Origin of the sequence: Chitinophaga pendula (assembly GCF_020386615.1) — a bacterium.
Taxonomy (GTDB): Bacteria; Bacteroidota; Bacteroidia; order Chitinophagales; family Chitinophagaceae; genus Chitinophaga; species Chitinophaga pendula.
The window spans coordinates 7,066,956-7,124,626 of record NZ_CP077769.1 but is presented as its reverse complement, the minus strand read 5'-3'; the positions used below and the strand labels follow the sequence as shown (position 1 = coordinate 7,124,626).

The window sequence follows — 57,671 nt, the reverse complement described above, 5'->3', positions numbered from 1 at the left end:
CCGGCCTACCCCTATATGATTAATAATTAAATATCTAAAATTATGATATGATCCATTTATTTCCTTCTCTGGTGGGCTAATCGCAGGCCGGCAGCGGAGTCGCTGATAAGGCTTTCGAGGCGTTTGATGCGGGTAGGTGCTTGTTTGGCGGACATGACCCAATGGATGGCTACTTTCTGATAGGAAGGGGCTTGTGAGCGGAAGAACTCCCAGGCTTTTTTGTTTTTCCGGAAGGTTTTTTCGAAGGCTTCGTTCAGTGCTATTTTATCCTGGCTGTAGGAGTACCCGTTGGTATTGCCTTCTTTGCGGTTCTGGAAGACCGTTATTCCCGCGGGGTGCATGCGGCCTTGTGCTGTCAGTTCTGCGATCTTTTTGATGTTAACGGCGCTCCATATGCTACCGGGGCGGCGGGGGGTAAATCTTATTTTATAGCTATTCTCATCGATGGATTTGCGGATGCCATCTATCCAACCGAAGCAGAGGGCTTCGGAGACGGATTCGGGCCAGGTGATGGACGGTTGCTTGCTACCTGTTTTATAGAAACCGACCCAATGTTCGGTGGCTTTTTGATGATTTTTCTCCAGCCATTTACGCCATTCTTCCGGTGTTGCGAAAAACTGTATGTCTGGTGTTGTTTCTTTCATGGGACTAAAGATAGTTACTTCTGTTATCAGCTGCAAGCCTGGTATTGGCGTATGCCTTTGGTGGTGAGTAAGGGAAAGAACTGGTGCCAGAATACGCGTTCGTATAGTGCAATCGCTTCTTCTCCTTTGAGGTTGCCGGTGATGGCGTTGGTAGAGAGCCAGCCATCGGCCATGATGAACAGTTGCTTGCTAAGGCTGGACCATATTTCATCCGGGATGTCTGCGCGGAAGACCTTCTGTTCGACGAACTGTTTGAATATGAGCTGGAACTGTATTTCGCGCTGGCGGGAGAGTTCACGGTAGCTTTCTCTTACTTCTGGGACCCTTCGGACTACTTCTACGAAGTGGAGGAGTAGGAAGCGGTATTCATACATTAACTGGAAGGAATATTTTACGGAGGCGCGGAAGGTGGCCAGTTCCATTTGACTACCGGGCTCCATGGTGTTAATCATGGCACTGAATTGAGCAGCCAGTTGCTGGTAGAGCGCCAGGATGATCTCGTTGTTGTTTTTATAATAATATTGGATGTTACCATGACTGATCCCCATTTCCTTTGCGATATGGCGGATGGTGATGCTGTCGATACCCTGTTCATTGAAAAGTGCTAATGAGGTAGCGATGATCTTTTCTTTTGTATTCATGCGGTCAAAATTGGTATAAAAGTACAAACAAAAAAAAAGAATAGTACAAATGTACTAAATCCCTTTTCAGCTTAGTACATTTGTACTAAATCAATAATTATGATCAAAGGCGGTATAATTATAGGCGGAGGTATAGGCGGGTTGACGACAGCGATCGCATTGACGCGGCGGGGTATTCCGGTGACCTTATATGAGCAGGCGCCGGCTTTGTTGGGGATAGGGTCTGGTCTGAACATCGCGTCTAATGCGTTGGTGTTACTGGCGGAGCTGGGGTTAGCGGATGCTATTGCGGAGGCTGGGCATGATGTAGCAGATGCGGTTATTACGGATCACCGGGAGCGGGTGCTTACCAGTATTCCTGTTTCCTATATCAAACAGCGAACGGGGCATGGGATCATTTCGATACACCGCGGTAAGTTGCTGGAGGTGTTGTTGTCTCAGGTGGAAGATGGTATTATCTGTACTAGTAAACGTTTTCAATCTTATGTGCAGGACGAGGAGGGGGTAACGGTTTATTTTGAGGACGGCAGCAGTGAGCGAGGGGGTTTTCTGATCTGTGCGGACGGGGTGCATTCCAGGGGGCGGCAGCAGTTACATCCGGAGGTGCGGCCACGGTATTCGGGGCAGGTGTGCTGGCGATTTATTGTACCCGGGGCGTCTTCCTTCATCCGGCCGGCTGATCTGTGTGAGATGTGGGGGCAGGAGAAGGGGTTGCGGGCGGCTTATGTGCCGGTCAACCGGGAGGAGTTGTATTGTTATATCACGCATTATGAGCCAGCGGGCGGTAAGGATGATCCGGCTACGGTCAAGGACTATCTTTCCGGCATTTGCCAATCGTTCCCGGATGCTTTCCACCGGTTGATAGCGGCGGTGCATCCGGCGCATATTATCCGCAGTGACTGTTATGACCTGGCACCTATAGGTCAGTGGTATGATGGCCGGGCGGTATTGCTGGGGGATGCGGCGCATGCTACTACGCCCAACCTGGGCCAAGGTGCTTGTCAGGCGGTAGAGGATGCTTATGTACTGGCGCAATGTCTGGAGGAGGAGAAGTCGCCACAGGCAGCCTTTGTCCGTTTTCAGCAATTGCGCAAAGACCGGACGACTTATATCTGTAATACGTCGTGGTCTATTAACCAGATAGTGAATAAAGGCGGATGGCAGAAAAGCCTGGCTAAGGGGTTGTTATCATTATTACCTGGTTTTATGCAACGTAAACAGATCGGGCAGGTCTATTTTCATGACATCGGAGGTGGACGTAAGCTATAGGAATGATATAGGAGAACTATGGGAAAGGTGGACGTAAGCTATAGGAATGATATAGGAGAACTATAGGAAAGGTGGACGTGAGCTATAGGAATGATATAGGAGAACTATGGGAAAGGTGGACGTGAGCTATAGCGGTAAATTATCAAGGCCCTGCTGCCGGTATGAGAACCGGTGGCGGGGCCTTGTCTTTTAAGTGTTGTATCTGTGTTTATGCTAATACACTTTTTTGTGCCTGTTGGGCGTCCTCTTGTTGTTTTCGGCTGGCGATCTGGTTTACCTGATACATCAGTACCAGCATTACCAGCATGGCGCCGATCACTACGTAACACAAGGTATCGTAATGTACGAGTTTGCCGGTTGCGTCCTGGAAGACAATGAAGCCGGCTACTACGGAACCGATGCCGCCGGATATTTGTTGTACGGCGGAGTTGATGCTCATGAATGCTCCTCTGTCCTGTGGGCGGGGGATGGCGGTCATGAGGGCGGAGGAGGCGATTACGCGGGCGGTGACGGCTACGAACATGACCATGTTGATGGCGACTACGATGGACAAGGGGGTGATGCCGAGGTTGCCATAGATGGCCAGCATGAGGATGGCGGCGCCGGTGCCGATGCAGAAGACGGGGTATTTGCCGATCCTGTCGCTAAGTTTACCGGTGAGGGGGCCGAATAGGAGAGCTGCCAGACCTGTCATACCGTAGAGGATGGAGAGCTGGTCCCATTTCAGGCCGAGGTTGTTGATGGCGAAGGTGCTGGCGAATGGCATGAGCATGTAACCACCGGTGGCGATGAGGGTGGTAGCGAGGAATGCCATGAGGTAGCTTGGTTCGGTGAGGGTAGATGCCAGGTGGTGGAAGGCATTCTTTTCCTGTTTGATAGCGAGGTGGCCGGCTATTGGTTTCATGTAGATCATGATTACGAGGCCTAGTACGACGCCGAATCCGACGATCATGGAGAAGGGGGCATGCCATCCGAAGTGATCGGCCAGGATGAGGCCTATAGGTAGGCCCAGGATCTGGCTAGCAGAGAAGGACATTTGTACGAATCCCATGACGCGGCCGCGTACTTCCATTCGGAACAGGTCGGTGATAATAGCCATGCTTACGGAGCCGATGACACCGCCGAAGATGCCGGTGATGACGCGTGCGATGAGCAGGAAGTGAAAGTTAGGGGCGATGGCGCAGCAGAGGGTACCGAGCATAAAGCCGCCATAGAAGAAGAGTAGCAGTTTTTTGCGATCGAATTTGTCTGCGAAACCGGCGGCGAGGAGGCCGGAGGCGCCAGCACTGAAAGCATACGCGGATACTACGTATCCGAACTGGGTGGTGGTGATGTGCATTTCCTTCATGAGGATGGCGCCTAGTGGCGAGAGCACCATAAAGTCCAGTACGATGGTAAATTGCAGCAGTGCGAGTATGGCAATGATAAAGGCGTCATAGCCGGAGAACACCTTACCAGGTGTTGATGTGTTGGTCGTTGTCATCGTTCTTTGTGTTGGCACTTAAATTAATCTGGTAATTCTTCGCAGTGGTAGCCTGCGTTCGTCAGTAAAGTGATCACATCGTTCACTTGCAGGCCGTTGGTGACGATGCGGAGCACTTTATCAGTGTCTTCGCAATCGACACTCCAGCGGATGATACGCTGATCGGTATCCAGCAGTGGGGCGACATTTTTGACTGCATAGGTGCAGTGGAGATTTGTCTTAAAAATCAATACTTCAGTAGCTGTGCTTGTCATATTGATCAAGTTTCGGATGTGGGTGATGGTTTCCTGTTGTAATTATTTTAGCGTGTGCTAAAAATGAATGTTCATTTAGTATTGCTCATAGAAAAAATATTACGGTCTTAATGCTTTCAGGACCAGTTGTAATGTTTGCATCATGACTTTGTCTGTCATAGTGAAGGTTCTGTTGGCGTAGCTTTTTCCCTGCGTATGGAACTTAATCAATTGGTAGAGCGGTGCGAAGGCTACTGACCAATATACTTCGAAAGGCAGTGTGACTAATTCTTTGCGTTTGATGGCGTTGTTGACGAACTTTCCCATGATTTCTCCGAAGGTGGCTATCAGCGCGTTCATGACCTTCGGGTATAGTGGCGAGTATCTTAGTTGTTCTATGAACTCTACCTGCATCGGGTTTTTCAGGAAGTAATCGGCTCTGTTGCGCCATTGTACTTTCAGGCCTTCTTCGAATGGCATTTCCGGGCTAAAGTTTTTCAGGCTGCTGGTAAGGAGTGCGGTGCTGGCTTCTAAGCCCAGCTGGATGATAAGATCTTCCCGGTCTTTATAGTAGATATAAATCGTAGCAGGAGAGACGCCAGCGGCTTTGGCCAGTTTTTGCATGCTGAGTCCGTCGAGGCCATCTTTTACGATAATTTCAATGGCTTTATTGCGGATGGCCTGTTCTTTATTTTCGTCCCTGGTTCTCATTGCGGACACAAAGATAAGTGAATGATCATTCACTTAAAAATAATCTTTTTGTTATAAATGGGGGAGGTGGTGAGGTGCGAGGGAGAGTGGTGCGAGAGGGGTGTGCGGAAGGGTATGTTTGAGAGGGTGTGGGAAGGGTATTGTGTATACGGATAATTTTGAACTATATATAAAGCGGTTTGCGTAATATTGGTGCCTGTTATGGGACCGAACCGCACCATTGTAATAGGGGACATACACGGAGCATTGCGCGCATTGGAACAGTTGCTTTCCCGCATTTCTCTTCAACCGGGTGATCATTTGATCTTCCTGGGAGACTATGTGGATCGGTGGCCGGATTCGGCGCAGGTGATTGAGTACTTATTAGCATTGGAAGAGCGTTATGCCTGTACTTTTATCCGGGGTAACCACGATGCCTGGTGTCAGGGGTGGTTGGAGACGGCGCAGCCTTCTGCTGCTTGGCTATTGCAAGGAGGACATTCGACGTTGGAAAGTTATATGGCTATTCCGGCTTCCCGTTTGGAGACGCATACTGCTTTTTTTGCCCGGATGTTCAATTATTACGAAGGGCAAGGTGAGCGGCTTTTTGTGCACGGTGGTTTTACGGCGAAGAAAGGCCCTGAGGAGGAGCCTAATGTAGCGGCTCTTTACTGGGACCGGAGCCTGTGGCAATCGGCGATGACGTTGCATAAGCGGGTATTGAAGACGCCTATTTTATATCCCCGGCGGCTAAAGCGCTATAAGGAGATCTATATTGGCCACACCCCTACCCTTCAATACGGCGAGGCGGTACCGATGAAAGCCTGTAATGTCTGGAATATAGATACGGGTGCGGGATATGACGGGCGGATCAGTGCGATGGATGTGGACAGTGGTATGCTCTGGCAAAGTGATCCTGTACCATCCTTATATCCGGAAGAGACGCCCGGCCCATCTGCGTAACAGTTAACCCAGCTATGCGGATATTTAATATTTAACCTGCAGGCGCCCTATTATCTGGCCTCAGGCACAAAACCACTACTATGATCCAGGTTATAATTACTGATGACCATCCTATTGTACGAGAAGGTTTGCGTAATCTTCTGAACACTACCGCCAACATTACGGTAACGGGCGATTATGACAACGGCGCCAATACGTTGAAAGCGCTGGAGACTTTACAACCGGATGTACTATTGTTGGATATCAATCTGCCGGATATGAACGGGTTGGATCTTTGTAAGCAGATCCGGAAGAGGAACAAGGAGCTTTATATTATTGCATTGAGCGTGCATAATGAACAGCCGGTGATCAAGAGTATGTTGCAAAGTGGTGTGAATGGGTATGTGTTAAAGAATGCGGTGAGTCATGAGATCATTGATGCGATCCAACAGGTATGCGATGGTCATTTATACCTGTGTAGCAAGACCCGGGAGGTACTGGAAAAAACGGAAGATTCTGCGTTACCGGAGGTACCGCGTATTACCAGGCGGGAGAAAGAGATATTGCAATTGGTGGGTAAGGGGTATACGACGGCACAGATTGCCGAGAAATTGTTCATCAGTAGTCATACGGTGGAGAGCCACCGGAAGAACCTGATGGAAAAGTTCAAGGTAAACAGTATGACCTCTGTGATCAAACTTGCAGGGGAGTATAATCTCCTGTAGGACTTATTCGACGGAGGGAGGGGGGAATCAACCTTATCATCTGTGAGAGATAATAAGAGCCGGCCAATGATTATGGTTCTGCTCAACCTTGATATCATCACCGGAATATCTATTCGCTTTGTCTTCGGACATCCAAAGATCATGTGTGTAATCCTGTCTATCTAGTATCGCCCCAAAGAATATCTTGTGCTGTATTTATTCCAGATAAAAGTGGGAACCGGCAAAAGCCTGATTACATGGTACCTATCAGACTACCGCCGTATGTAATGCCACTCCGCCAAGCGGTATTACACTGGCCGTTTTCACGACCTGGTGATCGCCTGTTATACATCAAGCAGACCATTAGCCGGCCCCACAGTATTTTATGATGGCAATGGTGAATTCCTTCTGCCACCGGCATATGTATAGTTGTTTAAAAAACCGGGTTACAGCCTGTATATCATCTTATTGTCCAGATAGTTATACAGGGATAAACAGGACTTTTCATTAGTCCTCTTGGTAGATCCTAGCTCATTATACTTCTGTATTGTTGCCTTTTGTGGTCCCCACCACGTTTTTCCTATTGTTCGTTTGCTGTTGTTATTTTCCGGGTGTAAATGATGATACAGGGCGGTGTTCTCTTTTACACGATGGAATACTGGCTGCTACTGGTCTTAGTTACGCATACAACAGGTGTTTTCCGAGTTAACATACTGGCTTGCTACGAATGCGGTTGAACCTATATGTTCGTTACTCTAGTTTGTTTAGCTGTTTCCTTTTCATAAAGGATATAGGCAAATTTATTCCCAATTGGGAGGATGTACAATCCCTGATTATAACTATTTTTTGATGTGCAGGTTTGCGGTCAGTACCGGAAAACTGGTAGAAACCTCTTCTTTTTCTGTCCTATTACTCCATAATATTTGTAGGCTTTTTTGCGTATTGATTATAGGTCGCTGTTATATCTATTCAATATACCTGTTTTCACTCACCTTAAATCCTTTCGTATGAGATCCCTTGCTTGTCTGTTATGCCTATCCCTGTTTATTTATCTGTTGAGTTTAAGTTCGTGTTATAAGGCGGTGTCTATATCCCATGAGGCGGAGGACGCTGTTATTCCTGCGGCTGTTTTACAGCGGCTCCGTCAATCGGGGTTCAGTACGCAGCAGGTACGCCGTGTGCCTGGTGGTTATGTGGTGGAAGGAGATATTTTCCTTCCGGAGTTATTATCTATTCCGGTTACTCCTTCGCCTGTGTTGCGTGTGGCGGGTGTGGAGCAGTACCGGACCAGTTTTCTGATCACGGGTTTACCGAGGGTCATTACGGTGTCGTTGCGTAATCTACCTGCGGCTTATGCCAGTGCGGCCGATAAGGCGATCGACCGATATAATTCATTGAACCTCTTGCTGAAGTTCAAGCGTGTGGCGAGTGGAGGGGACATTGTAATCGAGCACTTCAATTTAGGCGCCGGTAACCTGGGACGATCGGCGGGATTTCCGACGAATGCGGGGCAGCCGGCGGGTCTGATACAACTGAATACGGATACCGGCGGGCTGGGCATTACGCCACCGGAGGATCATCTGGCTACGGTGATTGCGCATGAGCTGGGACATACGATAGGGTTCCGTCATACGGATTATTTCAACCGGGATTACAGTTGCGGCTATACGTTATTGCCGGATGAGGGTCAGGCTGGTGTGGGTGCCGTTGCTATTCCCGGTACGCCTGCGACGGAAGATGCTGACAGCTGGATGCTGGCCTGTATAAACTTTGGGGTGGTACGGCCATTTAACGCCAATGATATTAAGGCGTTGCAATACCTGTATGGTGTGCATTAATTACTGAGGCGACCTTTTTTACCGGAAGGTTATCCGTTACGGATATTAATTAATCCGCCGCGGATACCCTTCCTTTTGCTTTTATTATTCAAATTTGTGCCCCTCCAACCCAACACATTCACCATTAAAATCCGCTTTTCCAGCTTATGTATTCAGATCATATCATCATTGAAGGAGCGAGGGAGAACAATCTCAAGCATGTTTCGCTCCGTATTCCGAAGAAGAAGATCAACATATTTACCGGGGTATCGGGTTCTGGCAAATCGTCTATTGTATTTGACACGATTGCGACGGAAGCCCAGCGGCAGCTGAACGAGACTTTTTCTGCTTTTATCCGGGGATTTTTACCCAAGTATGCGCAGCCTGCGGCGGATGCTATCAGGAATGTGTCTACAGCGATTATTGTGGACCAGAAGCGGCTTGGTGGGAACTCGCGTTCTACACTGGGTACGATCACGGATATCAATCCGTTGTTCCGGGTATTGTTTTCCCGGATTGGGGAGCCGGCGACGGGAACGATGAATGTATTTTCTTTCAACGATCCTGGCGGGATGTGTCCGGCATGTGAGGGTATTGGTAAAAAAGTGGGGTTGGACCTGGAGAAGTTCCTGGATCGCAGTAAGTCGTTGAACGAAGGGGCTATTCTGTTCCCCATTTTTGCGGTGGGCACCTGGTATTGGAAGAGTTATGTTTTCTCTGGCTTTTTCGATGCGGACAAGCCACTAACAGATTATACGCCGGAGGAGTGGCATCAGCTATTGCGGGGTAAGGCTAAGTCGAGTATTGATACGCCGACGGGGCCGATGAATATGACCTATGAAGGTCTTCTCGACAAATTTGACCGGTTGTATATCAAGAAGGAAGGGGATATGTCTACGACCACGCAGAAAAAGGTACAGTCGTTCATTACGAGTGTGACCTGTGATGCCTGTGGAGGGAGCAGGTATAATCCGGCGGTATTGAACTGTCGTATCAAGGGGTATAATATAGCGGATATGATGGCGATGCAGGTGGATGAGCTGATAACGGTAATCGGGGATATAGCTGATCCGTTGGCGATACATATTGTGGGTAGTATCAAAGAGCATCTGCAGCATCTTATTGATATCGGATTGGATTATGTGAGTCTTGACAGGGAGACGACTACGTTGTCCGGGGGTGAGTCGCAGCGGGTGAAGATGGTGAGGCATCTGAGCAGCAGCCTGACGGATGTGATCTACATTTTTGACGAGCCGAGTGTGGGATTACATCCCAGGGATGTTCACCGGCTGAACGAGTTATTGCAGAAGCTGCGCGACAAGGGCAATACGGTTATTGTTGTCGAGCATGATCCGGATGTGATCAAGGTGGCAGATCATATTGTGGATGTGGGGCCCAGGGCAGGTATACACGGCGGGCAGATCGTTTATGAAGGGGATTATCAGGGGTTGCTGGCATCGGGGACTTTGACGGGGCGGTTCATGCAACATCAGCAACCTATCAAGGATACGGTGCGACCGCATCAGGGTTATATTCCGGTCAGCAAAAGTTCTTTACATAACCTGAAATCGGTATCGGTACAAATACCTACTGGTGTGTTGACGGTGGTGACGGGTGTGGCTGGTTCGGGTAAGAGCACGCTGATCAACCGGGTGTTCCTGCAGCAGCATGGGGATGCTATTGTTATTGACCAGTCGGCGGTGGGTGCTTCCAGCCGTTCGAACCCGGCGACATATACGGGTATTATGGATACGGTGCGGCAATTGTTTGGTGCTGCCAATAAGGTGAGTGCTTCTTTATTCAGTTTTAATTCCAAGGGGGCTTGTAAGGCCTGTAATGGATTGGGGGTGATATTGACGGATTTTGCCTTTATGGAGACGATCCGGACGCCTTGCGAGGTATGTAATGGGCAGCGCTTCGAGGAGGAGGTATTGGGGTATCGGCTACACGGTAAATCGATCAGTGATGTACTGGCGATGTCGGTATCGGCGGCGGTGACATTTTTTGAGAAGAAGGATCTGCGGGCGAAGTTGCAGGCGTTGTATGATGTAGGGTTGGACTATCTGACGCTGGGGCAGCCACTCAGTACTTTATCGGGAGGGGAGTGTCAGCGGCTGAAGTTGGCCAGTGAGCTGCATAAGCAAGGGAGTGTATATGTCATGGATGAGCCGACGACGGGATTACATATGTCGGATACGGGGCAGTTGCTGCGTATTATGAACCGGTTGGTGGATGGCGGTAATACGGTGATCGTGATCGAACATAACCTGGATGTGATCCGTAATGCGGACTGGATCATCGATATGGGGCCGGAAGGCGGGCATAAGGGGGGGCAGGTGATTTTCGAGGGTACACCACGGGACCTGTTGCAGGCGCCTCAGTCGCTGACGGGTCAGTATTTGCTTCGATCGTAAAAAGCATGTTAAAAGATTGATACAGTTGTCATTCCTGTTCAAATTTGTGCTGAAAATGGTCTAATTTCAACTACATGAAACTGAAGACTAATCACCCAGCCAATATTACCATTTTCGGAGCGAAAGGAGACCTGACGAATCGCAAGTTGATACCTGCCCTTTACAATCTTTTTATAGATCATCATCTGCCGCCGGATTTCAACATTTACTGTGTTGATTTTCTGGCGGTGGAGGATGTTGTTTTTAAGCAGGAGTTAGCCGATGGCATTGCGGCATTTAGTCGTAGCGGGAAAGCCGATCCTGATCAGTGGGATGCCTTTGCCCGGCGTATTATTTATGTGCAAGGAGATTTCAAGCAGGCGGATACTTATCAATCTTTAAAGGACCGGTTAGTGGCGGCAGATAAAGCTTTTGGTAGCCGGGCGATCCGTTTATTTTATTTCGCCACTGCGCCACGTTTTATAGAGGTTATTGCGGAGGCGTTATATCAGCATCAGCTGTGTAAAGATGAATTTTTGGATCGCATTGTGGTAGAGAAGCCGTTTGGTACGGATCTGGATACTGCCAAGAAGTTGAATAAATACCTGGGCAAGCGTTTTTCCGAGAAGCAGATCTACCGTATAGATCATTACCTGGGTAAGGAGACGGTGCAGAACATTATGGCATTCCGGTTTGCCAACTATGTATTTGAGCCTTTGTGGAACCGGCAATACATTGATCATATCCAAATCAGTGTTGCGGAGCAGGTGAGTGTGGGTAAACGGGGAGGTTACTATGACAGTAGCGGTGCATTACGGGATATGATACAGAACCACCTGTTACAGCTGTTGTGTGAAGTGGGAATGGAGTGCCCTAAGGCTTATAAGGCGGAGCTGATACGGGATGCGAAGACGAAAGTGCTAAAGAGTATACGTCCGTTTACGACCCAGCAGGTGTTCAAAAATGTAGTTCGTGCGCAATATACTTCCGGTGTTGTGGGAGGAGAGTCCAGGGTTGGTTATCGTAAGGAGGAGCAGGTATCACGGCACTCGCATACGGAGACTTTTACGGCATTGAAAATTCATATTGACAATGACCGTTGGAGAGGGGTTCCTTTCTTTTTGCGGACAGGTAAAAACATGCAGCGGCAGGCGTCGGTGATCGTGATCCAGTTCAAGGATTCCCCTCATAAGATATTCAAGGATGATATTGTTCCGAACCGGCTGATCATTAGTATTCAGCCTGAGTTGGAGATCAGCCTGTTATTTGAAAGTAAGGTACCGGGTCCGCAAATGCGGTTATTACCTGTGGAGATGGACTTTACATACCAGGAAGCTTATAAGCAGACATTACCGGAGGCATACGAGGCTTTGTTGCTGGATGTGCTGCATGGGGATGCGACCTTGTTTATGCGTGCTGACCAGGTAGAAGCGGCCTGGAAGGTGGTGATGCCAATACTGGATGCCTGGAAAAAATATCCAGAGAAGAATCTGTTCCAATACAAATCCGGCAGTTGGGGGCCTGCTGCTTCCAATGAATTGCTGAAGCCATATGCGAAAGAATGGTTTCAGTTACCTACGCGGGAAGTGAAACCCAGTTAAGTTATCAATTGCGAATGCCTGGTATTTACCGGGCATTCGTCAGTATAAAATCGTAGGTAGCCGCGGCTCCAGGTATTCCCCCCTCTATCTCTCCTGTTTTTACTATTGTTGCTTTGGTGAGCATATTGAATTTGTAATCTCCGTTATTATCTTTCGTGACTATTACTATGGCGCCGGTGTTGATAGTCGGTTGGTATACGGCTTCGCCCCGTGGAGCGCTTGTTCCGATATTGCAGGTGATTGTAATAAATTTTTCCGTGGGTCTGGCTTCGAGTTCTTCGGCGGAGGTGAGTGTGAAGGGACCGGTTCCATTGTTGGTATAGAATTTCACGGTTATATTACTACCGGTAAATCCTGCGTAGTCATATTCATTTGAGGGGATGGTATACGAGTTGAAGATCAGATAGGGATGTGGTCCATCGTACGATTTGGATTGTGCGGACAGGAAACTGTTATATACGTAGTTGCCTACTGTCCAGCTGCTTGCTTCTTTTTTAGGTTCGGGGGAGTCCGTTTTACCGCCGCATGCGAACAGGATGGTTGCCAATGGCAACAGGTACCATTTTTTGGGTGTCATAGTGGTTGTTAATAACGTTGTTTTTATAATACTAATTGTGCATGCAAGCGGATTAATGCTTGCAGGGGATCGTTGCAGAAGCCGGTATGTACTTTGGATGTTTGTATGACGGTGCTTCTGGTGGCGGTGAGCCATCGGAAGCGGGTCGGGACGTCCAGTTTACCGATAGGACCACCGGCTGGGCTTCCCAATGCTATTTGTTCGAATGCGTTGAGATAGGCGGTTATTTCAGCGATATCGAGTTGTTCTGCAAAGATGCTAAGTCGTCGTTCATCTACTGTGAACAATACCTGCAGGAATTTTATTTTCTGGCAATACAGGATCACACCGACATTGAGAAACTCTTCCCGTTCGACCTTTGGCATGATGCGAATAACGGCGTACTCAAATAAGTGATTTCCTTGCATTTTGTGCTTCTTTTACAAAAATATCGGATGCGGCGATCCTTGTTTTCAGGAAGCCGGCATATACCTGTCTGCGTTCGCCGGCGGTTTCGTCTTCGGCTCCTGCGAGCAGCCATTCATCGGGCACCAGGTTGATGATGGTATTGATACGTTCGTCGGTGAGGAATTGGTGGTATTCGGCATCGACTTGTTCCAATTCGCTGGCTTGCGGTAACAGTACGTGGTCTTTGACCTGTACAAATGGGCGGCGGGCCTGTTCTTCCCAGTTATGCCAGGAGTGATGGAAATAAAGGGAGGCGCCATGATCGATGAGCCATAGATCTTTGTTCCACATGAGCATATTGGTATTACGGGCCGTACGGTCGACGTTTGTCAGCAGGCAATCAAGCCATACGATGCGGGATGCCAGTAAGGGGTCGAGTGTGGTTACGGCCGGATCGTATGTAATAGCTCCTGAGAGGTAGTGCAAGGCGAGGTTGAGACCTTCGCTGGCCCGCAGCAGGTCCTGGATCTCTTCATCCGGTTCTGTGCGGCCGAATGCGCTATCCAGCTGAGCGAATACGATCTCTGGTACTTTGAGGCCCAGGGTACGTGCAAGTTCTCCTCCTATGAGATCTGCGATCAGGGCTTTGACCCCTTGCCCTGCTCCCCGGAACTTGAGCACATACATGAACCCATCGTCTGCTTCGGCAATGGCCGGCATAGAACCACCTTCACGCAATGGCGTGATATAGCGGCTTACATTAACCGTCCTTATCTGCGGATCTTGATTATTCATAATGACAAAAAGAGCAGGAAATATAGATCAAATTTCGCAAATGGCCGGTGATCCTATGCTGTCCGCATGTTATTTTACTGCGAGGAGAGCGCTGTTATTTGAAAATATTCCTTATTTTTAGTCTACATATCTTTTGTCGAGCATCTGAATATTATATCATTTACCTGAGAGCGCCAAGACCTGAACCAGTGTAATCTCTATTATCCAATTCCTTAACGAATCATTTTTCACTAATCTGAGCGCACAATACACAACCATAAATTACAACTGTTATCCTCATTCAACCAAATTCAAATCACATGAACAAGCACATTAGAACCCTAACGATGGCGGCTTTGACAGCTATGACCATTACAGCATGCAGCAAATCTAACGACGCCCCTGCTCCTGAAACACCTGCTCAACAAGACAAGGTATTGTCTTACATCCGTAACCTTGGTTTTCCTGCTTCCAGCATAGAAGATAATGGTGCGGAGTACATTGTGGAAGGCGACATCATCTTCCCCAAAAGTATGGAAGTACCTGGCGGAGATGTGAAAGTTGGTACGGAACAGTACTATACAGGCAGCAAAGTAAGCGCTACCAAAGTCACCAACATCCGTCTGAAGATCGATGCATCCATGACGAGTATGACATCTGAGATCAACGCTGCAATCACCCAGTGGAACAACGTATCCGGCAGCCGGGTAAAGTGGAGTGTTGTCACTGGTTCTTCTTATGATGTTATTATTGTGAACGCTAATCTGGGTAATGGTACCTGTGGTCAGGGTACTTTCCCTTCCGGTGGTAATGCGGGTGGTACTATCCGTATCAACAAGTCTTATATTGCCGGTAACAGTTTTGCACAACGTGCCAGAACAATTTGCCATGAGATGGGGCATAATATTTCCTTCCGTCATACTAACTGGTCTTCCATTGGCGAATCCAGTGCTACAGCCGTTCCGGGTGTAGGAGGTACAGACGCTTCTTCTATCATGAATGGCGGTCAATGTGGCAGCGGCGCCACTGTATTGTCCAGCAAAGACAAACAGGCTACTGTTGCTTTATATCCTAAGTAGTCGTTGTATGAGGTGATCAAATTATTGTGCGGATCACTTTTATCGCGAACGATAATTTGATCCCCGGTAGGTATACTACCGGGGATCGTTTTTTTATATGGTGTTGGCGGTGTTGAGGAGTGTCATTCTCTAATAGCACAAAGCCCCCGGAGAGGGGACTTTGATGAATGCCCGGCGCAATATTGCCGGTTATTGTGAGGGAAAACTTATTTTACTTCCAGCCAGGGACCCGGATCCCAGGTAACTTCTTTGAGATTGGGATCGTTCTTGTATCTTATTTTGAATTTGAGTGTATAGTTCAAATCGCCTTTAGTCCTCAGATGACCTAGCAGGAAATTAGGGAAACCTTCCTGTGGCTTTGGACTTCCTATATTACCCTGGAAGACATCCTGACCGCTCCTGTTCACAAAATATACCTCTTCGATAACGTCGCCCAATGTAGGATTCAAGGGTAGGACATACCAGCTTATATCGTCATTTACATCACAAACGGTCTTTAACTCGGCGCCCCCTTCCTCATAGCGGTTAGCTTGTGGACCATTGGCCACTACGCGGTTATCTATCATGTAAATATGCGCAGCAGGTGTTCCTGCGTCTTTTAGTTTAGTGGTATCACAGACAACCGCCAATTTTACCTGCGGTCTGACATTCGATAGTACAGGATGGTCTTTCTTCATAGTGATATGTTTTTAGGCTAGTTTTTAAGATCTGATATCCAATTCCAGTGTAGAGACCGGGGCTACGCTGTTTCCGGTGACACTATTCCTGGTGGAAATCTCAATATCATACGAATTGGCCTGGGCTTGCCCGGTTAATTGTCCGGTGAAGACATTATCGTTACCGTAGCCGTTACCCGTGTAGACGCCGGGGTCTACAGTCCACAGGTCGTCACCGGAGCCGATAAAAGCAATAGATGGCGCCAGTGTGTAACGGGGATCGAATGGATATACTACCCAGGCTACCTTTTCATTGATCCGGCATCTTGTGCTGAGTTGGTTGGTACCTTCATTTACACTGTAGTTGCTGAGACTTGTATCAATAAAATATACGCCATTGTCTTTATCGTCTACGATACCGGCATCTACAAAGCCGAGTATAAAGGTGGTACAGTCAGCAGGGGGAATCGTTGACTGAGGGGGTATCGGTCGTCTTCTGGTTAAGGGTGAGTGGTGTTCCATAGTTCGTGGGGTATTTTTGTTTGCCTACTCTATTGGAGGTTTTTCGGCATCCACCTGTATGTGTAAGCGCTTCATTCACATACAGCAAATTTGATGTATTGTGTGTAACGGGGTTCAGGTAGTAATGAGGGATTTTAGGGCAGGTAGAAATACGGGGAAGAAGTAGTGCCATCGGTCATAAAAAGCCTGATTCGTATATTTATGCATAAGAAAACAATACCCGCAAAATGATAGAAAACTTATTGATACAGACTGAAAAATTTGTAGCCGCAAATGTTGCAAAGTATACTGAAGATCTTCTGTCAATTTTAAAATTTTCCAACATCACCACAAATGAGCATCAATTATTCAATGATACTATTTTAGAAAAGGCTTGTATAAACTTACATTTTCATCCAGACAGGTTTTTATCAGACAACAAACAAGTGATAGATGGATTGATTGAGACAGGTGTATATAAAAATCAGTTTCAAACTGGCGTTTCTTCGGGAAGTTTAACGGCAAAAACAGGTGAAGACAGGGAGATGTGGGAGAACGAATTATTTGATAATTTCTATACTACCAATATTCAGGACAGGCCTAAGTATGGTTCGCTAAATCTTACGTGCACAAGTGATGGTGCTTCCCCAAGGTTTGGTTCTTGTTTTTTCATCACCTATCCTGAGATAAAGTATAGATGTACTTTCACTTATGGGGACTCCTACCTGCTGCCCCAAGAAAGGGGTACTGCCAAAAAGCTGATCCAAATTTACACCAGGCTTTATCAGGATATCTTTATCAGGAATACCGCGCTAGGCTTTCAATATAAGGGGTTAAGGGATTTTTTCAATCAGACAACGACCTCCTTATATTCTGATACGCTTATAAATAAGCGCTCTCATAATTTGGATTTTTACATAGAGGCGCAAATACACGGACATGTTGACCTGGAGAAAGATATTTCCACATTTGTTGCGGATTACTCCTTTAAAGGTACCGAATTTGAAGATCGCTTTAAGCTACTTTGTGAGCGGTTCAACATATCTTTTGTTTGGAATGCTGGGTATACATTGGACGAAGCTGACTTTCCGAATGATTTCAGGGGTACCGCAACCCAGGATCTTGCAAAGGTAATAGCAGACGATGGGGTAATCAATGCATATACTATCGGAAAAGCATTTTCCAATTCAAAGGTTACATCTCAGTATGGCGATTTGGAATTATTTCAATTGGCAAAATATGTATGGCATTGTCTGGTAAAATATGGGGAATAAAACGAGTAGTGGATACCTTGTTTTTTCGAGTGATTCAAGCTAATAGGGGAAGTGAATTTAATAGCTGGTACAGGCGGCTTGTATTGGAGAAAACAAAAAACCCACAACTTTATCAGTTGTGGGTTTTACCACTTTCGGTGGTTTTTCGTCGGGGTGGCAAGATTCGAACTTGCGACCTCCTGCTCCCAAAGCAGGCGCGATAACCGGGCTACGCTACACCCCGAACTTTCGGGCGGTGAGGGAGGGATTCGAACCCTCGGTACAGTGTTACCCGTACGACGGTTTAGCAAACCGTTCCTTTCGGCCACTCAGGCACCTCACCATCCCCGTTGCAAGGGGTTGCAAAAATAGGAATAAAATGGAATTCACCAAAGGATTTTAAAAAAATTTTAAAAATAGGGGTGAAGGATGGCAGATACGTCTCATAATCATAGTGGTATTTCTTGCTTTTTAGTGTATTTTGAGCTTACACCAAATCCATTGTTGCTAATGAAGAACAGTTGTTATCTGTTGCTGGTAGCGGCTATACTGTTTGTTTCCTGCGGGAATAATACGGAACAGCAAGCAAATACCACAGACTCAGTAGCTATTAAGGCGATCAATGACAGTAGTTTTGCCAGGCATATTAAGGCGCTGGCATCTGATGAATTTCTTGGCAGAAAACCTTTCACGGTTGGAGAAGATAAAACCATCAACTACCTGAAGGAGCAGTTTTCGCAATTAGGTTTGCAGCCTGGCAACGGCGATAGTTATTTTCAGGAGGTGCCGTTGGTAGAAATCGGCTCTAAACCCGAAGGGCCGCTGGTAGTGACCGGTAAGCAGGGTAGTGTTACGCTTCGTTACCTAGATGATTATGTGGCGGGAACGGAAAGAGCGGTGCCTAATGTGCAAGTGGAGCATTCGGATTGGGTATTTGCCGGTTTTGGTATTGTAGCGCCGGAATACAACTGGAACGACTATGCGGGATTGGATGTGAAAGGTAAGACGGTGCTGGTGATGGTTAATGATCCCGGATTTTACGACAGCACTTTATTCAAGGGAAAGACCATGACCTACTATGGCCGCTGGACTTACAAGTTTGAAGAAGCTGCTCGTCAAGGCGCAACTGGTATTATCATCATACATGATACAGCGCCGGCCAGTTATCCCTGGACGGTAGTACGCAGTGGCTGGTCTAAGAGCAAGCTGCACCTGCAGCATGCGGATGACAATATAAAAGCACCTGCCATGGAAGGGTGGATCACCAGTGAATCGGCCGATAAGTTATTTAAGCTGGCGGGTGCAAGTAAGGACCTGCTGCAGCAGGCTAAAAAGCCAGGCTTCAAACCAGTACCGTTGGGATTGCAGTCCTCCCTCCAGATCAATAACAGTATCAAAAAATCGACGTCGCATAACGTGCTGGCGGTATGGCCCGGCACTGACAGGGCGGATGAGTATATCATCTATTCTGCTCACTGGGATCATTTAGGTACGGGAGAAGCGATCCGGGGAGATTCCATTTACAATGGAGCGATGGATAATGCTTCGGGTACTGCTGCATTGCTGGAGATCGCTACCGCTTTCACCAAACTGGAGAAAAAACCATCCCGTTCTATCTTATTCCTTTCGGTGACAGCAGAAGAACAGGGGTTACTGGGATCTGCGTATTATGCAGCGCATCCGGTATACCCGGTAAAGAAAACGGTGGCGGATATTAATATGGACGTACTGAATACTTTTGGGCGTACAAAGGACATTACGATCGTAGGATTGGGGCAATCCGAGCTGGATGACTATGCGCGGAAAGCCGCCGACAAACAAGGCAGAGTGATCGCGGGCGAATCCAATCCATCCGGTGGGTGGTTTTTCCGTTCGGATCATTTCAACTTTGCCAAGGTGGGTATTCCTGCATTGTATGTCGGGGCGGGGGTAGATTCCCGAGAACATGGCCCTGCTTATGGCAAAGAGCAGGCAGAACGTTATGGCAAGGAACGATATCATTCACCGTTTGATGAATTTGACCCTAACTGGAATATGTCGGGGATGGTAGAGGATACCCGGCTGTTGTTTGATGTGGGAGTGACGCTGAGCCAGGAAAGCAGTTTTCCAAAATGGAAGGCTGGCTCTGAGTTCAAAGCTATCAGAGAAAAGCCATAAGGATAAAAGTTTTAACATTTTATGTGTTCCCGCTCCCACCGGGAGGGAACAAGCAATCAAGATAAGCTCAACAGGGGACTATACGCTACAACAGGCCGGGAATTATACTACGACAGGGCAAGACACGTTTAATAAATTAAGATAAGACACGCATCTATTACACATTGCTAAACACTGCGGACTAAAACCTGATAATGAAACAATTCAGCACAGACACGCTCTTAACAGATCCCGTTTACCGGCCGGCGGAGCCATCGACGGCAAAGGACCGCTTTTTTGAATCGTTCATACGTGATAAAAGAGACCTTCCTTTCCTTTATCTGACGATCAACATCTCCCTGACGTTATTACCACTGGCGGTACTATTATATCTCCCCGGTGTGGACGGATGGGTATGGTGGACGCTGGCGATTGCTTACCAGGTATTAAATAATTTTGTCTTCAAAGGTCCATTTGGGTTAATGTTGCATTGTACCAGTCACCGTATATTCTTTGAAAAGAAGTATGGTATCCTGAATCACTACCTGCCCTGGGTGATCGGTCCGTTATTCGGGCAGACACCTGAGACCTATTATAGTCACCATATTGGTATGCACCATCCGGAGAATAATATGCCGGAGGATGAAAGTTCTACGATGGCGTATCAGCGGGATTCTTTCAAAGATTTTTCCCGTTACCTGGTTAGCTTCTTCTTTATGGGTGTTATTCACCTGGTGATGTATTTTGCGCGTAAGAAGCGTAAAAGGCTGCTGATGCGTTCGGTAAGAGGAGAGTTGTTATTTATCGGCATGTGTGTGGGATTAAGTTTTGTGAACTGGCCGGCTACGCTGGTGGTATTTATATTGCCTTTTGTCATTTCCAGGATCATTATGATGCTGGGCAACTGGGCGCAACATGCCTTTATTTGTGCGGAGTCGCCGGAAAATCCTTATAAGAACAGTATTACTTGTATTAATACGAAATACAATCATAAATGCTGGAATGATGGCTATCATATCAGTCATCACCTGAAGCCCTCTATGCACTGGACGGAGCATCCGGTATTTTTCCGCAAGACGTTGAAAGATTACGTTGATAATGAGGCCATTGTGTTTGACAGCATTCACTTCCTGCATGTATTTGTCTATTTGATGGGGAAACGTTATGATCTGTTAGCGAAACATTTTGTGAATATCGGGGATCGTTTTGCTACGGAGGCGGAGGTTATTTCGTTTTTGAAGCAGCGGACGCGTAAGATTGCTTTACCGCTGCCAGTGGCTGAGTATAAGTTACAGGCGATTGCCTGATCCGGTGTTTTTGTCAGTTATCTAATCATATACTATTTATCCGGCGGGGCTTCCCTGCCGGATAACTTTTTTATAGTCTGTGGGCTACCCGGTCGAAAATATATTATATTATCTTTATGAATATGCATAATCATAAGAATAAGTGCCTAAATTTGCGCTCTAACTTTTTTTTATAAAGATAAACGGCTTATGCGTACTGTTACACTGAGAAGGGTAGTGGTCACCGGTTTGGGGGCTCTCACACCTATCGGGAACGATGTAAACACATATTGGAACAGCCTGAAGGCTGGCGTTGGTGGAGCAGGACCTATCACCAGGTTTGACACAAAAGATTTCAAGACCAAATTTGCCTGCGAGTTGAAGGGATTTGACATTGAGCGGTTCATCGACAAGAAGGATGCGCGTAAGATGGATCTTTTCACACAATATGCGATGGCCACAGCGCAAGAGGCCGTTGAAAATGCGCGGCTGCTCGATGAGGGTATTGACAAAACGAGGATTGGTGTTATCTGGGCATCTGGCAACGGTGGCATGCAGACCTTTGAAGATCAGATCGTTGAGTTTGCTCAATCCAATTTTGTACCTAAGTTCAATCCATTCTTTATACCTAGATTGATCTCTGATATTGCGGCTGGACAGATTGCCATCAAATATGGCTTTATGGGTGTAAACTTCTGTACGGTATCGGCCTGTGCTTCGTCCAGCAGTGCTTTGGTGGATGCTTTTAACTACATCCGTTTGGGTAAGGCTAACATTATCATTGCGGGAGGCTCTGAGGCGCCTGTTACCCGTGCTGGTATTGCTGGGTTCAATGCATTAAAGGCTTTATCTACCCGTAATGAAGATCCGGAGAATGCCTCCCGTCCATTTGATGTGGAGCGTGATGGATTTGTGATGGGAGAAGGCGGTGGTGCTATCGTACTGGAAGATTATGAACATGCCATCAAACGTGGTGCTACCATATACGGTGAAATGGTAGGTGGTTCTATGACGGCAGATGCTTATCATCTGACGGCGACGCATCCGGAAGGACTGGGAGCTAAGCTGGGTATGGAAGATGCTATACGGGATGCCGACCTGCAGCTTACGGATGTAGATTATATCAATGCACATGCGACCTCTACGCCACTGGGGGATGTAAGCGAGCTGAAAGCGATCACCAGTTTATTCGGCGATCATGCTGCCAAACTGAATATCAGTGCGACCAAGTCTATGACAGGGCACTTGCTGGGAGCTGCTGGTGCGATCGAAGCGATCGCCTGTATCAAGGCTATCCAGGAGGACATCGTACCTCCGACCATTCATACCCAGGTGCTGGGCGAGGGAATACCTTCCCACCTGAACCTGACATTAGGGCAGGCGCAGCAGCGTCCTGTTAATGTAGCGGTGTGTAATACTTTTGGTTTTGGTGGTCATAATGCTATTACCGTATTTCAGAAATTCAAGGGATAAGATATTGGTTATACCATGATTTGAAGACGGCGCCTATGGACGGGCGCCGTTTTTTATTGGGGTGAAAACGGAATGGATTAATTTTGCTGATCTCTACCAATTATGGTGTAGTTTAGTAGTTTTTAATCAGTGTTCGGGTATGGCAAAAGTTGGCCCGGAAACTGTGTACGGAGATCAATATGGCAAAGAAAAAAAACAATGTATCTGTGGAGGCGAGTGTGCCTGCAGATGAGCAAATAGCTGTGTTTGGCGCCAGGGTCCACAATCTGAAGAACCTGGACCTGCAGTTACCCAAAAACAAGCTGGTTGTGATCACCGGTATCAGCGGCAGCGGTAAATCTTCGCTGGCATTTGATACGATCTACGCGGAGGGGCAGCGACGATATATGGAAAGTTTCTCTGCCTATGCCCGTCAATTCATCGGGGACATGGAGCGTCCGGATGTGGACAAGATCACAGGACTTTCCCCTGTTATTTCCATAGAGCAGAAGACCACTAATAAGAATCCGCGTTCTACTGTAGGGACGATTACCGAGATATATGACTTTCTGCGTTTGCTTTATGCACGTGCGAGCCTGGCCTATTCCTATAATACAGGGAAACGGATGACCCGTTTTTCGGAGGAGGAGATCATGGAACATCTTTTCCGTCATTACCCTAAGAAGAAACTGGTGATACTGGCCCCCTTAGTTCGCGGCCGTAAAGGGCACTACCGGGAGCTTTTCGAGCAGGTGAGAAAACAAGGTTATCTGAAGGTCCGTGTAGACGGGGAGATACTGGATCTGAAAGAAAGGATGCAGGTGGATCGTTATAAGATACACGACATTGAGCTGGTCATCGACAGGATACAGGTGCAGGATGATGCCAGGGTACGGATGAGCCAGAGTGTGCAAAAGGCATTGCAGGTGGGTAAAGGACTCATGTTTGTGATGGATAATGATAGCGGGAAGGTCAGTCAGTACAGTAAACAGCTGATGTGTGAGGATACGGGTATTTCTTATGAGGAGCCGAGTCCGAATACGTTCTCATTCAACTCTCCTTACGGGGCTTGTCCGCGGTGTAAAGGCTTGGGTACTATTTACCAGATCAATATGGAAGAGGTGATCCCGGATTACAGCAAATCCATTGAAGAAGGCGGGTTGGTACCGTTAGGAGAAGCCAGGGATACTTTTACATACAAGCAGGTACAGCAGCTAGCTAAGAAGTATAAGTTCTCTTTAACTAAAGCTATTGCTGATATCCCGGAGAAAGCGTTGAATGTATTGTTGTTCGGGGATGAGAACGGCAAGCTGGAGGTAGATATGAGTTTTGAGGAGAGTAGCGCTACACCTTATGAAACCGATTATGAGGGGGTTGTTAATATGGTACGCCGTTATTTCAACGATACATCTTCCGATCATGTGCGTACCTGGGCAGAGGGTTTTATGCAACTCAGCGAATGTCCGGAGTGTAATGGTACCCGATTGAAGAAGGAGAGTCTTTATTTCCGGGTTGATAACAAACATATTGCGGAGTTGAGTGCGATGGACCTGGACAAGCTGGCTGCCTGGTTCGACGGGATCGAGCAGCGGCTGGAGAACAAGCAGAACCTTATTGCTAAAGATATATTGAAAGAGATACGGGAGCGTTTGGGCTTTTTGCTGAATGTGGGATTAAATTACCTTACGTTGAACCGGGCTACCCGTACTTTATCGGGAGGGGAATCGCAGCGTATACGGTTGGCTACTCAGATCGGTTCTCAGCTGATGGGGATCACGTATATACTGGATGAACCCAGTATTGGCCTGCATCAGCGGGATAATATGCAATTGATAGATGCTTTGCGCAATTTGCGTGAGATGGGTAATACAGTGATCGTTGTGGAGCATGACAAAGACATTATGCTGCATGCGGATCACCTGGTGGATGTAGGTCCGGGAGCGGGTAAGCATGGCGGGCAGATCATTGCACAAGGTACGCCATCACAAATACTAAAACTGAACACCCCGACGGCCGGTTATTTAAACGGCAAACGTTCTATTGCGGTACCGGCGGAGCGTAGAAAAGGTAATGGCAAGTCGCTGGAATTGAAGGGAGCAACGGGTAATAACCTGAAAAATGTGAGTGTGAAGTTCCCGTTAGGTACCTTTATCTGTGTGACCGGGGTATCGGGCAGTGGTAAGTCGACGCTGATCAATGAGACATTGTATCCGATCCTGTCGAAGCATGCGTACAACTCCAAGGCGGTGCCTATGCCTTATAAGAGTATTAAGGGGTTAGAGCACCTGGACAAGGTGATAGAGATCGATCAGTCGCCGATTGGTCGTACACCGAGGAGTAATCCTGCTACTTACTGTGGTTTTTTCACGGATATCCGGCAGTTGTTTTCACAGGTACCGGAGGCCAAGATCCGCGGGTATAATGCCGGGCGTTTTTCCTTCAATGTAAAAAGCGGACGTTGCGATGTTTGTGAAGGAGGTGGTATGCGGGTGATTGAGATGAACTTCTTGCCAGATGTGTATGTTCACTGTGAAAAGTGTAACGGCAGGCGTTATAACCGGGAGACATTAGAGATCCGGTATAAAGGGAAGTCCATTTCCGATGTGCTGGATATGACGGTGGATGAGGCGGTAGAATTTTTTCAACCCGTGACCTATATTTACCGTAAGGTTAAGACTTTACAGGATGTCGGACTTGGCTATATTACCTTGGGTCAATCTGCCGTTACTTTATCAGGCGGGGAGGCACAACGGGTGAAGCTGGCCACTGAGTTATCCAAAAAGGACACCGGTAAAACCATTTATATATTAGATGAGCCCACTACCGGTTTGCATTTCCAGGATATACAGCTGTTGCTGAATGTGCTGAATAAGCTGGTAGAGCGGGGTAATACTGTGCTGGTGATAGAACACAACCTCGATGTGATCAAGATGGCAGATTATATTGTCGATCTGGGACCAGAGGGCGGCGCAGGCGGAGGTACTATCTTGTGCTCCGGTACGCCGGAAGAGGTGTCTGTATGTAAGGACAGTCATACTGCGCGGTTCCTGAAACAGGAGTTGGCATAAGGAGATAATCATTAAATCAGCATTACACTACAACGAACATGAAACCCGGATCCAAGTTATTATGGGTGTTTATCAGTCTCCTCATTGGTATCATTGCCTGTGATAATGAGACCAAAGTATGCGACCAGAGTCTGACTACGAGTTTACAGATGCGCTTTTACAAACCTGACAGTAGTGCTTTGGGCAATCCATCGGGGAATGTCCGGGATACTACTTTACGTAATGTTACACTTTTTGCCTTGACGAGGGATAAGGACAGTGTTTATAAAAGTGTCCCTGCGAGCAGGGTTTATCTGTCTCTTAACCTGTTGACAGATGTGAGCAGGTTTTATCTGCGTATTGATAGTTTCAGTGTACCGGATACGATCAACTTTTACTATAAACGTTCCCAGCATTTCGTTTCGCCAGGATGCGGGTTTGCGACATTTTTCGTGCTGGACTCTGTGACCTCCACTCATAATTCGATTGATTCTTTGAAACTTATTCTCCGGGAAGTAAATGCCGATAATGACACGAATATTAACTTATATTTTTAGCGGATGCCTGCTGGTGTCTGTAGCGGCACCCGCTCAAATTAAGCCTGCTAAGTCGGCTACGCCTACAGATACTGTAGGTAAAAAGGCGTTAGCGGCACCTGCCGAACCGGCTAAGCCTGCTTTTAAGGACAGCACTTACTATCTACAGGGAGGTATCAGGATAGGGTTGGATCTCAGCCGTTTCGTGATAAAGTTCTTTCAGCCTTATCGTACGGATATTGTGATCAACGGGGATGCGAGGATCAAGAAGAACCTGTATGCGGCGATGGAAATAGGTTATAACAACACTTCGCATAGTGATACGGCTTACGATTATAAGGGCAATGGTTTCTTTGCGACTATCGGAGTGGATTATAATTTCCTCAAGAAGTTAGATCCCCAGGAGCATCATATGTTCTATGGTGGTATCCGGTATGGTTTCGGACATATGACTTACGAAGCCCCCCGCTATGTGATCAATGATCCTTATTGGGGCAAGGTAAACAGCAGTTATCCCAAAACCAATGCGATGGTGCATTGGGTAGAGTTGATCGTGGGTTTGCGTACGGAAGTACTTAAAAATCTTTATCTGGGCTGGAATATCCGGCAGCGTCTGCGTGTAAGTAATTCAGCGCCCAGCGACTTCCCTCCTATTGTGATGCCTGGTTATGGCAGCGGGTCGAAGAAATCCCAGTTTGACATGCAATATTCGATTTCTTATTTGTTGCCGTTATGGCGACTGAAGCAGCATGTGCAGATAGAACTTCCCAAGAGCAAAAAATAATTTTCTTTTTTCACCGCATATAGGAAGCCCATTAACTCAGGCGCATTTCTATATGCGGGATATTATCTTCCAGGTACATTTCGCTAGTCTGTTCAAATCCAAAACCGTTATAGAACCGGGTAAGGTACTGTTGTGCTCCGATCTTCACCGGCCCTTTACCATAATGTGCTTCCAGTTCCTGCAAGGCTTTTTCTATCAATAATTTTCCGGCCCCTGTACCTCTGGCTGCCGGAGCAGTAACGACACGACCAATGGATGCTTCTTCATATTTGATCCCTGGTGCAAACAACCGTGCATAGGCGACCAATAGGCCTTGATCATTCAGTCCCATCAGGTGTAATGCTTTCTGGTCGCTGTAGTCTGTATCCAGGTAAGGGCATTGTTGTTCCAGTACAAATACTTCATTGCGCAGGTGCAGGATATTGTATACTTCCGTGCCAGTGAGTGTGTCGAAGGGTTTTACTATCCAGTTCATATAAGGTTTGCTTTTCTGAGTACTATGCGAAAATGTCGCAAGTTACTGTCTAATTTACATTTAAGTTTTACAATTATAGGTATTAGATTTATGGGCCCGCTGCCATATCTGCAACGAGTTATATGATCGTCTGACAAGTAATAATACTGAATAGCAATGAAACACGCTGAAGCCATCCCCTTTCTTTCTCTTGAACATATTACGGTACGTTATCTTGATAAAACATTATTCCAGCAGCTTGACTGGCGAATATTACAAGGGGAGCAATGGGCGATTACCGGTAGTAGCGGATCGGGTAAAACTGCGTTACTGAATGCTATTGCCGGCAAGTTCAATATTATCAATGGCGGTATCCGTTATCATTTCTACGACACTTACCGGGAGCAACATACTATCACTGATCCTTACTTTAATTATCGTAACCTGCTTACATTGGTTGCTCATCACCATCACTTCCGGAATAAGTCAAATACTACGGAGTTCTATTACCAGCAGCGATTCAACAGCAGTGATGCCGGCGATGCACCTACGGTCCAGTCTTACCTGTTCGGGGAAGACAAAGTCGCTACGGCAGCTGAAGAGGCATTGGTTGCTCCATTACGAATAACGCCACTGCTGCATAAGGAGCTGATCAAGTTATCCAATGGGGAGACCCGGCGGGTGATGATCGCCCATGCGCTGTTGCAGCGGCCGGTATTGCTGTTATTAGACAACCCGTTTATTGGGTTGGATGTCAATGCACGGAAGGACTTTACGGCGATGATCGACCAGCTGATCGCAAACGGACTCACTATATTATTGGTCACCAGCCCTCATGAGATCCCATCGTTGGTCACCCATGTATTGACACTAGATAACGGGGCTATTACCGGCAAATATACCCGTGAGGAGTTTGATGCTTTACCCAAAGTGCTCCAGGAACAATCAGCAGACACCAGCCATATGGCAGCTCTTTTGCCAGGGCTGTTAGCGTCTGCCAATAATGCCAGCTATCATACGATTGTACAGATGGAGGACGTGCAGGTAAAATATGGCAATGCGCATATTCTGAACGGCATTAACTGGACCATCCGGGCTAATGAAAAATGGGCTTTGCTGGGGCCAAACGGTGCAGGAAAATCTACTCTGCTAAGCCTTATTAATGCGGACAATCCACAGGCGTATGCTAACCGGATCACATTGTTTGACCGGCGCAGGGGAAGTGGAGAGAGCATATGGGATATCAAGCGGAAGATAGGGTTCATTTCACCGGAGCTGCATCAATATTTTACTTCCCGGGATACCTGTTTGCAGGTGGCGGCATCGGGGTTTCATGACATTATCGGGCGAAGCGGTAAGACCACTCCGGAGCAATTAGCTACGGCAGAGCAATGGCTGGAGGTATTAGCTATCCAGTCGTATGCACAGGAGCCTTTTAAACAAGTACCAGAGAGTATACAGCGGCTGGCGTTACTAGCCAGGGCATTGGTGAAGCAACCACCCCTGCTCATTTTCGACGAACCCTGTCAAGGGCTGGATGCACAGCAGAAATTGCATTTCAAGCAAGTAATAGAGGCCCTCTGTGAGCATATGGAGGTGACATTGATATTCGTCACCCACTACACGGAAGAATTACCGGCATGTGTAGATCATTTTCTACGGCTGGAGAAAGGCCAGGTCGTATCGTAGGCATTCTGCGTAGGGAGGTGAGGGATAAGACCGTTCATGGCATATTAGTTATTATTTCCCTTAACTTTATGTATTCATAAAATACCCAACCTACATGTACCCTAGATCAAAGTACGCGGTAGCAGCAGTTATCACCAGCTGCTTGGTTTTCTTATTATTGACCTTTACCGGATGTAAGCGAGAGCGGAAAGGGATGAATCCTGCCATGGCCAAATATATTGAGGCCTATACTGCGGGGGTTATCTCCAAGCAGAGTACGATACGCGTGCAGCTGGCTGGCAATGTAAATGTAACGCATACACAGAATGAGCCGCTTGAGAAGGAAGTATTCGACTTCTCTCCTGCCATCAAGGGGAAGACTTACTGGGCGGATGCTACTACGATAGAGTTCAGGCCAGATGAAAATCTTGATCCAGGAAAGACCTACAATGTAACTTTTAAGTTATCCAAACTGATAGACGTTCCCAAAGACCTTCATTCCTTTGATTTTGAGTTCCGGGTTATCAAACCTTCTTTTACGGTAGAAGACGGAGGTTTAAAGGCATCCGGCAATACTGTTCTGGACCGTATGAACCTGACCGGTGTGGTAAGTACTGCTGATGTGGAAGATCCTCAGATGATCGAAAAAGTACTGAAGGTACAATATAATGGTAAACAGCTACCGGTGACCTGGCAACATAATGCGTCGGACAAGGCTTCGCGGTTCACTATTGCCAATATTCAACGAGGAAGTGAGGCTCGTAATCTTGATCTCAGCTGGGACGGCGGATCGTTAAAAGCCGCTGGTAATGGCAAAAAAAGCATTGTAGTACCGGCAGTAGGTGATTTTAAAGTGTTGGATATAAAAGCGGTCAGTGATCCTGAACAGTTGTTGCTGGTTCAGTTTTCGGACCCGATCAGTGTTGCCCAGAACCTGGAGGGGCTGATCAGTATCAGCGGGCAAAGTGACCTGCGTTATACGATAGAGGGAAGTGAGGTAAAGGTATTTACGCCTAACCGGCTGGAGGGGAACTATACTGTTATCGTCAATGAGGGTATCATCAATGTCACTGATAAGCGGTTGGGTAAAGGCTTCAGTGGCAATATAAACTTTGAGAATACGCAGCCATCTGTCAGCATTCCGGGTCGTGGGGTGATCCTGCCACAGAGCAGCAAACTGGTGATGCCCTTCGAGGCTGTCAACCTGAACGCAGTTGACGTTACCATCATTAAAATCTATGAAAACAACATCCCCCAATATCTTCAGCAAAACAACCTGGATGGTAGCCAGGAACTACGTCGTGTAGGTAGTCCGGTTGTACAAAAGACGATCCGCCTGGATACTGACAAATCTCTCAATCTTCATAAGAAGAATCGATTCTACCTGGACATGGAGAAGTTACTGCGTACGGAGCCAGGCGCCATCTACCGGGTGACGCTGGGTTTCAGAAAGGCGTATGCCCTGCAGACTTGTACCAGTACGGAAGAGACAGATGCCGACACTCAATCGGAGGATGAGGAAGCCTATTACGGAGAGAAGATTGACGAGGATGACAATTTCTGGGCGCGATATGATAACTACTATCCTTACGGATACAATTGGCAAGAGCGGGAAAGTCCCTGCAGCAATTCCTACTATAATAAAAACAAATGGGCTTCCCGTAATATCATTGCTTCCAATATTGGTCTTACGGTAAAGAGGGGCAATGATAATAGTATGGTGGTGGCCGTAACGGATATACGTGATACCAAACCGATGATGAATGTGGAGCTTGAGCTACTGGACTTTCAGCAGCAGGTGATCTATAAGACGAAAAGTGATGGGGAAGGGCTGGCTATGTTTGAGTTAAAACGTAAGCCTTACCTACTGATCGCAAAAAAGGAAGGCGAGCGAGGTTATCTTAAACTGGATGATGGTAGTTCGCTTCCGTTGAGCCGTTTTGATGTGAAAGGAGCGGAGATACAAAGTGGTCTAAAAGGTTTTATATACGGGGAAAGAGGAGTATGGCGGCCAGGAGACAGTCTGTTCTTAACGTTCGTGCTGGAAGACAAGGAGCACAAGTTGCCCGACAACCATCCGGCTACGCTGGAATTGTATAATCCCAAGGGGCAGTTATATAAACGCATCATACAGTCCAAGCCATTGAATGGCTTCTATAATTTCAATACTCTTACTAGCGCGGACGATCCTACGGGTAATTGGAGTGCGAAGGTAAAAATCGGGGGCGCTTCTTTCCAGAAGAACATTAAGATCGAAACGGTGAAGCCCAACCGTCTGAAGATCAATCTGGACTTTGGACAGCAGGTTGCCTTATCCAAGAGTTCGGCTAACAAAGGTAATTTATCTGCCATGTGGCTTTTTGGCGCTACTGCTCAACACCTGAAGGCGAAGGTGGATGTGGCATTGAGTTCGCAGGCTACCAAGTTCAATAAATTTGACGGCTATAGTTTTGATGATCCTGTAACACGTTTTGAGACGGAGAATAAAACGGTATTTGAAGGGCCACTTAGCGGAGACGGGAATGCGGTTGTGCAGGCTAATCTGCCATTGGGTAAGTTAGCTCCTGGTCAGTTGAAGGCGAATTTTGAAGTGAAGGTATTTGAGCCCGGAGGTGATTTCAGTATAGATCACTTCTCTATGCCTTATAATCCTTTTGCTTCCTATACGGGTATCCGTATTCCGCAGGGGGACCGCCTGACGGGTATGCTGGTAACGGACAAGCCGCATGAGGTGAGTATTGTGAATGTGAATGAGCAAGGTCAGTTATTAAGCGGTACGCAGGAGGTGCAGGTAGAATTATATAAGATACGCTGGCGGTGGTGGTGGGATGAAAATGAGTCTGATGATTTCAGCAATTTCACACAGGACAGTTATAACCAGCTGTTGCAGAAGGAGACCATCACTTTACATCAAGGTAAGGGTAAATGGAATTTGTTGATCCGGCAACCGGATTGGGGTCGTTATCTGATCCGTGTTAAAGATCTGAAGAGTGGACATACGAGTGGGCAGGCTGTATACATAGACTGGCCGGGATGGGCGGAAAGGATGCAGAAAGAGCACCCTGCCGAAGCGGCTATGTTGGTGTTTACGGCAGACAGAACGCAATACAAGACAGGGGAAGACATTGTGCTTACCATACCGAGCAGCGCCGGCGGGCGGGCATTACTGAGTGTGGAGACCGGCAGTAAAGTGCTTAAAACATATTGGGTGGATACCAAACAAGGGCAAACCATTTTCAAGCTCAAGGCGGAGAAAAATATGGCGCCCAACATATATGTAAACGTCAGTTTGCTGCAGCCACATGCACAGACTGTTAATGACCTGCCTATACGTATGTATGGTACTATTCCTGTTTCCATAGAAGATCCGGGTACGGTACTAAAGCCGCAGATCTCGCTACCGGCGACGTTACAACCGGAGCAGACTACCAGTATTACGGTATCTGAAGCACAAGGGAAAGCGATGACCTATACGGTGGCTATTGTTGATGAAGGTTTATTGGATCTGACACGATTTAAAACACCGGATGTACACGGCGCTTTTTATGCCCGGGAAGCGTTGGGAGTAAAGACATGGGACCTGTTTGACTATGTGATCGGTGCGTGGGGAGCGGATATGGAACGTATACTCAGTATCGGTGGGGATGAAGGATTGGATAAGGGTGCCAGTTCGGCGAAGGCTAACCGGTTTAAACCCGTGGTGAAATTTATGGGACCTTTCTATTTAAAAAAGGGGCAAAAACAGACGCATCAATTTAAGTTACCACCCTATATAGGATCGGTAAAAGCAATGGTAGTAGCCGGACAGGACGGGGCATACGGTCAGGCAGAAAAAGTAGCCGCTGTTAAAAAGCCGTTAATGCTGCTCACTACTTTACCCAGGGTACTAGGGCCAACGGAGGTGATCCAGGTACCTGTTACCGTGTTCGGATTGGAGAACAATATACGTAGTGTCAATGTGACTTTTAACTCCAACGGATTACTGGAAGTAGTAGGGGAACGTACTAAAACAGTTACTTTCTCTCAACCCGGAGAGCAACTCGTTTATTTTGATGTACGTGTTAAATCGCAGGTGGGCATAGCGAAGGTGAAGATCAGTGCCAGCAGTGGCCGTGAGCAGGCGGAGGAGGCTATAGAGCTGGAGGTGCGTAATCCTAACCCGGTTATCACCAATGTTACTGAGCAGACGCTTATCGGCGGTCAGCAATGGAGCAGCAGCTATCAACCGGTGGGTATGGCAGGTACTAATAAAGGTATCCTGGAGGTATCTACTATTCCGTCGCTCAACCTGGCTAAGCGGTTGAGCTACCTGATTGCTTATCCTCATGGTTGTGTGGAGCAGACCACTTCTGGTGTCTTCCCACAGCTGGTGCTGGGGCAATTGACAAATTTGAAGGAAAGTCAGCAAGCGGAAATTGATCGTAACATTAAAGCGGGTATTAACCGGTTGAAAGGCTTCCAGACTTCTGATGGTGGTCTTAGTTATTGGCCGGGTCCGGGTAATGCCGACGAGTGGGGCACCAATTATGCTGGTCATTTTATGCTGGAGGCGCAGGCCAGGGGTTATACATTGCCGGCGGGCTTCCTGGATCAATGGAAAAAGTACCAACGCAATAAAGCAGCGGCCTGGGCACCCAGTACAACTAACTTCTATGGTGGCGATCTGACACAGGCTTACCGGCTGTATCTGCTGGCGGTGGCTAAAGTACCTGAGTTAGGTGCTATGAACCGGCTAAAGAATTTCCAATATTTGTCGGATGCAGCGAAATGGCGGCTGGCGGCAGCTTATCGTTTATCCGGCCAGCCAGAGATCGCCAATTCGCTTATAAAAAATCTACCTACTGACGTCAAACCATATACGCAGCTCGGCGGTACTTATGGTTCGGATCTTCGTGACCGTGCTATGATACTGGAAACGCTCACCTTATTGGGCCAACGTAACCGCGCAGGAGAACTGGTTAAACAGCTGGCAGCGTTATTATCCCAGGACACCTGGTATAGTACACAAACGACAGCTTATAACCTGATCGCCATTGCGAAATTCTGCGGTGCGAATACGGGTGGTAGTAAGATGAGTTTTTCTTACCAGTTGAGTGGCAGCAAGGGTGTGGTGAATGAAAACTCTTATGTGACGCAGTTGCCGGTTAATGTTAACAGTGCCAGTGGAACGATCAGTATTCATAACAATGGTCAGAATGTGCTGTATGCAAGGCTGATCTTACAGGGACAACCGGAGGCAGGCCGTGAGCCGGTGGCGGAGAACAATCCGGCAGTATTGGGTATGCAGGTGCAGTATCGTACCCGCGACGGCAAGCCGTTGGATCCGGCTACGTTAAAACAAGGATCGGACTTTATGGCGACGGTGACGATACAAAACCCGGGTAACCGTGGTTACTATGAGCAGATGGCCTTAACGCAGGTGTTCCCATCCGGATGGGAGATATTAAACACCCGTTTGATGGAAAGCGACAGTGCGTTCCAGACATCTCCTTATACCTATATGGATATACGGGATGACCGCGTCTATACTTATTTCAATATTGAGGAACGTAAGGCAGTTACTTACAATGTGCTGCTTAATGCAGCTTATCTGGGACGGTATTATTTACCAGCCACTTCCTGTGAAGCGATGTATGATAATAAGATACACGCTTTTGTACCAGGTAAGTGGGTAGAGATTGTGAAATAGTGCACATGACGAGAGGACAACGTGTAAGGAGCTGGATGATCCGCAGGAAGTGGTTATTAGTTATTACAGGTATATTATTATTGTTATACTATCTGTGTTTGCCGGCTCCTTTATTTAAGGAGCCGACTTCTTATGTGATAGAGGATAGTAACGGAGAGTTACTGAATGCCAGCATTGCTACTGACGGGCAATGGCGATTTCCGGTATCGCCGGCTGTTCCGGATATGTTTGCGAGATGTATTGTTGCTTACGAGGATAAGCGTTTTTATTATCATTGGGGGATTGATCCTATTGCGATGGCCCGTGCTATTCGCCAGAACCTATCGCGGAAGCGGGTGGTTAGTGGTGGGAGTACTTTGACGATGCAGGTGATACGATTGGCCAGGAACCAGCCACGTACGCTGTGGCAGAAGCTGATAGAGGCGGTGTTGGCTACCCGGTTAGAATTTTCTTATTCCAAACGCGGTATTATTGGTTTATATGCGGCACACGCTCCTTTCGGTGGGAATGTGGTCGGTTTGGAAGCTGCGGCGTGGCGTTATTATGGCCGTAGTCCCGGGCAACTATCGTGGGGGGAGATGGCGGCACTGACGGTATTACCTAACAGCCCAGCATTGGTACATCCGGGGCGTAACAGGAACATCCTGTTACAAAAAAGGAATCAGCTATTAGACAGACTACAACGCAATGGCACGCTGGATAGTACGACCTGCCGTTTATCCAAGCTGGAGCCTTTGCCGGACGCTCCTCTCCCACTTCCACAGCTGGCTCCTCATCTGCTGAGTAAGTTCCGGAAGGATATGCCGGCAGTAGACCATGATGGCGATACCCGTATAAGGACGACGGTAGAAGCGGGATTGCAAAAGAATGTGATCCGTATTGTAGAACGGTATCAGCAAAGTTATAAGGCCAACGGTATCAACAATGCTGCTGCCCTGGTACTGGATGTGGAGACTGGTAATGTGCTGGCCTATGTGGGCAATGTTTACCATCCGGATGATCCGGAGTTGGAGAGCCATGTGGATGTGATCCAGGCTCCCCGTAGTCCCGGAAGTACTTTAAAGCCTATTTTGTACAGTGCGATGCTACACGACGGTATGATCCTGCCTCATACACTAATTGCGGATATACCCACGCAGATCGCCGGTTATACGCCACAGAATTTTGATCTGGCCTATGACGGAGCGGTGCCTGCTTCCAAAGCGTTGGCAAGATCGCTCAATATTCCTTTTGTACGCCTGTTACAGCAGTACCGGTATGAGAGGTTGCATGCATTGCTCAAGCAGCTAGGTATTTCAACGCTCGGTAAACCTGCGGATCACTATGGGTTATCGCTGATCCTGGGAGGTGGGGAAACGACCTTATGGGAGCTTAGTGGTATTTATGCCAGTATGGCCCGTACATTACTGCATGTAGCGCAATACCAGGGTAAATATGATGCGGATGATATACACGGACCCAACTATCAGTTGAATTTGGAACGTCGTTCTGCGCATACGCCATCGGCATATGGGCCTATGGATGCGGGATCTATCTGGTATACCTTTCAGGCGATGCAGGAGGTGATGCGACCCGGGGAGGAATTGTTATGGCAGCAATTTTCCTCTTCTCAGCGTATAGCCTGGAAGACGGGTACCAGCTTTGGGTTCAGGGATGGATGGGCGATAGGTGTAACACCCAGGCATGTGGTGGCAGTATGGATCGGGAATACGGATGGGGAAGGCAGACCTGGGCTGGTAGGTGTTTCCACGGCAGCGCCGGTGCTTTTTGATATCTTCCGGTTACTGCCCAATGATGGGTGGTTCAAGACACCTTATCAGCAGATGCAACAGATACCGGTATGTCGCCAGAGTGGGCACCGAGCCAGCGATCAATGTCCGGATACAGATACCATGTGGATACCTGTCGCCGGATTAAAATCGAACGTATGTCCTTACCATCAGCTGGTACACCTGGATCCCAGTGGTAAATGGCGTGTAACGGCGGACTGTGTTCCTGCGGGGCAGATACAACATCGATCTTGGTTTGTATTACCACCCGCTATGGAATACTATTACCGTTCAAAACATTACTATGAATCGCTGCCACCTTACAAGCCGGAGTGCCTGGCGACGTTACAACAGGACAAAGCGCCCATGGACCTTATCTATCCCAGAGCGGGTGCGCGTATATACGTCCCTGTTGAGATAGACGGAACGCCCGGGGAGGCTGTTTTCACAGCTACACACAGTAATCCTGCAGCAAAAATCTACTGGCACCTTGACAACCAGTTTGTCGGTACTACCAGTGACTTTCACCAACTGGCCCTTCATCCACCGTCGGGCAAACACATGATCACGTTAGTGGATGAGAATGGGGAGCAGCTCCAAAGCAGTTTTGAGATATTGGATAAACAGCAATAAGGTGTTGTCTTAATAATTGTATTTCTCTTTCCAGAGTGCTTTCAGATAACGTCTCAGTTCATCTTCCCGCGGGTTTTTCCCCGGATCATAAAATTTCGTTTCACTGATCTGCTCCGGCAAGAATTCCTGGAGTACAAAGTTGTTTTCGTAGTCGTGGGCATAAGCATATCCTTTGGCATATCCCTGATCTTTCATGAACTTGGTAGGTGCGTTCCTGATATGCATCGGTACCGGCAGGTCTCCGGTTTTGGATACGATTGCCTGGGCCTTGTTAATGGCCATATAGGAGGCGTTGCTTTTAGGAGAGGATGCGAGATAGGTGACACATTGGGACAATATGATACGTGATTCCGGGTAGCCTATCAGATTGACGGCCTGGAAACAGTTTGTTGCCAGGAGCAAGGCGTTGGGATTGGCATTACCGATATCTTCTGAGGCCAGTATTACTAAACGGCGTGCGATGAATTTCACATCTTCTCCCCCTTCTATCATACGGGCGAGCCAGTATACGGCTGCATTGGGGTCGCTTCCTCTGATAGATTTGATAAAGGCAGAGATGATATCGTAGTGTTGTTCTCCGCTTTTGTCGTAGATGGCCACGCGTTGCTGTGCGATGTCCATTACTTTCTGGTCGGTGATCACTATGGGATCTTCCTGCAAGGTATCTACTACCAGTTCAAAGAGATTGAGGAGTTTGCGGGCATCGCCTCCGGAAATATTGAACAAGGCGGTGGTTTCCTTCAGTGATATATTTTTTCCTGCCAGCCAAGGATCTCTTTCCATGGCTTGTGCCAGTAATTGTTCCAGTTCGGTTTTCCCCAGGGGTTTGAGTACATATACCTGACTGCGGGAAAGTAAGGCCGCGTTGACTTCGAATGACGGGTTTTCAGTGGTCGCACCGATCAGGGTGATGATCCCTTTTTCGACTGCCCCCAATAAGGCATCCTGTTGGGATTTGTTGAAGCGGTGTATCTCGTCGATGAAGAGCACTGCATGTTGTTGTTTACGGGCGATCTCTATTACTTCTCGTACTTCTTTTACGCCGGCGGAGATGGCGCTGAGTGTATAGAAGGGTACCTGGAGGGTGTGTGCGATAATATTAGCGATCGTGGTTTTACCTACGCCAGGCGGGCCCCACAATATCATAGAAGGTATTCTTCCTTGCAGGAGTGCCTTTCTCAAAATACTACCCTGGCCGGTGAGATGTTCCTGCCCGACCAGTTCATCCAGTGATGCTGGTCTCAACCTTTCTGCTAGTGGTTCCATGCTATTTACGTTTTATTTCCCCGGGGGTATTTATTTCCCGTTATTAATGCTATTCATCTTTAGCTCCATGATCCCTTTAATGGAGCGGGCTCTTGTGATTGCCAAACGGGCCTTTTCTCCTTCGAACAATTCCTGTACCGTACTTTCAAAAAGTTGCAGCCAGCGATCAAAATGGGCGGGTTGCAATGGTATGCGTTCGTTGAGGCGGAAGTGGGGGTTCATGGGATTGCGGCTATAGGCGGTACCATCCAGGAGGATATGTTCCCAGAAGTCGTACATAACCGGCAGGTGAGCGGGCCAGTCTACTTTTGCGACGTCGTTGAAAATAAATCCGATCACCTCATCTGCTTTCACCTTGGTATAGAAGGCATCAATGAGCAGTATAATATCGTTCCTGTCTTTGATCGTACCTTTTGCCATAGCCTGAGCCGCTAGTATTGTTTGTCTTCTGTATCGATATCCTGTTGTTGTGCGGCGATGCTTTCCTGCCTTAGTTTCCATTTTTTGAGGAAAAAGAATGACAGTATGCAGTTTACCAGTACTGCGCAGCCATGTAAAATGATGAATGTCAGGAAGCCGTTCATGACTTTTTTTACTGCGGTGATGCTTACGTTCTGTTGTTCAGCCGGCAGTTGTTCCATCATTTCTTTTATGGCGTCGTCGCTGCGTATGCCCAGGAAGAGCAGGCAACCAGCGATCATGTATAGGGCATATAATATGGCTAATACGCCCATGATACGGATACCACCTGGTGTATTTTCCTTCAGGGGGATTTCCGGATGCAGCAGGCTTCTTTGCAGATATAATGATAATATGCTATGGATGAATACTACCCCCAGGACCATCATGACGAGCAGTCCTTGGGAGAGGGAAGGTAGGAATGCGATAGACATGAGGGAGGATACCAGGAAGAACCCGATGATCATCAAATTAATATTGGTGAGTATTCTAAACACTTTAAAACTTATAGACATATAGTTCTGCTTCATTTAACGCCCTACAAACCTAGTTAAATTTTAACTTTTTATGGGTTTCGGGGGTATTTGGCGTTTAAATCTGCTTACCATTTATCATAAGCATGGTAGCGAGTTGTTCTGTTTTCCTTAAATTTAGAGATTAAACCTGATGTTTACTTATGAAGAAATCCTACGCTAAATGGCCGTATATGGCGGCTATGGTCGCTATGACAGCCTGCGCCCAACAGGGGTCGAAGGAAGCCGGAGAGGCATCGGATACCGCCCGGGTGCCCGCTTTTGAGCTCAGTAATATAGATTCCACGACCCAGCCCTGCGACAATTTTGACGATTTTGCCAATGGCAACTGGAAAAAGAACAACCCGATCCCGGGTACGGAGAGCCGCTGGGGATCTTTCAATGTGCTTGATAAGCAGAACAAGGAGATCCGTTTGAAAGGCATTATTGATGAGATCGTGGCTCAGACGGGATTGAAAAGTGGAACGGAAGAGCAGCAGATCGCCGATTACTACAAGTCCTTCCTGGACACAGCTACTATCGACAAGCTCGGTATTGCGCCTTTACAGCCCTGGTTGGATAAGATCAATGGGGTTCAGTCTTTGAACGACTGGATGAAAGTGACCGGTGAATTGCAACAATTCCGGGTATTGTCATTTTTCAAGGTAACGGTGGATGCGGACGAGCGTAACAGCAAGGTAAATGCAGTTCACGGTGAGCAGGATGGTCTGACACTGGGAGAGAAAAGTTATTATGAGCGACAGGACTCCAGTACTGTTAACGTGCGTAAGGAGTATGTACAGCATATTGATAAAATGTTTGGCCTGGCTGGGTTCAAAGATGCGAATCCCGGGCAGACGATCCTGACATTTGAGACTAAACTGGCGGGGCTGCAACTCAGCAATGTAGAGTTGCGTGATCCTGTTAAGACTTACAACAAAACCAGCTATGCGTCGCTCAAAACATTTGCGCCTGCTATTGACTGGGATGTATATACCGGAAGTCTTGGTGTAAAGACGGATACCATTATCCTGCAGAACATCGATTATCTGAAAAAGACGAATGGTTTCCTGAAAGCCGCACCTATAGAGACACTGAAGACTTATACCCGCTGGCAGTTACTGACTGCTTTTGCGAATAGTCTTCCCAAGCCGCTGGATGATGAGTCATTCCATTTCTTCGGAACGATCATGCGTGGTACTAAGGCGCAGAAAACCCGTGCTGAGCGTGCTATCCGCTCTACCGATTTTACTCTTGGTATGCCGTTGGGTAAGTTGTTCGTGAAAAAATATTTTCCGGAGAGCTCCAAACAGAAGGTATCTGAGATGATTGAGAATGTGCGTAAGGTGTATGGTCAGCGTATTGATCAGCTTACCTGGATGAGTGATTCTACTAAAAAGATGGCTCACCAGAAGCTGGCGGCCTTCACTTATAAGATCGGTTATCCTGATAAGTGGAAGGATTATTCTTCCATCAAGATACAGCCTAATACGCTGATAGAAAATACCATTGCTTCCCTGCGTTACAAACACCAGGAAAAGTTGGATAAGATCGGTAAGCCGGTAGACAAAAGTGAGTGGCTGATGTCTCCGCAGACGGTGAATGCTTATTATAACCCGGTTAATAACGAGGTGGTATTTCCGGCAGGTATCCTGCAGCCACCTTTCTTTAATCCTAATGCGGATGATGCGATCAACTACGGAGGTATTATTGCTGTGATCGGTCATGAGTTTACCCATGGTTTTGACGATCAGGGTTCTCAATTTGACGCGGAGGGTAATCTGCGTAACTGGTGGACACCTGGTGACCGGGCTAATTTTGAGAAACTGGCGAAGGGTTACACCAATTATTTCAATGGTATTGAGGTATTGCCTGGTTTCCATATCAACGGTTCGTTGACTTTGGGTGAAAATATAGCTGACCTGGGTGGTCTTACGCTGGCTTACTATGCGTTGAAGCAATCGCTGGAAGGTAAGCCGGAGCCGGCCTTGATAGACGGGTTTACCTGGCAGCAACGCTTTTTCCTGGGCTGGGCGCAGGTATGGCATACCAATATTACGGATGCTGCGCTGCGCAACCAGATACAGACTGATCCTCACTCTCCGGCGACGGCTCGTATCAATGCGCCGTTACGTCATCTGAAAGAGTTTGCAGATGCCTGGAAATGTGCACCTGGCAGCAAGATGGTACTTTCTGATTCCGCCCGTATAGTTATCTGGTAATCCGATCTATTTGTCAAATATAAGTCTGAAAACGTATGTTTTCAGGCTTTTTTCTTTATATAAAAGGCACGAAAAAGCAAATTGCGGGAACGAATTTGACTGTACCTTTGTTCCTATGATAACTTTAATCAAACAATACCGACAAGAGTTACGTAATATATTGCTGCTTGTGCTGGCGGCGCTGGCTTTGCCATATGTACCGCAGGTATTTCACTTCCTGGCGACCCAAACGGGTACGATCATCTGTATTGCGCTGCTGTCCGGTTATATTATCGGGATGAGCCTGAAGGTACATTATCGCATATTGCTGATGCGTATAGCGCAGGAGAAGTAGCTGATCATTTAAAAGAACTGCATGAAATATACATTTGCTATTATCGGGTTATCTATGATAGCCATTTTGGGGGCCTGTCAGCAGCAGGCTTCGCAACAGCAGGCTCCTGCACAGGAAGAGCAAGCTGTTCCGGTTGCAGCCAGCCCGCTTGTGGCGGATAAGTTACCAGATCCTGTGTGTGAGATGCCTTATGACACGGCCTATAAGGAATGGGCGGTATATAAATCCGATACTTTACATTTTTGTTCTCCGACCTGTAAGGAGGTGTTTGAGAAGAACCCTGAGAAGTATATGGCTAAGTTGAAGCATTGATTTTAGTCACCAAATAAAGAGGGCGCTTTTACCAGGTAAAGGCGCCCTCTTTGTTTGTTATACTTTCCGGAATGGAAAAAAAGGCCATCTCTATGCAGAGACGGCCTTTTTTTATTATCGCTTATATCAAATCGTTAGAAGCTGTAGCGGAGTCCCAGTTGCATCTGGTGACGTGACGCAAAGAAGTCCTTTGAGTACGGTGTGCCAGGATCGGACCAGGTATAGGTAGGATAAGCATTAGAGCCAGCGGGAGCAGGTGTTTTTGATTTGAGGCCAATGCTTGCTGTTGAGTTAAATGTATTGGGGGAGAAATATTGGATACCCCAATCTTTATTAAGCAGGTTGGTGAGGTTCACGATATCGTAAGTAACGGTGAGGGTATGTTTGGTTTTACCGTTACCCAGTACGAAATCTTGTGTGAGGCGGAAGTCTGCCTGAGTATTCCAGGGGGTACGACCACCATTACGTTCTGTGAACTGACCACGTCTGCTGCGCAGGTATTTGTCGTTGTCGATATAGTTATCGAATTCGGCAGCCTGCTGTGCAGCAGTTTTAGTAGCTGAATTTTCGAAGAAGTTGATGGTTTCACCCACTTTAGGAATATAAGCCAGGCTCACCTGCTGTGGTGTGTTTTGTACGGTGGCGTTCATGAAGCCGTAGGAGAACGGTAGACCGGACTGGGTGTTGAAGAACACGGCGAAGTTGGATACGAAGCGGCCTTTACGATCCCATTTCACTTTATAGTTCACGGTGGATACGATTCTGTGACGGATATCGAAGTTAGAGTAGGCCAGCTGGGGATTGTTTGGATTGAGTGCCTGGTTCAGCTGCCAGTTGGACTCCATGGAGTTACGGATACCATTGGTGATATCTTTGGATTTACCATAGGTGTAGGCTATCATTGCGTTCAGGCCAAAAGCGAATGTTTTGCTTACCTGACCAGTGATGCTATAGCGGGAGCCATCTTTTGTATTGGAGAGCAGGTAAGCATTGGTATACTTATCGTTGATCTTACCACTTGGGAAGATAGGCTGTTGTTTGTTTACATCATATACATAGTAGTAAGGGTTATCTACGATGTTGATCTGCTGGAATTTCAGGTCATAGATCACTTTAGTGTAGATACCTTCTATGCTGAAGCGCCACTGATCCTGGGTGGTGTAATCGAGGGCGAGGCTGCTTCTCCATGCCTGTGGCATTTTGAAGTTGTTATCGATCAAGTCTACCTGGGTAGCCCCTTTTGCATCTTTTACATCTTTACCCTGTGCGGTTACGAACTGTGCGATACCATTAGGAGAGGTAGAGATGGGGTCGGAGCCCGCTACGGGTTTGCTTGGGTTGGTGCCGGTGTATGTGAAACGGGTATCGTATGCACCATAGGTCACGCCATTGTTGTAGTAGGCATATCCTAACCATGCGAATGGGATGCGGCCGGTGAAGAGGCCGGTACCGCCGCGTAATACGATGCTCTGATCGCCTTTGATATCGTAGTTGAATCCTAATCTTGGAGAGATCTGTACGCTGTTCAGGTATTTATTGCTGATATCTTTTGGCAGTGTGTAGTTGTAAGTGTTACCATAGTTGGGATCTACCGGTGCGTTGGTTGTTTTGTCGCTCAGCGGTTGTTTGTTGGGCAGACCGGTATAATCGAGGCGAACACCCGGTGTTAGGCGGAAACGATCTGACAGTTGGATATCATCCTGTGCATAGAGGCTGAGCAGGTTTACTTTAAACTGTGCCGGAGGGTTATCCCAGATGAAATCGCGGGTGTTGTTGGAGTAGTTAAAGTTACCTCTTACGCGGGACGGTTGGTTAGCGAGGAAGTCAGCGATAGAACCGTATTCTACGCGGCCGTTCCAGGAGTTTACGAAGCCATATGTGATATTATAGAATTCGTTGTGTGTACCGAAAGTAAAGGTGTGATTGCCTTTAAAGAAGGTTACGTTATCGGTGAATTCGAAGGTTTTTTGTTTCATGTTGAAGATGCTTGCTTCTCTATCTGTACCCAGGAAGATGGTACCGCCGGGTGCGGCGATCTGGATCTGCGGGATAGCGGGGTTAGAGAGGGGCTCGCGATAATCATGAATACTGGAGTAGCCGATGATGAGGCTATTGGACCAGGCGTTAGAGAAGTGGCTTTTCAGCTCGAGTACTGTAGAGCTTTGATTGTTGACCTGTTTGAAGTCGATACCACCGAAGCGGAAGTTTTGCTGATCCCGTTCCAGGTTGGTAGCACTGGAGGTGATGGTATTATTGCGTATGGACAGTTGGTGTTTGTCGTTGATGATCCAGTCGATGCGGTTGAAGAATTTGTTGGAGTTGGAGTAAATGCTGGTGTTACCGTAAGTACCAGGATCTATGCCATATGTGTTCTTCATGCGATTGGTGATATTGATGGCATCTTGTTCGCTGATGAGGCTTTTGATATCAGGAGAGCCGGCAGCGAGGATCACAGGGTCCTGGCGGCGGGTGATTTCTTCGTTGGTAAAGAAGAAGAGTTTGTCTTTGATGATGGGGAATCCCAGTCTTACACCTGTTTGATAGTCATGGAAGTCGGAAGGCAGTTTGGAGCCATCGCCTGCATTATTTTTACCAATCATGAAAGCGCCACGGCCGTATCCGTATACGGAGCCATGGAATTCGTTGCTACCGCTACGTGTAACGGCGTTGATGCTACCTCCGAGGAAGTTACCGATCTTCACATCGTACGGTGCGAGGTATACCTGTATGTCCTGGATTGCGTCGAGGGATACCGGGTTAGTGCGTGTGCTGCTACCTGGTTGTCCGGAGGTGTTGCCTTGTCCGCCGAGGGAGGGGCTGAATCCGATCGCATCGTTATTGATGGCACCATCGAGGGTGACGTTGTTGTATCTATAGTTAGTACCCAGGAAGGAGTTGTTACTGCTTTGTGGTGTAACGCGGGTAAGATCCTGGAAGCTGCGGTTGAGGGAAGGCAGCGTTTTGATCTGATCCTGGTTAACGCGGGTACCACCTGGTTTACCTGCAGCGGAACCTTTTACCACTACTTCGCTCAGGGCGGTTGATTCTTCTTTGAGTTGGAAGTTGAAGGTGGAGATACCCAGTCCGAGGTTTACATCTGATCTTTCTTCTTTACGGTATCCGATGAAGGTTGCGGAAACGGTGTAGGGGCCACCCGGGTTAAGGTTGGGTATCATGTAGCGACCATCTGCGTTGGTCTGTGCGCCATATTTAGCGCCTGTTGATGTGTTAACGGCCTGTATGGTGACGCCGGGGAGGGGTTCGCCGGCAGGACCGGCTATTTTACCGGTGATCTGAGAGGTGGTGATCTGCGCCTGCAATCCGGTGAAGGATACTGTTGCGATGATCATCAGCATGAAAAATTTGAGTAATAATCGTACCACGTGAATTAATTTGCGGCAAACCTATTAACGAATTGTTACGCTTATGTTAAGTCCATATTAAGGGAATGTTAACGCTCTTTATATGACAAGACGCAGACGATTATATTAAAACGGCCTTAAGAAGCCGGCCATCAGCTTAAAAACACCTTAAAAAGCCCTTTCTCCAAACAAAAAACGCCCCGCTCATTTACGAGGATTTTAGCCACTGTCGGGCAAGAAGACGGCTAGACAAGATGGCTTTGGATGTATAATCAGCGTTTATGGGTGGTGGGGTATAAATAAAAAAAACCGTCCCGGAAACGGGACGGTCAAAATAAAAAACAGCTTATGAAAATCTACGCTTAAATACTAGTAGTTAGTGTTGTTGGGATCCCAGTTGGTCCAACCTTGTGCCCAAGTGTCGTTTACGTCGAAGGCACCAGCATAAGTTACTTTCTTGAAGAAAGTACCGCTGATTTTAGCGCTGGTAAATTCAGCTTTATTCAGCAGTGGAGAACCAGCAACCGGACGAGCATCTACCGTTGTCAGAGAAGCCAGGTTAGCCAGTTTCAGATCTGCTACGGTGGTGATAGAAGCATCATTTTTGAATGTTGCGTTCACCAATTTTCCGATGATATCCCAAGTAGCAGGATTGGTAGTTAAATATTTACCGGTTGGGAATGCAGCAACGATGTTATTCTTGATCTGCATATCGCCATTATCGAAGAATCCTTGAGAGAGTGCGCCATCGATGAAGATGCCTGCATCGGGGAAGGAAGCGAATACGGAGTTGAATACGGACAGTTGTGTACCTCTTCTCAGGTGAGCAGCTCTTTTGAACGCGTTGTTGTTAGGCAGTACGGCACCTGTGATAGCGGTGGGTCCGAGGAAGGTCATGTTAGAGAAGGTAGGAGCAGTGATAGGCTGGCTCAGTGTAGCAGGAACCGGATCTTCGTTGTCAGATTCGAAACCATTAGAAGCACCACCTGAAAGCGCCCAGTCAGACAGGTCTTTATCTCTTACAGAAAGACCGAACTGTACGTTACCACGATAACCGTTGTCAGTATCGAAATCATCATCCAGGCCACGGAAAGCGATCAGGTTTTTAGCGTTCACGGTACCACCCCACCATTCGAAGGAGTCGTCGCCGGAGAAGCTTACTTGAACGTTTTCTACTACAGTACCGCTACCTACAGCGATAAAGGACAGGCCATTCAATTCAGAGTTAGGCTGAGCGGACAATGCGATACCGCTGAACTCGATACGTACATATTTGAGTACACCGGAGTTATCAGCATCATCAGGAGTAGTACCACCACCACCGATCAGGTCGCCGCCATATTTAGCGATGTCTGTTACATCAAAACCTTCGAGGAGACGTTGGTTAGGTACGCCATTGTAAGCAGTGTTTACTTTTGCTTTACCAGCCAGTACTACACCACCCCAATCGCCTGGGTTTCTTTGACCAGGAGCCTGGTTAGAAGTAAATACGATAGGCTTTGCAGCAGTACCTTCTGCATTGAGTTTGCTACCACGAGTGATAACCAGTACTGCTTTATTATTATTGTTTTTGATCGCTTTGATTACAGTGCCCGCTTCAATTTTCAGTGTTGCGTTGTTTTTAACGAATACGGGGCCACTGATGTAATAAACTTTATTGGCAGACAGGGTTCTATCAGCAGTGATAGCTCCACTTAAGGTATCTGATCCGGAGGGAGTTGGGTTAGGATTGTCAGTACCATTGTTTTTTGAACAGGAAACTACCGCAGCAGCCACCACACCGAGCATTAACAGGTTGAACGTTTGTCTCATGAGAAATTTTTTTGCGTTACAAAGATGATCTTCTAATATTAACTGAAGTTAACGGTAGCATTAAGCTATTGTTAATCCAGCCTCAGTTCTTGTTTTTTACTTACCATTCAGGTTGAATGACACGGAGATGCTGTAATTGGTTCCGTAGTTGAATCGATTGATCAGATAGTCTTTTCCTTCGTTAAATTTCTTGTTGTCGTCTATGTCTTGGTAGAATATGCCTCGTTGGTTGAGGATATCGGAGATACCTATTTTGAGTTCTGCATTTTTGAAGATGCGTTGAGATACCTGGAAGTCGAGCAAAGAGCGTGGATTTTCCCAGATGCTGGGATATCCTGAGTTGCCTACCTGTGCAATCCTTCTTCCGATCCTGTTGAACAGCAGGGAGGCGTTTGTACCGGTGCTTTCATGATCGAACTGGAGGCCGGCATTCACGAGGTAAGGAGATTGTCCTTGCATCGGGCGGGAAGTTTCGCCTACGAATCCGGCTGGGAATTCTACTTTACTGTGTATGTAAGCTACGTTTGCAAACAATGTAAAGTGTTCGAGGAGTGCGGAATTGAAGAAGTTCAGTTTTTTACGGAACTCTATTTCACCACCTATGCTAGTTGCTTTTTGCGCATTTGCATATGAGAAAATGGGTGAACCTGAATTGAAGGTATAGGTAGATTCAATTGGCTTATCGAAGTTTTTGTAGAATGCGGCTATTGTTACTACTTCTCCTTCTGCCGGGTACAATTCATAGCGCAGATCGATGTTGGTAATTTTTGTTCTTTCCAACTTGGTATTACCATAGAGGGTTCCGCTTTTTTCAAAGTCATAGAAGCTGAACGGTGCGATTTCGCGGAATTCCGGGCGAGCTACTGTTTGTGAAGCGCTGAGACGGATGTTTGTTTTTCTGTTCAGCTCATAAGTAAAGTTCACAGACGGCAGGAAGTCGTTTGCTTTATTAATAGAGAAGAGGTTTATTTTTTTAGGAGTCAGGCTTTGTTCGTATGCTTCAAAGCGGCCACCACCCACAAATCTCAGTTTATTAAACTGCAAATCGAATTGAATGTATCCTGCGCCGAGATTAGAGAAAGATGTGTATGCGTTTGAGGCGGTAGTCAGGTCATCCAGGTAGAATTTATCTGCGCTGAAGTTTTCCGGAGCGAAGATTTTATCCGGAGGCAACAGTAACAATTTCTCGTCGAATCTACCTAATACGATAGCGATTGCCCTGGAGTCAAAGTCTCTGTTTTTCCGTTGGTACAGGCCCCCTATTTTGATCTGTTGGTTAGCGCCTAACCATTTGAAAGATTTGGTCAGGTCGAGGGTACCGCCATATACTTTTTCATCCAGGTTGGAGAAGAAGCGGCCGGAGCTACGCGGGTTTCCGGTGAACTGGGGTACGGATGCGTAATAAGGTGCATCTGGTGTAGCAGCGGTATATACCAATCTTCTGAGATCAGGTAAGTCTTGCTTCAGCCAGGAGAAGTTACCATTCCATTTGATCTTTACATTAGCGCCACTTAAAAAGTGTTCACCGATCAGTTGGGAGTTCAAGAGTCTGTTAGATTTAAAGCTTAGTTCGCTGCTTTTAACGGAAACGTCTGTATTATTTGAGTTATCAATACCGGTACGTAAAATGGTTTGATCGGAACCGGTAATGTTGTAGGAGTTTTTCCAGCTGAACTTGTTTTTGCCTGATTGGTATACGATGTTGGCCAATCCACCTAACAGTATGTTTTGAGCGTATACTTTATCGCTATAATCGAAGCGTTTTTCGGTCGCGTCGTAAAATCTTCTTTCGGTATTGATGAATCTGTTTTGTTTATTGTAGTTGAGGGAGAAGACGCCACCGAAGCGTTTGCTTCCGGATGATTTGCTACTGAAGCCACCTGTTACCTGCAAGCTGGAATTGATAGGTGCATTTTTGCTGTTATATCCCCATACGGAGCCTAATGATTTACCGTATTCGGCGCGTTGTGCGGCGGGTGCGCTTTGCAAGGCATCGATACTAGGGAATTTATTGCTTAATAATCTGCTACCGTCATCGAAGCCGAGGAAGTCGTATTTACCACCTTTATAAGTAAAGAATTCCTTACCTACTGTTGCGCCATTGAAACCTGTACCTACGTTGAGGGTGAGGAAGTTGGCATCAGGGATATCTTTGGTATTTACTTGTACGAGGCCACCGGCGAATTCGCCAGGCATATCGGGGGTAGCAGCTTTATTGATGATGATGTTGTCTACGATATTGGATGGGAAGAGGTCGAATGCGAATGTTTTGCGATCCGGATCGGTAGAAGACAATAATGCGCCATTGAGTGTTGCCTGATTGTATCTGTCGGCGAGACCGCGAATGATGATATATTTACCTTCCTGAATGGAGGCACCGGATACTCTTTTCAGTACTTCGCTGGTATTACGGTCTGGTGATTTTTTGATAGATTCTGCGGATACTACCTGGGCGACGGTGTTGGTATTTTTCTGATAGGTGAGTAGTGCGTTAATGGATTCTTGTTTGAAGGATCCTCTTACTACTACTTCCTGCAAGGCTTTGGAGGAAGGTTCATCCATTACGACATCCAATGTAACGGGTGCGCCGGTGGTTATTTTTACATCGGAGATAGATTTGGTTTGGTAACCCATGTATTTGAAATCGACTACATAGGTTCCGGGAGTAACGGTAATGATGTATCTACCTTCTACATCCGTTACGGCGCCTTTGCCTGTTGATTGTACGAGTACGGTAACTCCTATCAAAGGTTCGCCGGTCTTTTTATCTGTTATTTTTCCAGCTATTTTCCCTGTACTCTGGGCGTTGGCGGTAAGGGCAATGAATAAAATGGATACTAAAACTAAGAAAGAATGACTAATAGTTCGTTTCACGTCTGTGGTTGATTATTTCAGGCGCAAAACTATCCGCGAGACATTATCGCATTGTTACGGCAATGTTACGAGAATGTTAATTGTTAAGGAATTATTACTAAATGGTTAACAATTAAGGGGGCGGTGAAATATGGAAAATTATTTTACGATAGGTATGGTATAGTGTTAAGGGTTATAGTTGGTTTTTTTCAGGATAGTGGTCGTCTGGATTGCTGGGCGGCGAAGCTATTTTTCAGTAAGTCCAGGGACATATCGATTTGCGAGCTGATATCGGAATACCGGCTGTTATCGGGCACTGCGTTAGTTAGTTGGAACAGGTGCAGGCTTTTGTTGGTGAACGGTTTATTATCCTTATTGCATAATTCCAGGCTAAAGTTGAACTTTTCTTCGAGTTCTTCTTCGAATTCGCGGAGGCTCAGTGTTTCGTCGATGGGGTATTCGATGAGTGCTTCGGATGTGAAGCCTGCTTCTTTGAGCGTATCGAAGGTATTGGCCAGCGAGTGGCGGACGTAGACGGCTACATTGCAAAAGAAAAGGCGTTGGAACTGCATCTGCAATAAGGAAATCGTCATCAGAGGATGTAACTTCAGAATTTTCATCTTGTCAAACTATCATTCAGGCAAACTTAACTGGTTACCTTTAATTTAATATTAAGCCGCTGTTATGCTATTGTAAAGATAATACGCAGCAGCAATTACATGAATATTATTAATAACATGTAAAGTATGTGCTATATCATCGGTCATGGTTGACCGGTGAGACAGCAATTTGCTGAAAGTAGAGAGAGGAGTGTATCCGTTGTAGGTGATGCTATCCGGGTATTTTACAAACAATTAACCGTTAGTAAAGGACACCGTTTTGGCGGCGGTCCAGGTGAGGGACATATCATCTTCATCTTCGGGCAGGACTACTTTGGTCCGGCTTACGGGATGGTGGTAGAGGTTCCACTGTCCGGCGTTATATTCCAACGACGTAAGGCTTTCCACCCAGTCTCCGGAGTTGAGGTACAGGATGGTTTTGCCCTCGTGTACCATTTCCTTCATGACAGGCTGGTGGATGTGTCCACAGCAGACTACATCGAATTTTTTGTCGATAGCGATTTCGGCCACTACCTGTTCGAAGTCTGAGATGAACTTTACTGCTTGCTTCACTCCCTGTTTCACTTTCTTGGAAAAGGACATTTTCTCCCTTCCTATATACTCCAACATATTGTTAACCAACCTATTAAGAATAATCAACAAGTCATAGCCTTTTCCTCCCAGTTTGGCGAGCCATTTGGAATTTTTCATGGTGACATCGTATACGTCGCCATGGAAGAACCAGTGCATTTTGCCATCCACTTCCAGCACGAGCTTGTTGTCTATTACAAAATTACTTAATCCGAACCCGGCATACTTTCTGAGCGCTTCATCATGATTACCGGTGAGATAGTATACTTCGGTGCCTTTGCCGATCATTTTGAGGATACGGCGGATCACTTTGGTATGTGCTTTCGGGAAGTATCGTTTGCTAAACTGCCAGATATCTATGATATCGCCGTTTAATATCAGTATCTTAGGATCTATACTATCGAGATACTGCACTAGTTCTTTAGCATGACACCCGTATATCCCCAGATGTACATCGGAGATAACAACTATATCTAATTGGCGTTTATCTGACATGGGCTTTTTCGGTGCACCCGCGGAATGACATTCTGCCTAGCCGGTGAAAACAATCATCTGCGGGTTGCTGTTTAAATTCTATTACAAAGGACGAATCGCTATATTACTTTTATATTAATCCAGTGTTAAGGAATTATTAATTCGCGTTTTTTCTTGTTGGTATTGGGTTTAGCGACCTATTTTTGCCGCAAATTTTCAAAATTTACTGTATGGGAGGCTTCAATTCATTTGTTAAATTATTCATGCCTAAAGACCGGGTTTTCTACTCCTTGTTTGAAGATGTAGCAGCTAACCTGGTGGAAATGTCTAGTGTGCTGATTGAGCTGGTGACCACGAATGATCCAGTGGTGCGCAAAGACAAAGTGAATCTGATCGAGCGTCTCGAACACAAGAATGATGACTATACTCATCGCATATTCGTAGAATTAGGGCAAAACTTTATCACTCCTTTTGACCGGGAAGATATTCACTACCTGGCTTCTACCCTGGATGATGTAGCTGACTACATCCATGGTTCTGCCAAACGTATTGATATTTACAAGGTACAGGAGATCACGGAGAGTATTCGTAAGCTGGCGGAGTTGATCCACCAGGGTGTACTTGAGTTGAGCAAGGCTATCCCCGAGCTGCGCAACATGAGGAATATGCGTAATATTACAGATGCCTGTGTTAAGATCAACAGCCTGGAGAATCATGCTGATGATATTTATGACCGTGCCATTGCTGACCTGTTTGACAAAGAGAACAATGCTGCCGAGCTGATCAAGATGAGGGAGATCTATCAGGCGCTGGAAATTGCGACTGACAAATGTGAGGATTCCGCTAATGTAATCGAAACGATCATTATCAAGTATGCCTAATCGTCTCCAGTAGTGGGCTGACGGCTGTATGTTCATTTGCGTAATCTCTCTTAACTTATGGTTTTTCTAGTTGTTATCATTATACTGGCACTCATTTTTGACTATATCAACGGGTTTCATGACGCTGCCAACTCTATAGCTACGATTGTATCGACGAAGGTGCTGACTCCTTTTCAGGCAGTAATCTGGGCGGCGGTCTTCAATTTTGCCGCTTTTTTCATTACTAAATATTTTATTGGGGAGTTCAAGGTGGGTAATACCATTGCGAAATCTGTTTTTGAGGATGCGGTAACGCTGAAGGTGATCTTTTCCGGGTTGGTGGCTGCCATTATATGGAACTTATTTACCTGGTGGTACGGTATCCCTTCTAGTTCCTCTCATACGTTGATTGGTGGGTTTATTGGTGCTGCTGTTACCAATGCACACGGTTCTTTTGCGGTGGTGGACTATCAGAAAGTGTTGCCTACTGTATATTTTATTGTGCTGGCACCCCTCATTGGTATGGCAGTTGCTTTTGTACTGACGATTATTATTGTCAATATATGTAAGAAGGCGAATCCATTCCGGGCGGAGAACTGGTTCAAGCGTTTGCAGCTGGTATCTTCTGCTGCGCTGAGCCTTGGTCACGGCAGTAATGATGCGCAAAAGGTAATGGGTATTATTGCCGCGGCGATGGTGGCGAATGGTACGATCGAAAACATCAAGGATCTGCCTAACTGGGTGCCGCTGGCGTGTTTTACGGCGATTGCGCTGGGTACGATGAGTGGTGGCTGGAAGATCGTTAAAACGATGGGTACCCGTATTACGAAGGTAACACCCCTGGAAGGTGTGGCAGCGGAGACTGCCGGTGCTATCACCTTGTTCCTGACCGAGAGCCTGAGTATCCCGGTAAGTACCACGCATACGATCACTGGTTCCATTATTGGGGTAGGTGCTACCAAACGACTGTCAGCAGTGCGTTGGGGGGTAACGGTAAGCCTTTTATGGGCCTGGATCATGACGATACCTATCAGTGCTTTACTGGCTGCCGGTGTATTTTTTGTAGTAAACTTATTTGTCAAATAACGCGTTTGTTCGTTGATATTCTGGCAAGGAGAAAAGGGGATAACCCCCCTTTTCTCCTTTTTGTTTTCGGGGGGTTTTTTAATTTTTTGGTCAAATAATATGGCATTTCATCCAGACCTGCTATTTTTGGGGGATTTTCGTTCCCTCATTTCACCATTTAAAATTAACCTACTAGTACGATGAAAGGAATTATTTTGGCCGGTGGATCCGGCACTCGGTTACATCCGATCACATATGCTATCAGTAAACAGATCATGCCTGTTTATGATAAGCCGATGATATATTATCCACTGTCAACGCTTATGCTGGCGGGTATTAAGGATATATTGATCATCTCTACGCCACATGATCTTCCTGCTTTTCAACGCCTTTTCGGGGACGGCAAACGTTATGGGCTTGACATCAGTTATGCAGAGCAGCCACAACCTAACGGGTTGGCACAGGCCTTTGTAATAGGGCGCGAATTCATTGGGAATGAAAAAGTTGCCCTGGTTCTTGGCGATAATATCTTCTATGGCGCCGGTCTTGGGGAGCAACTGGCTAAAAATGTAGATCCTGACGGAGGTATTGTATATGCCTATCACGTATCTGACCCGGAGCGATATGGAGTAGTAGAGTTTGATGAGCAGATGCGGGTGGTCTCTATTGAAGAGAAGCCTCAGCAGCCGAAATCCAACTATGCGGTACCTGGGCTTTACTTTTATGATAATGATGTGGTAGATATTGCCCGTGATCTGGCGCCCAGTGCGCGTGGAGAGTATGAGATCACGGACGTTAACAAGGAATATTTACGTCGGGGCAAGCTGAAGGTATCTATTCTGCCCCGTGGAACGGCCTGGCTGGATACAGGTACTTTTGACTCTCTGATGCAAGCTTCGCAGTTTGTGCAGGTGATCGAACAGCGTCAGGGTATTAAAGTGGCTTGTATAGAGGAGATAGCCTACCGGAAGGGCTTTATCACTGCCGAGCAGCTGCAGGAATTGGCGAAGCCATTGCTGAAGAGTGGTTATGGGCAGTATATTGAGGCGCTGCTTAAATAATGAACATCCGATAAATCCATAAATCAAAAACTATATGAAGGTTCTAGTTACCGGTGGTTGCGGCTATATTGGTTCACATACCATTGTCGATCTTATCAATCATGGCTTTGATGTGGTATCTGTGGACAGTAATATCCGCAGTACTACCCAATTATTGGAAGGAGTAGAGAAAATTACCGGCAAAAAGATCCGTAATTACAAAGTGGATCTGTGCAATCTGGAGGATACGCATGCTGTGTTTCACGAAAATCGTGACATTGTAGGTGTTATTCATTTTGCTGCGCTGAAAACGGTGCCGGAGTCTGTGGCAGATCCTTTGTTATACTTCCATAACAATCTGACATCACTGACCAACGTATTGAAATGTATCAAAGAGTTTGACATACCTAACCTGGTATTCTCCTCTTCGTGTTCTGTATATGGTAATGCCACCGAGCTACCGGTAGTGGAATCTACTCCGTTGTTAGAGGCACAGAGTCCTTATGCGCGTACCAAACAGATGGGCGAGCAGATGATCCGTGACTATAGCCATGTCAATACTACCCAATCTATATTGCTGCGTTATTTTAACCCGGTAGGTGCACATCCGTCTGCCCTGATCGGTGAGTTACCGATCGGTAAGCCAGACAACCTGGTGCCTATGATCACACAGACGGCGATCGGTAAACGTCCGCGTCTGACTGTATTCGGCAGTGATTATGACACCCGTGATGGTTCCTGCATCCGGGATTATATACATGTAATGGATATTGCCAATGCACATACTAAAGCGTTGCAATACCTGCTGGAGCATAAGAACAAGAGTAATTGTGAGACATTCAACCTGGGTACAGGTAATGGTGTAACGGTATTGGAAGCTATCAAGGCATTTGAGAAGATATCCGGCGTAAAATTGAATTATGAGCTTGGTCCGCGTCGTCCTGGTGATGTGATTGCCATCTATGCCAACAATACACATGCGAAGGAATCCCTGGGATGGGAGCCTAAGATAGGTATTGAGGATATGATGCGTACAGCCTGGCAATGGGAGGTAAGTCTGCGCGACAAGGTACTGGCCAACTGATGAGCCGGTTTGTGCTTAATATTAGCACATCCCCTTATTAATTATTATTTTTACGCTTCAAATTTATAAATTGCCTTTATGGTAAAAGATATTCAACCCTTAAACGAGAAAGAAACCCGTGCAGGATTTGGAGAAGGTATCCTGGAGCTGGCTCGTAAGAATCCGAATGTTGTAGCTCTTACAGCGGACCTGTTGGGCTCTATGAAGCTGAATGCCTTTATTAAGGAGTTTCCGGAGCGCTTTATACAGGTTGGTATTGCAGAGGCCAATATGATAGGTATTGCTGCTGGTATGACCATAGGTGGCAAAATACCGTATACTACTACTTTTGCGAATTTCTCTACGGGACGTGTATATGACCAGATCCGTCAGTCTGTTGCCTATTCCGGCAAGAATGTGAAGATATGTGCTTCGCATGCTGGTCTTACACTGGGTGAAGATGGTGCTACGCACCAGATCCTGGAAGATATCGGCATGATGAAGATGCTGCCAGGTATGGCGGTGGTGGTTCCTTGTGATTTCAACCAGACCAAGGCTGCCACTATTGCGATCGCTGATCATGAGGGCCCGGTATACCTTCGTTTTGGCCGTCCTAAATGGCCTAATTTCACTGCGGAAGACCAGGTATTCGAATTAGGTAAGGCACAGGTATTACATGAAGGTACTGATGTGACCTTGTTTGCCTGCGGTCATCTGGTATGGCTTGCGATCGAAGCTGGGAAGCAACTGGAGGAAAGAGGTTATAGTGTGGAGATCATCAATATCCATACTATCAAGCCACTGGACGAGGAAGCGGTATTGCGTTCCCTGCAAAAGACCGGCTGTGCTGTCACTGCTGAAGAGCACAATGTGCTCGGAGGTCTGGGAGACAGCATTGCACAGGTAGCCAGCCGTCATCTGCCGGTGCCTATTGAGTATGTGGGTACCAATGATACTTTTGGCGAGAGTGGCAAACCGGTTGAATTGCTGAAGAAATATGGCCTGGATGCGGATCATATTGTTGCTGCGGCAGAAAAGGCCATTGCTAGAAAGAAAAAACAGTAATGGCGGTACGCTGTTATCTGCGATATAAAAAAGAAAAGGAACGCGATGCGTTCCTTTTCTTTTTTATATGCCTGATTGTTCCTTCGGGAGGGTATTGTTGGATTAGAATCGTTGTCTGCCGGGCATTCCTCTACGGCCGGCATCCCGGCGTTCTTTGAGGTGCCGGAGCAACTGACCTCTGAATTCTCTTTCTGTTTTGAATACGGAGCTGGCTTTACCGGCGGGTAGTACTTTAAGGAATTCCTGTTTATAGCGGCTTCTTATATCCAGCATTTTACGATCGAAGGCCAGTTCTTTATCTACATCTCCATCTGCAGCAAGTTTCTGGGTGGTGCCGGATGCATTTTCGGGCACGGCCTGTTTGGATCTGCGGGCGGCGATCAGTTGTTCTACTTCGTGGGTATATTTATTATAGAGCGGCCAGAAGCCCTGTGCTTCTTCCGGTGTCAGGTCCAGTTGTTTAGCCAGGTATGCGACTTCCAGTTGTCTGATCTTATCCTTCATATCAAGATCGGCTTGTTGTGCCCGTATGCTTACGGGTAAACAGGTCAACAGGGCCAGTAAAATGATACTTATTGTGTTGAAATGCTTCATGATCGCTAATTATGAGGTGCATCGGCTGACTGGCTGCTATTGTCTATGAACTGGTCGAGGTCTTCGCTGTTCAGGTTATTATCCTGTGCA

General features: G+C 46.9%; 46 protein-coding genes and 2 tRNA genes (1 of these 48 only partly in view). 25 read left to right on the top strand and 23 right to left on the bottom strand.

Annotated elements, in window-relative coordinates; translation table 11 throughout:
* Nucleotides 1-56 precede the first annotated feature (56 nt).
* Complete coding sequence (locus KTO58_RS26930) at nt 57-644, bottom strand: YdeI/OmpD-associated family protein (protein ID WP_095836438.1); 588 nt, start codon at nt 642-644, stop codon at nt 57-59.
* Between the two features lie 26 nt (nt 645-670).
* Nucleotides 671-1,285: a TetR/AcrR family transcriptional regulator gene (locus tag KTO58_RS26925; RefSeq protein ID WP_095836439.1), complete on the bottom strand. Its 615-nt coding sequence runs from the start codon at nt 1,283-1,285 to the stop codon at nt 671-673.
* A gap of 99 nt (nt 1,286-1,384) precedes the next feature.
* Between KTO58_RS26925 and KTO58_RS26920 the strand changes: the two genes are divergently transcribed.
* Nucleotides 1,385-2,554 (top strand): FAD-dependent monooxygenase, encoded by a 1,170-nt coding sequence (locus KTO58_RS26920; RefSeq protein WP_095836440.1) that lies wholly within the window; start codon nt 1,385-1,387, stop codon nt 2,552-2,554.
* A 208-nt stretch (nt 2,555-2,762) separates the two neighbouring features.
* Here the strand turns inward: KTO58_RS26920 and KTO58_RS26915 are convergent, their stop codons facing one another.
* The 3 genes from KTO58_RS26915 to KTO58_RS26905 all read right to left on the bottom strand — a co-directional run bounded on the left by KTO58_RS26915 (nt 2,763) and on the right by KTO58_RS26905 (nt 4,981).
* Nucleotides 2,763-4,037: an MFS transporter gene (locus KTO58_RS26915; RefSeq protein ID WP_095836441.1), complete on the bottom strand. Its 1,275-nt coding sequence runs from the start codon at nt 4,035-4,037 to the stop codon at nt 2,763-2,765.
* Nucleotides 4,038-4,060: 23 nt separating this feature from the next.
* The gene (locus tag KTO58_RS26910) at nt 4,061-4,291 is read right to left on the bottom strand and encodes a hypothetical protein (protein WP_095841375.1); all 231 of its coding nucleotides are present in this window, start codon (nt 4,289-4,291) and stop codon (nt 4,061-4,063) included.
* A gap of 99 nt (nt 4,292-4,390) precedes the next feature.
* On the bottom strand, nt 4,391-4,981 hold the full coding sequence (locus KTO58_RS26905) for a TetR/AcrR family transcriptional regulator (RefSeq protein ID WP_095836442.1): 591 nt from the start codon (nt 4,979-4,981) through the stop codon (nt 4,391-4,393).
* Nucleotides 4,982-5,182: 201 nt separating this feature from the next.
* Here KTO58_RS26905 and KTO58_RS26900 point away from each other — a divergent pair, with 201 nt between their 5' ends.
* From KTO58_RS26900 to zwf, 5 genes are all read left to right on the top strand, one after another.
* A complete protein-coding gene (locus tag KTO58_RS26900; RefSeq protein ID WP_095836443.1) occupies nt 5,183-5,923 on the top strand; it encodes a metallophosphoesterase family protein in 741 nt (246 codons plus the stop codon).
* An 80-nt stretch (nt 5,924-6,003) separates the two neighbouring features.
* The gene (locus tag KTO58_RS26895) at nt 6,004-6,627 is read left to right on the top strand and encodes a response regulator (RefSeq protein ID WP_095836444.1); all 624 of its coding nucleotides are present in this window, start codon (nt 6,004-6,006) and stop codon (nt 6,625-6,627) included.
* A 986-nt stretch (nt 6,628-7,613) separates the two neighbouring features.
* On the top strand, nt 7,614-8,444 hold the full coding sequence (locus tag KTO58_RS26890; protein ID WP_095836445.1) for a M57 family metalloprotease: 831 nt from the start codon (nt 7,614-7,616) through the stop codon (nt 8,442-8,444).
* A gap of 146 nt (nt 8,445-8,590) precedes the next feature.
* On the top strand, nt 8,591-10,837 hold the full coding sequence (locus KTO58_RS26885) for an ATP-binding cassette domain-containing protein (RefSeq protein WP_095836446.1): 2,247 nt from the start codon (nt 8,591-8,593) through the stop codon (nt 10,835-10,837).
* 74 nt (nt 10,838-10,911) lie between these two features.
* The gene (zwf, locus tag KTO58_RS26880; RefSeq protein ID WP_095836447.1) at nt 10,912-12,417 is read left to right on the top strand and encodes a glucose-6-phosphate dehydrogenase; all 1,506 of its coding nucleotides are present in this window, start codon (nt 10,912-10,914) and stop codon (nt 12,415-12,417) included.
* Between the two features lie 25 nt (nt 12,418-12,442).
* Here the strand turns inward: zwf and KTO58_RS26875 are convergent, their stop codons facing one another.
* Genes KTO58_RS26875 through KTO58_RS26865 form a run of 3 tightly spaced genes read right to left on the bottom strand, consistent with a single transcriptional unit; the run spans nt 12,443 to nt 14,176 of the window.
* On the bottom strand, nt 12,443-12,994 hold the full coding sequence (locus KTO58_RS26875) for a hypothetical protein (RefSeq protein ID WP_095836448.1): 552 nt from the start codon (nt 12,992-12,994) through the stop codon (nt 12,443-12,445).
* A gap of 23 nt (nt 12,995-13,017) precedes the next feature.
* The gene (locus KTO58_RS26870) at nt 13,018-13,401 is read right to left on the bottom strand and encodes a DUF3037 domain-containing protein (protein WP_095836449.1); all 384 of its coding nucleotides are present in this window, start codon (nt 13,399-13,401) and stop codon (nt 13,018-13,020) included.
* Nucleotides 13,379-14,176: a HipA family kinase gene (locus KTO58_RS26865; protein WP_095836450.1), complete on the bottom strand. Its 798-nt coding sequence runs from the start codon at nt 14,174-14,176 to the stop codon at nt 13,379-13,381. The genes KTO58_RS26870 and KTO58_RS26865 overlap by 23 nt, the downstream gene beginning before the upstream one ends.
* Before the next feature lie 299 nt (nt 14,177-14,475).
* Between KTO58_RS26865 and KTO58_RS26860 the strand changes: the two genes are divergently transcribed.
* Nucleotides 14,476-15,234, top strand: coding sequence for a M57 family metalloprotease (locus KTO58_RS26860; protein WP_095836451.1), 759 nt, complete (start codon nt 14,476-14,478; stop codon nt 15,232-15,234).
* Nucleotides 15,235-15,440: 206 nt separating this feature from the next.
* Here the strand turns inward: KTO58_RS26860 and KTO58_RS26855 are convergent, their stop codons facing one another.
* On the bottom strand, nt 15,441-15,911 hold the full coding sequence (locus tag KTO58_RS26855) for a DUF8788 domain-containing protein (RefSeq protein WP_095836452.1): 471 nt from the start codon (nt 15,909-15,911) through the stop codon (nt 15,441-15,443).
* A 24-nt stretch (nt 15,912-15,935) separates the two neighbouring features.
* Nucleotides 15,936-16,412, bottom strand: coding sequence for a DUF8788 domain-containing protein (locus KTO58_RS26850; RefSeq protein ID WP_095836453.1), 477 nt, complete (start codon nt 16,410-16,412; stop codon nt 15,936-15,938).
* Between the two features lie 227 nt (nt 16,413-16,639).
* On the opposite strand from KTO58_RS26850, the gene KTO58_RS26845 reads away from it, so the two are divergent.
* Nucleotides 16,640-17,665: a DUF3626 domain-containing protein gene (locus KTO58_RS26845; RefSeq protein ID WP_095836454.1), complete on the top strand. Its 1,026-nt coding sequence runs from the start codon at nt 16,640-16,642 to the stop codon at nt 17,663-17,665.
* Nucleotides 17,666-17,813: 148 nt separating this feature from the next.
* On the opposite strand, the gene KTO58_RS26840 is transcribed toward KTO58_RS26845, so the two are convergent.
* Nucleotides 17,814-17,888, bottom strand: a tRNA-Pro gene (locus tag KTO58_RS26840).
* Nucleotides 17,889-17,898: 10 nt separating this feature from the next.
* Nucleotides 17,899-17,987, bottom strand: a tRNA-Ser gene (locus tag KTO58_RS26835).
* Nucleotides 17,988-18,154: 167 nt separating this feature from the next.
* On the opposite strand from KTO58_RS26835, the gene KTO58_RS26830 reads away from it, so the two are divergent.
* The 6 genes from KTO58_RS26830 to KTO58_RS26805 all read left to right on the top strand — a co-directional run bounded on the left by KTO58_RS26830 (nt 18,155) and on the right by KTO58_RS26805 (nt 26,885).
* Nucleotides 18,155-19,801, top strand: coding sequence for a M28 family metallopeptidase (locus KTO58_RS26830; RefSeq protein WP_095836455.1), 1,647 nt, complete (start codon nt 18,155-18,157; stop codon nt 19,799-19,801).
* Between the two features lie 194 nt (nt 19,802-19,995).
* Nucleotides 19,996-21,087 (top strand): fatty acid desaturase family protein, encoded by a 1,092-nt coding sequence (locus tag KTO58_RS26825; RefSeq protein WP_095836456.1) that lies wholly within the window; start codon nt 19,996-19,998, stop codon nt 21,085-21,087.
* 189 nt (nt 21,088-21,276) lie between these two features.
* Nucleotides 21,277-22,539, top strand: coding sequence for a beta-ketoacyl-ACP synthase II (fabF, locus tag KTO58_RS26820; protein WP_095836457.1), 1,263 nt, complete (start codon nt 21,277-21,279; stop codon nt 22,537-22,539).
* Nucleotides 22,540-22,718: 179 nt separating this feature from the next.
* Nucleotides 22,719-25,586 (top strand): excinuclease ABC subunit UvrA, encoded by a 2,868-nt coding sequence (gene uvrA / locus KTO58_RS26815; RefSeq protein WP_095841376.1) that lies wholly within the window; start codon nt 22,719-22,721, stop codon nt 25,584-25,586.
* 38 nt (nt 25,587-25,624) lie between these two features.
* Nucleotides 25,625-26,122 (top strand): DUF6452 family protein, encoded by a 498-nt coding sequence (locus tag KTO58_RS26810; RefSeq protein WP_095836458.1) that lies wholly within the window; start codon nt 25,625-25,627, stop codon nt 26,120-26,122.
* The gene (locus tag KTO58_RS26805) at nt 26,094-26,885 is read left to right on the top strand and encodes a DUF6048 family protein (RefSeq protein WP_095836459.1); all 792 of its coding nucleotides are present in this window, start codon (nt 26,094-26,096) and stop codon (nt 26,883-26,885) included. Before KTO58_RS26810 ends, KTO58_RS26805 begins: the two co-directional genes overlap by 29 nt.
* A gap of 31 nt (nt 26,886-26,916) precedes the next feature.
* Here KTO58_RS26805 and KTO58_RS26800 read toward each other — a convergent pair whose 3' ends face one another.
* A complete protein-coding gene (locus tag KTO58_RS26800; protein WP_095836460.1) occupies nt 26,917-27,360 on the bottom strand; it encodes a GNAT family N-acetyltransferase in 444 nt (147 codons plus the stop codon).
* Between the two features lie 156 nt (nt 27,361-27,516).
* On the opposite strand from KTO58_RS26800, the gene KTO58_RS26795 reads away from it, so the two are divergent.
* The 3 genes from KTO58_RS26795 (at nt 27,517) to pbpC (ending at nt 37,098) form a co-directional block, all read left to right on the top strand.
* Nucleotides 27,517-29,028, top strand: coding sequence for an ATP-binding cassette domain-containing protein (locus KTO58_RS26795; protein WP_095836461.1), 1,512 nt, complete (start codon nt 27,517-27,519; stop codon nt 29,026-29,028).
* A 94-nt stretch (nt 29,029-29,122) separates the two neighbouring features.
* A complete protein-coding gene (locus KTO58_RS26790; RefSeq protein WP_095836462.1) occupies nt 29,123-34,696 on the top strand; it encodes an alpha-2-macroglobulin family protein in 5,574 nt (1,857 codons plus the stop codon).
* A 5-nt stretch (nt 34,697-34,701) separates the two neighbouring features.
* Nucleotides 34,702-37,098 (top strand): penicillin-binding protein 1C, encoded by a 2,397-nt coding sequence (pbpC, locus tag KTO58_RS26785; protein WP_225859938.1) that lies wholly within the window; start codon nt 34,702-34,704, stop codon nt 37,096-37,098.
* Nucleotides 37,099-37,107: 9 nt separating this feature from the next.
* Here the strand turns inward: pbpC and KTO58_RS26780 are convergent, their stop codons facing one another.
* Genes KTO58_RS26780 through KTO58_RS26770 form a run of 3 tightly spaced genes read right to left on the bottom strand, consistent with a single transcriptional unit; the run spans nt 37,108 to nt 39,338 of the window.
* Nucleotides 37,108-38,364 carry a replication-associated recombination protein A gene (locus tag KTO58_RS26780; protein WP_095836464.1) on the bottom strand — a complete coding sequence of 419 codons (1,257 nt, stop codon included), beginning with the start codon at nt 38,362-38,364 and terminating at the stop codon, nt 37,108-37,110.
* Between the two features lie 30 nt (nt 38,365-38,394).
* Nucleotides 38,395-38,784, bottom strand: coding sequence for a group III truncated hemoglobin (locus tag KTO58_RS26775; protein WP_095836465.1), 390 nt, complete (start codon nt 38,782-38,784; stop codon nt 38,395-38,397).
* 11 nt (nt 38,785-38,795) lie between these two features.
* The gene (locus KTO58_RS26770) at nt 38,796-39,338 is read right to left on the bottom strand and encodes a hypothetical protein (RefSeq protein ID WP_157752720.1); all 543 of its coding nucleotides are present in this window, start codon (nt 39,336-39,338) and stop codon (nt 38,796-38,798) included.
* Between the two features lie 161 nt (nt 39,339-39,499).
* On the opposite strand from KTO58_RS26770, the gene KTO58_RS26765 reads away from it, so the two are divergent.
* The 3 genes from KTO58_RS26765 (at nt 39,500) to KTO58_RS26755 (ending at nt 42,203) form a co-directional block, all read left to right on the top strand.
* The gene (locus tag KTO58_RS26765; RefSeq protein WP_095836467.1) at nt 39,500-41,557 is read left to right on the top strand and encodes a M13 family metallopeptidase; all 2,058 of its coding nucleotides are present in this window, start codon (nt 39,500-39,502) and stop codon (nt 41,555-41,557) included.
* A 115-nt stretch (nt 41,558-41,672) separates the two neighbouring features.
* Nucleotides 41,673-41,891, top strand: a complete 219-nt coding sequence (locus tag KTO58_RS26760) for a hypothetical protein (RefSeq protein ID WP_095836468.1) — start codon at nt 41,673-41,675, stop codon at nt 41,889-41,891.
* 21 nt (nt 41,892-41,912) lie between these two features.
* Complete coding sequence (locus KTO58_RS26755; RefSeq protein WP_198315097.1) at nt 41,913-42,203, top strand: YHS domain-containing protein; 291 nt, start codon at nt 41,913-41,915, stop codon at nt 42,201-42,203.
* A gap of 134 nt (nt 42,204-42,337) precedes the next feature.
* Here the strand turns inward: KTO58_RS26755 and KTO58_RS26750 are convergent, their stop codons facing one another.
* From KTO58_RS26750 to KTO58_RS26730, 5 genes are all read right to left on the bottom strand, one after another.
* Nucleotides 42,338-45,586, bottom strand: a complete 3,249-nt coding sequence (locus tag KTO58_RS26750) for a TonB-dependent receptor (protein ID WP_225859937.1) — start codon at nt 45,584-45,586, stop codon at nt 42,338-42,340.
* 348 nt (nt 45,587-45,934) lie between these two features.
* Nucleotides 45,935-47,377 (bottom strand): beta-helix domain-containing protein, encoded by a 1,443-nt coding sequence (locus KTO58_RS26745; RefSeq protein ID WP_095836470.1) that lies wholly within the window; start codon nt 47,375-47,377, stop codon nt 45,935-45,937.
* A 96-nt stretch (nt 47,378-47,473) separates the two neighbouring features.
* Entirely contained in the window at nt 47,474-50,251 is a 2,778-nt protein-coding gene (locus tag KTO58_RS26740) for a TonB-dependent receptor (RefSeq protein ID WP_095836471.1), read from the bottom strand.
* Nucleotides 50,252-50,439: 188 nt separating this feature from the next.
* A complete protein-coding gene (locus tag KTO58_RS26735) occupies nt 50,440-50,850 on the bottom strand; it encodes a hypothetical protein (RefSeq protein WP_095836472.1) in 411 nt (136 codons plus the stop codon).
* 234 nt (nt 50,851-51,084) lie between these two features.
* A complete protein-coding gene (locus KTO58_RS26730; RefSeq protein ID WP_095836473.1) occupies nt 51,085-51,915 on the bottom strand; it encodes a UDP-2,3-diacylglucosamine diphosphatase in 831 nt (276 codons plus the stop codon).
* Nucleotides 51,916-52,124: 209 nt separating this feature from the next.
* Between KTO58_RS26730 and KTO58_RS26725 the strand changes: the two genes are divergently transcribed.
* From KTO58_RS26725 to KTO58_RS26705, 5 genes are all read left to right on the top strand, one after another.
* The gene (locus KTO58_RS26725) at nt 52,125-52,775 is read left to right on the top strand and encodes a DUF47 domain-containing protein (RefSeq protein ID WP_095836474.1); all 651 of its coding nucleotides are present in this window, start codon (nt 52,125-52,127) and stop codon (nt 52,773-52,775) included.
* Between the two features lie 57 nt (nt 52,776-52,832).
* The gene (locus tag KTO58_RS26720) at nt 52,833-53,840 is read left to right on the top strand and encodes an inorganic phosphate transporter (RefSeq protein ID WP_095836475.1); all 1,008 of its coding nucleotides are present in this window, start codon (nt 52,833-52,835) and stop codon (nt 53,838-53,840) included.
* 179 nt (nt 53,841-54,019) lie between these two features.
* Complete coding sequence (gene rfbA, locus KTO58_RS26715) at nt 54,020-54,880, top strand: glucose-1-phosphate thymidylyltransferase RfbA (protein WP_095836476.1); 861 nt, start codon at nt 54,020-54,022, stop codon at nt 54,878-54,880.
* Nucleotides 54,881-54,914: 34 nt separating this feature from the next.
* Nucleotides 54,915-55,943: a UDP-glucose 4-epimerase GalE gene (gene galE / locus KTO58_RS26710; RefSeq protein WP_095836477.1), complete on the top strand. Its 1,029-nt coding sequence runs from the start codon at nt 54,915-54,917 to the stop codon at nt 55,941-55,943.
* A gap of 78 nt (nt 55,944-56,021) precedes the next feature.
* Nucleotides 56,022-56,987 carry a transketolase family protein gene (locus KTO58_RS26705; RefSeq protein WP_095836478.1) on the top strand — a complete coding sequence of 322 codons (966 nt, stop codon included), beginning with the start codon at nt 56,022-56,024 and terminating at the stop codon, nt 56,985-56,987.
* Nucleotides 56,988-57,089: 102 nt separating this feature from the next.
* Here the strand turns inward: KTO58_RS26705 and KTO58_RS26700 are convergent, their stop codons facing one another.
* Nucleotides 57,090-57,581, bottom strand: coding sequence for a hypothetical protein (locus KTO58_RS26700; protein WP_095836479.1), 492 nt, complete (start codon nt 57,579-57,581; stop codon nt 57,090-57,092).
* A 5-nt stretch (nt 57,582-57,586) separates the two neighbouring features.
* Nucleotides 57,587-57,671, bottom strand: the end of a protein-coding gene (locus KTO58_RS26695) for a hypothetical protein (protein ID WP_095836480.1). The gene runs 542 nt beyond the window's last position; the window shows 85 of its 627 coding nt (coding positions 543-627); its start codon lies off the right edge, out of view; its stop codon occupies nt 57,587-57,589.

Coding starts and splice junctions, on each gene's coding strand:
- KTO58_RS26810 (WP_095836458.1), top strand. CDS start 25,625: ATGAAACCCGGATCCAAGTTATTATGGGTGTTTATCAGTCTCCTCATT.
- KTO58_RS26930 (WP_095836438.1), bottom strand. CDS start 644: ATGAAAGAAACAACACCAGACATACAGTTTTTCGCAACACCGGAAGAA.
- KTO58_RS26725 (WP_095836474.1), top strand. CDS start 52,125: ATGGGAGGCTTCAATTCATTTGTTAAATTATTCATGCCTAAAGACCGG.
- KTO58_RS26775 (WP_095836465.1), bottom strand. CDS start 38,784: ATGGCAAAAGGTACGATCAAAGACAGGAACGATATTATACTGCTCATT.
- galE (WP_095836477.1), top strand. CDS start 54,915: ATGAAGGTTCTAGTTACCGGTGGTTGCGGCTATATTGGTTCACATACC.
- KTO58_RS26870 (WP_095836449.1), bottom strand. CDS start 13,401: ATGCAAGGAAATCACTTATTTGAGTACGCCGTTATTCGCATCATGCCA.
- KTO58_RS26875 (WP_095836448.1), bottom strand. CDS start 12,994: ATGACACCCAAAAAATGGTACCTGTTGCCATTGGCAACCATCCTGTTC.
- KTO58_RS26770 (WP_157752720.1), bottom strand. CDS start 39,338: ATGTCTATAAGTTTTAAAGTGTTTAGAATACTCACCAATATTAATTTG.
- fabF (WP_095836457.1), top strand. CDS start 21,277: ATGCGTACTGTTACACTGAGAAGGGTAGTGGTCACCGGTTTGGGGGCT.
- KTO58_RS26865 (WP_095836450.1), bottom strand. CDS start 14,176: ATGAATAATCAAGATCCGCAGATAAGGACGGTTAATGTAAGCCGCTAT.
- KTO58_RS26895 (WP_095836444.1), top strand. CDS start 6,004: ATGATCCAGGTTATAATTACTGATGACCATCCTATTGTACGAGAAGGT.
- KTO58_RS26900 (WP_095836443.1), top strand. CDS start 5,183: ATGGGACCGAACCGCACCATTGTAATAGGGGACATACACGGAGCATTG.
- KTO58_RS26700 (WP_095836479.1), bottom strand. CDS start 57,581: ATGAAGCATTTCAACACAATAAGTATCATTTTACTGGCCCTGTTGACC.
- KTO58_RS26765 (WP_095836467.1), top strand. CDS start 39,500: ATGAAGAAATCCTACGCTAAATGGCCGTATATGGCGGCTATGGTCGCT.
- KTO58_RS26780 (WP_095836464.1), bottom strand. CDS start 38,364: ATGGAACCACTAGCAGAAAGGTTGAGACCAGCATCACTGGATGAACTG.
- KTO58_RS26885 (WP_095836446.1), top strand. CDS start 8,591: ATGTATTCAGATCATATCATCATTGAAGGAGCGAGGGAGAACAATCTC.
- KTO58_RS26910 (WP_095841375.1), bottom strand. CDS start 4,291: ATGACAAGCACAGCTACTGAAGTATTGATTTTTAAGACAAATCTCCAC.
- KTO58_RS26800 (WP_095836460.1), bottom strand. CDS start 27,360: ATGAACTGGATAGTAAAACCCTTCGACACACTCACTGGCACGGAAGTA.
- KTO58_RS26705 (WP_095836478.1), top strand. CDS start 56,022: ATGGTAAAAGATATTCAACCCTTAAACGAGAAAGAAACCCGTGCAGGA.
- KTO58_RS26745 (WP_095836470.1), bottom strand. CDS start 47,377: ATGAGACAAACGTTCAACCTGTTAATGCTCGGTGTGGTGGCTGCTGCG.
- KTO58_RS26805 (WP_095836459.1), top strand. CDS start 26,094: ATGACACGAATATTAACTTATATTTTTAGCGGATGCCTGCTGGTGTCT.
- KTO58_RS26920 (WP_095836440.1), top strand. CDS start 1,385: ATGATCAAAGGCGGTATAATTATAGGCGGAGGTATAGGCGGGTTGACG.
- uvrA (WP_095841376.1), top strand. CDS start 22,719: ATGGCAAAGAAAAAAAACAATGTATCTGTGGAGGCGAGTGTGCCTGCA.
- KTO58_RS26795 (WP_095836461.1), top strand. CDS start 27,517: ATGAAACACGCTGAAGCCATCCCCTTTCTTTCTCTTGAACATATTACG.
- KTO58_RS26790 (WP_095836462.1), top strand. CDS start 29,123: ATGTACCCTAGATCAAAGTACGCGGTAGCAGCAGTTATCACCAGCTGC.
- KTO58_RS26825 (WP_095836456.1), top strand. CDS start 19,996: ATGAAACAATTCAGCACAGACACGCTCTTAACAGATCCCGTTTACCGG.
- KTO58_RS26890 (WP_095836445.1), top strand. CDS start 7,614: ATGAGATCCCTTGCTTGTCTGTTATGCCTATCCCTGTTTATTTATCTG.
- KTO58_RS26830 (WP_095836455.1), top strand. CDS start 18,155: ATGAAGAACAGTTGTTATCTGTTGCTGGTAGCGGCTATACTGTTTGTT.
- KTO58_RS26730 (WP_095836473.1), bottom strand. CDS start 51,915: ATGTCAGATAAACGCCAATTAGATATAGTTGTTATCTCCGATGTACAT.
- KTO58_RS26905 (WP_095836442.1), bottom strand. CDS start 4,981: ATGAGAACCAGGGACGAAAATAAAGAACAGGCCATCCGCAATAAAGCC.
- KTO58_RS26755 (WP_198315097.1), top strand. CDS start 41,913: ATGAAATATACATTTGCTATTATCGGGTTATCTATGATAGCCATTTTG.
- KTO58_RS26760 (WP_095836468.1), top strand. CDS start 41,673: ATGATAACTTTAATCAAACAATACCGACAAGAGTTACGTAATATATTG.
- zwf (WP_095836447.1), top strand. CDS start 10,912: ATGAAACTGAAGACTAATCACCCAGCCAATATTACCATTTTCGGAGCG.
- KTO58_RS26735 (WP_095836472.1), bottom strand. CDS start 50,850: ATGAAAATTCTGAAGTTACATCCTCTGATGACGATTTCCTTATTGCAG.
- KTO58_RS26925 (WP_095836439.1), bottom strand. CDS start 1,285: ATGAATACAAAAGAAAAGATCATCGCTACCTCATTAGCACTTTTCAAT.
- KTO58_RS26850 (WP_095836453.1), bottom strand. CDS start 16,412: ATGGAACACCACTCACCCTTAACCAGAAGACGACCGATACCCCCTCAG.
- rfbA (WP_095836476.1), top strand. CDS start 54,020: ATGAAAGGAATTATTTTGGCCGGTGGATCCGGCACTCGGTTACATCCG.
- KTO58_RS26720 (WP_095836475.1), top strand. CDS start 52,833: ATGGTTTTTCTAGTTGTTATCATTATACTGGCACTCATTTTTGACTAT.
- KTO58_RS26855 (WP_095836452.1), bottom strand. CDS start 15,911: ATGAAGAAAGACCATCCTGTACTATCGAATGTCAGACCGCAGGTAAAA.
- KTO58_RS26860 (WP_095836451.1), top strand. CDS start 14,476: ATGAACAAGCACATTAGAACCCTAACGATGGCGGCTTTGACAGCTATG.
- KTO58_RS26845 (WP_095836454.1), top strand. CDS start 16,640: ATGATAGAAAACTTATTGATACAGACTGAAAAATTTGTAGCCGCAAAT.
- pbpC (WP_225859938.1), top strand. CDS start 34,702: ATGACGAGAGGACAACGTGTAAGGAGCTGGATGATCCGCAGGAAGTGG.
- KTO58_RS26915 (WP_095836441.1), bottom strand. CDS start 4,037: ATGACAACGACCAACACATCAACACCTGGTAAGGTGTTCTCCGGCTAT.